The organism is Bradyrhizobium sp. BWA-3-5 (assembly GCF_032917985.1).
GTDB lineage: Bacteria > Pseudomonadota > Alphaproteobacteria > Rhizobiales > Xanthobacteraceae > Bradyrhizobium.
In genome coordinates this window covers 341,855-396,435 of sequence record NZ_CP136626.1, presented here as the reverse complement: position 1 = coordinate 396,435, position 54,581 = coordinate 341,855, and the positions used below count along the sequence as shown (strand labels likewise).

The 54,581-nt window shown below is 64.0% G+C and carries 62 protein-coding genes (2 of these 62 running past the window's edge); 35 read left to right on the top strand and 27 right to left on the bottom strand.

The annotated features are described in order from the left end of the window. From sucD to RX331_RS01885, 7 genes are all read right to left on the bottom strand, one after another. Window positions 1–100: the 5' portion of a succinate--CoA ligase subunit alpha gene (sucD, locus tag RX331_RS01915; RefSeq protein ID WP_317254986.1), read on the bottom strand. Its footprint begins 785 nt before the window's first position; only the first 100 of its 885 coding nucleotides appear in the window; its start codon is at window positions 98–100; the stop codon falls past the left edge of the window. A gap of 40 nt (window positions 101–140) precedes the next feature. After that, window positions 141–617, bottom strand: coding sequence for a DUF1579 family protein (locus RX331_RS01910; protein ID WP_317254985.1), 477 nt, complete (start codon window positions 615–617; stop codon window positions 141–143). Window positions 618–619: 2 nt separating this feature from the next. Further along, entirely contained in the window at window positions 620–1,819 is a 1,200-nt protein-coding gene (gene sucC / locus RX331_RS01905; RefSeq protein WP_317254984.1) for an ADP-forming succinate--CoA ligase subunit beta, read from the bottom strand. 132 nt (window positions 1,820–1,951) lie between these two features. After that, entirely contained in the window at window positions 1,952–2,920 is a 969-nt protein-coding gene (gene mdh / locus RX331_RS01900; protein ID WP_317254983.1) for a malate dehydrogenase, read from the bottom strand. Between the two features lie 277 nt (window positions 2,921–3,197). Continuing rightward, window positions 3,198–4,382, bottom strand: a complete 1,185-nt coding sequence (gene zapE, locus RX331_RS01895) for a cell division protein ZapE (protein WP_317254982.1) — start codon at window positions 4,380–4,382, stop codon at window positions 3,198–3,200. 220 nt (window positions 4,383–4,602) lie between these two features. Next, window positions 4,603–5,139 (bottom strand): RNA 2',3'-cyclic phosphodiesterase, encoded by a 537-nt coding sequence (thpR, locus tag RX331_RS01890; RefSeq protein WP_317254981.1) that lies wholly within the window; start codon window positions 5,137–5,139, stop codon window positions 4,603–4,605. A gap of 189 nt (window positions 5,140–5,328) precedes the next feature. Continuing rightward, a complete protein-coding gene (locus tag RX331_RS01885; protein WP_317254980.1) occupies window positions 5,329–5,955 on the bottom strand; it encodes an arylesterase in 627 nt (208 codons plus the stop codon). 76 nt (window positions 5,956–6,031) lie between these two features. Between RX331_RS01885 and RX331_RS01880 the strand changes: the two genes are divergently transcribed. The 4 genes from RX331_RS01880 to RX331_RS01865 all read left to right on the top strand — a co-directional run bounded on the left by RX331_RS01880 (window position 6,032) and on the right by RX331_RS01865 (window position 11,047). After that, window positions 6,032–6,745: an ABC transporter ATP-binding protein gene (locus tag RX331_RS01880; RefSeq protein WP_317254979.1), complete on the top strand. Its 714-nt coding sequence runs from the start codon at window positions 6,032–6,034 to the stop codon at window positions 6,743–6,745. Continuing rightward, window positions 6,742–9,312 carry an ABC transporter permease gene (locus RX331_RS01875; RefSeq protein WP_317254978.1) on the top strand — a complete coding sequence of 857 codons (2,571 nt, stop codon included), beginning with the start codon at window positions 6,742–6,744 and terminating at the stop codon, window positions 9,310–9,312. The genes RX331_RS01880 and RX331_RS01875 overlap by 4 nt, the downstream gene beginning before the upstream one ends. Before the next feature lie 265 nt (window positions 9,313–9,577). Beyond that, the gene (locus tag RX331_RS01870; protein WP_317254977.1) at window positions 9,578–10,369 is read left to right on the top strand and encodes a Bax inhibitor-1/YccA family protein; all 792 of its coding nucleotides are present in this window, start codon (window positions 9,578–9,580) and stop codon (window positions 10,367–10,369) included. Window positions 10,370–10,516: 147 nt separating this feature from the next. Further along, window positions 10,517–11,047 carry an N-acetyltransferase family protein gene (locus tag RX331_RS01865; protein WP_317254976.1) on the top strand — a complete coding sequence of 177 codons (531 nt, stop codon included), beginning with the start codon at window positions 10,517–10,519 and terminating at the stop codon, window positions 11,045–11,047. A gap of 141 nt (window positions 11,048–11,188) precedes the next feature. Here RX331_RS01865 and RX331_RS01860 read toward each other — a convergent pair whose 3' ends face one another. From RX331_RS01860 to acnA, 3 genes are all read right to left on the bottom strand, one after another. Beyond that, window positions 11,189–11,560, bottom strand: coding sequence for a DUF2794 domain-containing protein (locus RX331_RS01860; protein WP_317254975.1), 372 nt, complete (start codon window positions 11,558–11,560; stop codon window positions 11,189–11,191). Window positions 11,561–11,967: 407 nt separating this feature from the next. Beyond that, entirely contained in the window at window positions 11,968–12,762 is a 795-nt protein-coding gene (locus tag RX331_RS01855) for a DUF1223 domain-containing protein (protein WP_317254974.1), read from the bottom strand. 250 nt (window positions 12,763–13,012) lie between these two features. After that, window positions 13,013–15,733, bottom strand: a complete 2,721-nt coding sequence (acnA, locus tag RX331_RS01850; RefSeq protein WP_317254973.1) for an aconitate hydratase AcnA — start codon at window positions 15,731–15,733, stop codon at window positions 13,013–13,015. A 224-nt stretch (window positions 15,734–15,957) separates the two neighbouring features. Here acnA and ccmA point away from each other — a divergent pair, with 224 nt between their 5' ends. From ccmA to RX331_RS01820, 6 genes are all read left to right on the top strand, one after another. Beyond that, window positions 15,958–16,560 (top strand): heme ABC exporter ATP-binding protein CcmA, encoded by a 603-nt coding sequence (gene ccmA, locus RX331_RS01845; protein ID WP_317254972.1) that lies wholly within the window; start codon window positions 15,958–15,960, stop codon window positions 16,558–16,560. Further along, entirely contained in the window at window positions 16,557–17,225 is a 669-nt protein-coding gene (ccmB, locus tag RX331_RS01840) for a heme exporter protein CcmB (RefSeq protein WP_317254971.1), read from the top strand. The genes ccmA and ccmB overlap by 4 nt, the downstream gene beginning before the upstream one ends. A gap of 90 nt (window positions 17,226–17,315) precedes the next feature. Next, the gene (locus RX331_RS01835) at window positions 17,316–18,047 is read left to right on the top strand and encodes a heme ABC transporter permease (protein WP_317254970.1); all 732 of its coding nucleotides are present in this window, start codon (window positions 17,316–17,318) and stop codon (window positions 18,045–18,047) included. Between the two features lie 4 nt (window positions 18,048–18,051). Beyond that, on the top strand, window positions 18,052–18,228 hold the full coding sequence (gene ccmD, locus RX331_RS01830) for a heme exporter protein CcmD (RefSeq protein ID WP_317254969.1): 177 nt from the start codon (window positions 18,052–18,054) through the stop codon (window positions 18,226–18,228). Then, window positions 18,228–18,815, top strand: coding sequence for a DsbE family thiol:disulfide interchange protein (locus tag RX331_RS01825; RefSeq protein ID WP_317254968.1), 588 nt, complete (start codon window positions 18,228–18,230; stop codon window positions 18,813–18,815). Before ccmD ends, RX331_RS01825 begins: the two co-directional genes overlap by 1 nt. A 125-nt stretch (window positions 18,816–18,940) precedes the next feature. Next, window positions 18,941–19,300: a ComEA family DNA-binding protein gene (locus RX331_RS01820; RefSeq protein WP_317254967.1), complete on the top strand. Its 360-nt coding sequence runs from the start codon at window positions 18,941–18,943 to the stop codon at window positions 19,298–19,300. A 146-nt stretch (window positions 19,301–19,446) separates the two neighbouring features. Here RX331_RS01820 and RX331_RS01815 read toward each other — a convergent pair whose 3' ends face one another. Both RX331_RS01815 and ftsY read right to left on the bottom strand, forming a co-directional pair. After that, on the bottom strand, window positions 19,447–20,049 hold the full coding sequence (locus RX331_RS01815) for a septation protein A (RefSeq protein ID WP_317254966.1): 603 nt from the start codon (window positions 20,047–20,049) through the stop codon (window positions 19,447–19,449). 2 nt (window positions 20,050–20,051) lie between these two features. Continuing rightward, window positions 20,052–20,999 (bottom strand): signal recognition particle-docking protein FtsY, encoded by a 948-nt coding sequence (gene ftsY / locus RX331_RS01810; protein ID WP_317254965.1) that lies wholly within the window; start codon window positions 20,997–20,999, stop codon window positions 20,052–20,054. Between the two features lie 166 nt (window positions 21,000–21,165). Here ftsY and RX331_RS01805 point away from each other — a divergent pair, with 166 nt between their 5' ends. Beyond that, window positions 21,166–21,801 carry an RNA pseudouridine synthase gene (locus RX331_RS01805; protein WP_317258359.1) on the top strand — a complete coding sequence of 212 codons (636 nt, stop codon included), beginning with the start codon at window positions 21,166–21,168 and terminating at the stop codon, window positions 21,799–21,801. A 176-nt stretch (window positions 21,802–21,977) separates the two neighbouring features. Here RX331_RS01805 and mtaB read toward each other — a convergent pair whose 3' ends face one another. Both mtaB and dapF read right to left on the bottom strand, forming a co-directional pair. Beyond that, entirely contained in the window at window positions 21,978–23,243 is a 1,266-nt protein-coding gene (mtaB, locus tag RX331_RS01800) for a tRNA (N(6)-L-threonylcarbamoyladenosine(37)-C(2))-methylthiotransferase MtaB (protein WP_317254964.1), read from the bottom strand. A 2-nt stretch (window positions 23,244–23,245) separates the two neighbouring features. Beyond that, window positions 23,246–24,118, bottom strand: a complete 873-nt coding sequence (gene dapF, locus RX331_RS01795) for a diaminopimelate epimerase (protein ID WP_317254963.1) — start codon at window positions 24,116–24,118, stop codon at window positions 23,246–23,248. 194 nt (window positions 24,119–24,312) lie between these two features. Between dapF and RX331_RS01790 the strand changes: the two genes are divergently transcribed. Together RX331_RS01790 and RX331_RS01785 are read left to right on the top strand one after the other, a co-directional pair. Further along, window positions 24,313–25,029 carry a GyrI-like domain-containing protein gene (locus tag RX331_RS01790; protein ID WP_317254962.1) on the top strand — a complete coding sequence of 239 codons (717 nt, stop codon included), beginning with the start codon at window positions 24,313–24,315 and terminating at the stop codon, window positions 25,027–25,029. Window positions 25,030–25,034: 5 nt separating this feature from the next. Continuing rightward, a complete protein-coding gene (locus RX331_RS01785; protein WP_317254961.1) occupies window positions 25,035–25,736 on the top strand; it encodes an SIMPL domain-containing protein in 702 nt (233 codons plus the stop codon). A 164-nt stretch (window positions 25,737–25,900) separates the two neighbouring features. Here the strand turns inward: RX331_RS01785 and RX331_RS01780 are convergent, their stop codons facing one another. Next, complete coding sequence (locus RX331_RS01780; protein ID WP_410708084.1) at window positions 25,901–26,965, bottom strand: MBL fold metallo-hydrolase; 1,065 nt, start codon at window positions 26,963–26,965, stop codon at window positions 25,901–25,903. Between the two features lie 484 nt (window positions 26,966–27,449). Here RX331_RS01780 and ffh point away from each other — a divergent pair, with 484 nt between their 5' ends. From ffh to RX331_RS01740, 8 genes are all read left to right on the top strand, one after another. Further along, window positions 27,450–28,991, top strand: coding sequence for a signal recognition particle protein (ffh, locus tag RX331_RS01775; RefSeq protein WP_317254959.1), 1,542 nt, complete (start codon window positions 27,450–27,452; stop codon window positions 28,989–28,991). A 176-nt stretch (window positions 28,992–29,167) separates the two neighbouring features. Continuing rightward, complete coding sequence (gene rpsP / locus RX331_RS01770) at window positions 29,168–29,497, top strand: 30S ribosomal protein S16 (protein WP_317254958.1); 330 nt, start codon at window positions 29,168–29,170, stop codon at window positions 29,495–29,497. 19 nt (window positions 29,498–29,516) lie between these two features. Then, complete coding sequence (gene rimM, locus RX331_RS01765) at window positions 29,517–30,041, top strand: ribosome maturation factor RimM (protein ID WP_317254957.1); 525 nt, start codon at window positions 29,517–29,519, stop codon at window positions 30,039–30,041. A gap of 24 nt (window positions 30,042–30,065) precedes the next feature. Further along, window positions 30,066–30,785 carry a tRNA (guanosine(37)-N1)-methyltransferase TrmD gene (gene trmD / locus RX331_RS01760; RefSeq protein ID WP_317258358.1) on the top strand — a complete coding sequence of 240 codons (720 nt, stop codon included), beginning with the start codon at window positions 30,066–30,068 and terminating at the stop codon, window positions 30,783–30,785. A 108-nt stretch (window positions 30,786–30,893) separates the two neighbouring features. Then, window positions 30,894–31,274 carry a 50S ribosomal protein L19 gene (gene rplS / locus RX331_RS01755; RefSeq protein ID WP_317254956.1) on the top strand — a complete coding sequence of 127 codons (381 nt, stop codon included), beginning with the start codon at window positions 30,894–30,896 and terminating at the stop codon, window positions 31,272–31,274. A 191-nt stretch (window positions 31,275–31,465) separates the two neighbouring features. Beyond that, window positions 31,466–31,588: a hypothetical protein gene (locus RX331_RS01750; RefSeq protein ID WP_317254955.1), complete on the top strand. Its 123-nt coding sequence runs from the start codon at window positions 31,466–31,468 to the stop codon at window positions 31,586–31,588. A gap of 78 nt (window positions 31,589–31,666) precedes the next feature. Further along, window positions 31,667–33,073 carry a 3-isopropylmalate dehydratase large subunit gene (leuC, locus tag RX331_RS01745; protein WP_317254954.1) on the top strand — a complete coding sequence of 469 codons (1,407 nt, stop codon included), beginning with the start codon at window positions 31,667–31,669 and terminating at the stop codon, window positions 33,071–33,073. Between the two features lie 103 nt (window positions 33,074–33,176). After that, a complete protein-coding gene (locus RX331_RS01740) occupies window positions 33,177–33,383 on the top strand; it encodes a hypothetical protein (protein ID WP_317254953.1) in 207 nt (68 codons plus the stop codon). Window positions 33,384–33,450: 67 nt separating this feature from the next. Here RX331_RS01740 and RX331_RS01735 read toward each other — a convergent pair whose 3' ends face one another. Then, window positions 33,451–34,062: a hypothetical protein gene (locus tag RX331_RS01735; RefSeq protein WP_317254952.1), complete on the bottom strand. Its 612-nt coding sequence runs from the start codon at window positions 34,060–34,062 to the stop codon at window positions 33,451–33,453. 172 nt (window positions 34,063–34,234) lie between these two features. Continuing rightward, window positions 34,235–34,525, bottom strand: a complete 291-nt coding sequence (locus tag RX331_RS01730; RefSeq protein WP_317254951.1) for a hypothetical protein — start codon at window positions 34,523–34,525, stop codon at window positions 34,235–34,237. Between the two features lie 159 nt (window positions 34,526–34,684). On the opposite strand from RX331_RS01730, the gene RX331_RS01725 reads away from it, so the two are divergent. Continuing rightward, a complete protein-coding gene (locus RX331_RS01725) occupies window positions 34,685–34,972 on the top strand; it encodes a hypothetical protein (protein ID WP_317254950.1) in 288 nt (95 codons plus the stop codon). Window positions 34,973–35,094: 122 nt separating this feature from the next. Here the strand turns inward: RX331_RS01725 and RX331_RS01720 are convergent, their stop codons facing one another. Beyond that, entirely contained in the window at window positions 35,095–35,418 is a 324-nt protein-coding gene (locus tag RX331_RS01720; RefSeq protein ID WP_317254949.1) for a hypothetical protein, read from the bottom strand. Window positions 35,419–35,526: 108 nt separating this feature from the next. On the opposite strand from RX331_RS01720, the gene RX331_RS01715 reads away from it, so the two are divergent. The 5 genes from RX331_RS01715 (at window position 35,527) to RX331_RS01695 (ending at window position 38,408) form a co-directional block, all read left to right on the top strand. Further along, window positions 35,527–35,925: a metallopeptidase family protein gene (locus RX331_RS01715; protein ID WP_317254948.1), complete on the top strand. Its 399-nt coding sequence runs from the start codon at window positions 35,527–35,529 to the stop codon at window positions 35,923–35,925. Window positions 35,926–36,064: 139 nt separating this feature from the next. Further along, on the top strand, window positions 36,065–36,670 hold the full coding sequence (gene leuD, locus RX331_RS01710) for a 3-isopropylmalate dehydratase small subunit (protein ID WP_317254947.1): 606 nt from the start codon (window positions 36,065–36,067) through the stop codon (window positions 36,668–36,670). Window positions 36,671–36,741: 71 nt separating this feature from the next. Beyond that, window positions 36,742–37,530, top strand: coding sequence for a hypothetical protein (locus tag RX331_RS01705; RefSeq protein ID WP_317254946.1), 789 nt, complete (start codon window positions 36,742–36,744; stop codon window positions 37,528–37,530). A gap of 86 nt (window positions 37,531–37,616) precedes the next feature. After that, a complete protein-coding gene (locus RX331_RS01700; RefSeq protein ID WP_317254945.1) occupies window positions 37,617–38,030 on the top strand; it encodes a hypothetical protein in 414 nt (137 codons plus the stop codon). Window positions 38,031–38,054: 24 nt separating this feature from the next. Continuing rightward, entirely contained in the window at window positions 38,055–38,408 is a 354-nt protein-coding gene (locus tag RX331_RS01695; protein ID WP_317254944.1) for a cytochrome c, read from the top strand. On the opposite strand, the gene RX331_RS01690 is transcribed toward RX331_RS01695, so the two are convergent. Continuing rightward, complete coding sequence (locus RX331_RS01690) at window positions 38,405–39,283, bottom strand: CoA ester lyase (protein ID WP_317254943.1); 879 nt, start codon at window positions 39,281–39,283, stop codon at window positions 38,405–38,407. The genes RX331_RS01695 and RX331_RS01690 overlap by 4 nt on opposite strands. 119 nt (window positions 39,284–39,402) lie before the next feature. Here RX331_RS01690 and RX331_RS01685 point away from each other — a divergent pair, with 119 nt between their 5' ends. Next, entirely contained in the window at window positions 39,403–40,050 is a 648-nt protein-coding gene (locus RX331_RS01685) for a carbonic anhydrase (RefSeq protein ID WP_317254942.1), read from the top strand. Between the two features lie 65 nt (window positions 40,051–40,115). On the opposite strand, the gene RX331_RS01680 is transcribed toward RX331_RS01685, so the two are convergent. Then, entirely contained in the window at window positions 40,116–41,150 is a 1,035-nt protein-coding gene (locus tag RX331_RS01680; protein ID WP_317254941.1) for an aspartate-semialdehyde dehydrogenase, read from the bottom strand. Window positions 41,151–41,328: 178 nt separating this feature from the next. On the opposite strand from RX331_RS01680, the gene RX331_RS01675 reads away from it, so the two are divergent. Next, window positions 41,329–42,132 (top strand): hypothetical protein, encoded by an 804-nt coding sequence (locus RX331_RS01675; RefSeq protein ID WP_317254940.1) that lies wholly within the window; start codon window positions 41,329–41,331, stop codon window positions 42,130–42,132. Between the two features lie 221 nt (window positions 42,133–42,353). Then, window positions 42,354–42,737, top strand: a complete 384-nt coding sequence (locus tag RX331_RS01670; RefSeq protein ID WP_317254939.1) for a hypothetical protein — start codon at window positions 42,354–42,356, stop codon at window positions 42,735–42,737. Window positions 42,738–42,902: 165 nt separating this feature from the next. On the opposite strand, the gene RX331_RS01665 is transcribed toward RX331_RS01670, so the two are convergent. Next, complete coding sequence (locus RX331_RS01665) at window positions 42,903–43,547, bottom strand: DapH/DapD/GlmU-related protein (RefSeq protein ID WP_317254938.1); 645 nt, start codon at window positions 43,545–43,547, stop codon at window positions 42,903–42,905. Between the two features lie 70 nt (window positions 43,548–43,617). Then, complete coding sequence (leuB, locus tag RX331_RS01660) at window positions 43,618–44,730, bottom strand: 3-isopropylmalate dehydrogenase (RefSeq protein WP_317254937.1); 1,113 nt, start codon at window positions 44,728–44,730, stop codon at window positions 43,618–43,620. Window positions 44,731–44,958: 228 nt separating this feature from the next. Between leuB and RX331_RS01655 the strand changes: the two genes are divergently transcribed. From RX331_RS01655 to RX331_RS01645, 3 genes are all read left to right on the top strand, one after another. Further along, window positions 44,959–45,822 (top strand): EamA family transporter, encoded by an 864-nt coding sequence (locus RX331_RS01655; RefSeq protein ID WP_317254936.1) that lies wholly within the window; start codon window positions 44,959–44,961, stop codon window positions 45,820–45,822. Between the two features lie 87 nt (window positions 45,823–45,909). After that, window positions 45,910–47,097: a YbfB/YjiJ family MFS transporter gene (locus RX331_RS01650; RefSeq protein ID WP_317254935.1), complete on the top strand. Its 1,188-nt coding sequence runs from the start codon at window positions 45,910–45,912 to the stop codon at window positions 47,095–47,097. 128 nt (window positions 47,098–47,225) lie between these two features. Continuing rightward, entirely contained in the window at window positions 47,226–48,884 is a 1,659-nt protein-coding gene (locus tag RX331_RS01645; RefSeq protein ID WP_317254934.1) for a tetratricopeptide repeat protein, read from the top strand. 3 nt (window positions 48,885–48,887) lie between these two features. Here the strand turns inward: RX331_RS01645 and RX331_RS01640 are convergent, their stop codons facing one another. Beyond that, entirely contained in the window at window positions 48,888–49,298 is a 411-nt protein-coding gene (locus RX331_RS01640; protein WP_317254933.1) for a hypothetical protein, read from the bottom strand. 223 nt (window positions 49,299–49,521) lie between these two features. Here RX331_RS01640 and RX331_RS01635 point away from each other — a divergent pair, with 223 nt between their 5' ends. Next, window positions 49,522–50,730: an ABC transporter substrate-binding protein gene (locus RX331_RS01635; protein WP_317254932.1), complete on the top strand. Its 1,209-nt coding sequence runs from the start codon at window positions 49,522–49,524 to the stop codon at window positions 50,728–50,730. Between the two features lie 73 nt (window positions 50,731–50,803). Here RX331_RS01635 and RX331_RS01630 read toward each other — a convergent pair whose 3' ends face one another. The 4 genes from RX331_RS01630 to RX331_RS01615 all read right to left on the bottom strand — a co-directional run bounded on the left by RX331_RS01630 (window position 50,804) and on the right by RX331_RS01615 (window position 54,066). Continuing rightward, window positions 50,804–51,589 carry a molybdopterin-dependent oxidoreductase gene (locus RX331_RS01630; protein WP_317254931.1) on the bottom strand — a complete coding sequence of 262 codons (786 nt, stop codon included), beginning with the start codon at window positions 51,587–51,589 and terminating at the stop codon, window positions 50,804–50,806. Between the two features lie 15 nt (window positions 51,590–51,604). Further along, window positions 51,605–52,234: a cytochrome b/b6 domain-containing protein gene (locus tag RX331_RS01625; protein ID WP_317254930.1), complete on the bottom strand. Its 630-nt coding sequence runs from the start codon at window positions 52,232–52,234 to the stop codon at window positions 51,605–51,607. A 179-nt stretch (window positions 52,235–52,413) separates the two neighbouring features. Beyond that, window positions 52,414–52,968, bottom strand: a complete 555-nt coding sequence (locus tag RX331_RS01620) for a fasciclin domain-containing protein (protein WP_317254929.1) — start codon at window positions 52,966–52,968, stop codon at window positions 52,414–52,416. Window positions 52,969–53,304: 336 nt separating this feature from the next. Beyond that, complete coding sequence (locus tag RX331_RS01615; protein WP_317254928.1) at window positions 53,305–54,066, bottom strand: SDR family oxidoreductase; 762 nt, start codon at window positions 54,064–54,066, stop codon at window positions 53,305–53,307. 90 nt (window positions 54,067–54,156) lie between these two features. Between RX331_RS01615 and RX331_RS01610 the strand changes: the two genes are divergently transcribed. Then, window positions 54,157–54,581, top strand: partial view of a malonyl-CoA synthase gene (locus tag RX331_RS01610; RefSeq protein ID WP_317254927.1) — the 5' portion only. It continues 1,105 nt past the right edge of the window; the window shows 425 of its 1,530 coding nt (coding positions 1–425); it begins with the start codon at window positions 54,157–54,159; the stop codon falls past the right edge of the window.

The following is a 54,581-nucleotide window of genomic DNA, read 5'->3' as shown; positions in this document are numbered from 1 at the left end:
GGGTGCCGTAAGCGATCGCGGCTTCCGAATGGAACGTGCCGTTCTTGCCCGTGAAACCCTGGCAGATGACTTTGGTATTCTTGTCGATCAGAACGGACATGATGAAGCACGCTTTCGTAGGTGACCGGGAAAGATGAAGTTTAGTGAATCCGCCGGTAGACGCCGGTGAGCACGTCGGCCCATCCTTCGGCATCAGGCGAGAACTGGATCTTCATGGTGTAGTTGTCGTTATCGACGATCTCGTAGACGTGACGCGCATTGCCGCGCAGCGAGCCGCGCACTAGCGTCAGCTTGTTACCGGCCCAGGCGCCGGAGGCCGGCGCAGGCGAGTAGTAGCCGAGCGAATCGTGCCAGAACAATTTGTAGGTTCGGTCGTCGCGGTCGAAGGTGAACACGCCGTGGGTCGCGAAACTTTCCTTGCCGTCGCGCATCTGGCGGGTGTCCTGGATCAGATAGAAGCCGTTGAGATCCATGCGCGCGACGACATGCGAGGTGGCCGGACCGCCCGCGGTCCAGCGTGACGGATAGACCATTTCCTCGCCGGCCCATTCGCCCGCGAAAGCCGCGAGCTTGCGGTGTTCTTCCAGCGGTGTCGGTGCGGCGAGATGGTCAGCCATCGCTAGCCTCCCTTGACGGCTTTCACGATCTTCTGTGCGGCATCGTCGAGATTGTCGGCCGGCACCACGTTGAGGCCGGACTCGCGGATGATCCGCTTGCCGGCGTCGACATTGGTGCCTTCAAGGCGAACCACCAGCGGCACCTTGAGGCCGACTTCCTTGACGGCCGCGACCACGCCCTCGGCGATGATATCGCACTTCATGATACCGCCGAAGATGTTGACCAGGATGCCCTTCACATTGGGGTCGGCGGTGATGATCTTGAACGCCGCCGCGACCTTCTCCTTGCTGGCGCCGCCGCCGACATCGAGGAAGTTGGCGGGCTCCATGCCATAGAGCTTGATGATGTCCATCGTCGCCATGGCAAGGCCGGCGCCGTTGACCATGCAGCCGATGGTGCCGTCGAGCGTCACGTAGTTGAGATCGTATTTCGACGCCTCGATTTCCTTGGCGTCCTCTTCGGTCAGATCGCGCAGCGGCACCGCAATCTCCGGATGCCGGAACAGCGCGTTGTCGTCGAACGAGACCTTGGCGTCGAGCACGCGGAGCTGGCCCTGCCTGGTGACAACAAGCGGGTTGATTTCCAGCATCGCCATGTCCTTGGCGGTGAAGGCATTGAAGAGCTGCACGACCAGCCTCTCCGCCTGCTTGGCAAGATCCCCGGAGAGGTTGAGCGCTTTCGCAACGGTGCGGCCGTGATGGGGCATGATGCCGGTGGCCGGGTCGACCGAGAAGGTCACGATCTTCTCGGGCGTGTTGTGCGCGACCTCCTCGATGTTCATGCCGCCTTCGGTCGAGACCACGAAGGATACTTGCGAGGTTTCGCGGTTGACCAGGATCGAGAGGTAGAACTCCTTGTCAATGTCGGAGCCGTCCTCGATGTAGAGGCGATTGACCTGCTTGCCGGCGGGGCCGGTCTGCACGGTAACGAGGGTTGCACCCAGCATCTGCTTGGCGAATTCGGAGACCTCGGCGACCGACTTGGCGATGCGGACGCCGCCCTTGTCGCCGGCGGAGGCTTCCTTGAACTTGCCCTTGCCGCGGCCGCCGGCATGGATCTGGCTCTTCACCACCCAGACCGGACCGGGGAGCTGCTTGGCGGCCGCTTCGGCGTCCTCGGGCTTGAGCACCGGCACGCCCTTTGAGATCGGCACGCCGAATTCGTGCAGCAGAGCCTTGGCCTGGTATTCATGGATATTCATCTGGACGTTCCCCGAAACCGAAAGCGGCGAGTTCTACAGTTCACCGGCATTGGTAGTTGGCATACCATATACCAGGAGAACTGCAACCCTGAAAACGCTTTCGCCCCGGCGAGGGGCGAAAGCAGAGCAAAATCAACGACCGAGAAGATCGGGCGCGATCTTCTTGCAGGCGTCGACCAGGCCCTGAACCGCGCCGACCGACTTGTCGAAGGCCTCGCGATCCTTGCCGGCCAACTCGATCTCGACGACGCGTTCGACACCCTTCGAGCCGATCACGACGGGAACGCCGACATACATGTCCTTCACATTGTATTCGCCGTTGAGATAGGCGGCGCAGGGCAGCACGCGCTTCTTGTCCTTCAAGTAGCTCTCGGCCATCGCAATCGCCGAAGCCGCCGGTGCGTAGAACGCCGAACCGGTCTTCAGGAGGTTGACGATTTCGGCGCCGCCGTTGCGGGTGCGGTCGACGATCTCGTCGATGCGGGCCTGCGAGGTCCAGCCCATCTTGACGAGGTCGGGCAGCGGAATGCCGGCAACGGTGGAGTAGCGCGTCAGCGGCACCATGGTATCGCCATGGCCGCCGAGCACGAAGGCGGTGACGTCTTCGACCGAGACGTTGAATTCATCGGCCAGGAAGTAGCGGAAGCGCGCGGAATCGAGCACGCCGGCCATGCCGACCACCTTCTTGTGCGGCATGCCCGACGCCTTCTGCAGTGCCCAGACCATTGCGTCCAGCGGGTTGGTGATGCAGATGACGAAAGAGTCGGGAGCGTATTTCTTGATGCCGGCGCCGACCTGCTCCATGACCTTGAGGTTGATGGAGAGGAGATCGTCGCGGCTCATGCCGGGCTTGCGCGGCACACCGGCGGTGACGATGCAGACCTTGGCGCCGTCGAGCGCCTCGTAGGAGTTGGCGCCGGTGAGGTTGGAGTCGAAACCGTCGACCGGCGAGGACTGCGCGATGTCGAGGGCTTTGCCCTGGGGCACGCCCTCGGCGATGTCGAACATCACGACGTCGCCGAGCTCCTTCAGGCCGATGAGGTGAGCCAGCGTTCCGCCGATCTGACCGGAGCCAATCAAAGCAATCTTGTCGCGCGCCATGGGAAATTTGTCCTTCTAAGACGAAGAGTGAGGGTGGATAAGTCAGCCGGATGGCTTGCTATCCCTTTCGATTGACCGGTTCAAGACGGACCGCGCCCGATTCTGAGGCCCTGCCTCGAATTAGGTCAGGTATGCCAGCAGGCACCGTCTTCCGGGGCGCGACGAAAGTCGCGATCTGTGATGTGCACTTGCACATCAGAGAATCCATAACCACGATCGGGAGTAAGGATTCCGGGCCTGCGCCAAGAGGCGCATCCCGGAATGACGACGGAGAGATTTAAGTCTCCACCAGCCCGGTGCTCGACCCGCTGGCCGCGGAATCCTTCCTCCCGTGCGGCAGCGCCAGGTAGGACTCGGAACTCATCTCGATCAGGCGCGAGGCCGTCCGCTTGAACTCCATGGCCTCCACGCCCTCGGTCGCGAGGTACAGCGACACCGGATCGGCCTCCGCCGAGGCCATCAGCTTCACGGCGTTGTCGTAGAGTGTGTCGATCAGCGAGATGAAGCGCTTGGCGGCGTTGCGCGCGGGAAAATCCATCACCGGAATGCGGTCGATCAGGATGGTATGATAATCATGCGCTAGCCGCAGATAGTCGGACGCGGCGAGCGGCTTATCGCAGATATCGGCAAAGGAAAACCGCGCGACGCCGTGCGCCGAACAGGGCACGCGCAGGATACGGCCCTTGATCGAAATATCGCGATGCTTGCAGGGCGCATTGCCGGTCATCTTGCGCCAGGCGCGGTCGAGCGCGGCGCCGGCTTCGTCATCCGGCGGCACCAGCCACATCTTCACCCCGGTGAGTTTTTCCAGCCGGAAATCGGTGCGCGCGTCGAGCCGCAGCACGTCCATGCGGCCTTCGATCTGGCTGATGAAGGGCAGGAACAGCGCGCGGTTGAGACCGCCCTTGTAGAGGTCTTCCGGCGCGACGTTCGATGTCGCCACCACCACGGTGCCGAGCTCGAACAGCTTTGCGAACAGCCGCCCCAGGATCATGGCGTCGGCAATGTCGGTGACGTGGAATTCGTCGAAGCATAACAGCCACGCCTCGTCGAAGATGGCATTCGCCGTCAGCTCGATAACATCGCTGTCGGCGATCTCGCCGCGCGCGATGTTCTGGCGATAGGCGTAGATCTTCTCATGCGCCTCGGCCATGAACTCGTGAAAATGGGCGCGCCGCTTGTGCCGGACCGGCGAGTGCTGAAAGAACAGATCCATCAGCATGGTCTTGCCGCGGCCGACTTCGCCATGAACGTAAAGCCCGCGCGGCGGCGCCTCGCTCTTGTCGCCAAACAGGCGACCGAGCAGGCTGAGCTTCTTCGCCGGCTTGTAGCTGGAAAGCCGCTCTTCGAGCGCGGCGAACGCCTCGGCGGCCTCGGCCTGCGCCGGATCGGCATCAATCGCGCCGGAGGAAACGAGGGCCTGATACTGCGCGTGGAACGAGGTGGGGTCGGTCGTCAGCATGGCGACCTTTCGGCCTCAAGCGCGTAAAAATTGCAAGCAGCTAATTAGGTCTGGAGCTATGCGGGCACAACTCGTCATCCCCGCGAAGGCGGGGATCCAGTACGCCGCGGCGCCTCGGTTCTGTCCGAAGTGCCTCTGGCATACTGGATCATCCGCCCCAGTGCGCAATTGCGTACAAGGCGGATGATGACGGTGGTGGTGCGGCAAGCATATCTTCCCCTCACGCACTCAGCGCGTAGGAATCCTCGACCACGTAGGGCCCGCCGCCGGTGGAGGCGCGTGACGAGAACAGCACGAAGCGCGAGGCCATGAAGGTGCGGCTCGGGAAATAGCCGCGCACCGAGAGATAATCGGCAACGTCCTGGCTGGAGGCATCATGCAGCCGTGCCAGCGTCACATGCGGGATGAATTTGCGCCCTTCCGGATCGAGCCCGAGCCGTTGCATCAATCGTTCGAGCTCGGCCTGCAGTTCGATCAATGGCCGGCTCGGCTCGACGGAGGCGACCACCGCGCGCGGTTTCTTGCCGCCAAAGCTCTGTAGGCCCTGCACCTTGACCTCAAACGGCTTGCGGTTGACCCGAAACAGCATCGAGGCAATTTCATTCGCCGACATGCCGTCGATGTCGCCGATGAAGCGCAAGGTGACGTGGTAATTTTCGGGATCGATCCAGCGTGCGCCGGGAAGGCCGCCACGCAAATTGGAAAGGCTCTGGCCGATATCGGCCGGAATTTCCAGTCCAGCAAACAGACGCGGCATCGCTAAATCCTCGATGCGGAGGCGCGAGCCCGAAGACTTGCGCCTGGAAGCAAACCCGGTGACGAATCACCGATCACTCAATTCCTACCTGACTTATGTGACCCTGCGAAGCACGCGGGGCGAGCACTCCGCAAAGCTACGGAAAAACCTTGGGGTAACCTTATTGTTTTCTGCTCTCTTGCTGCTTTTTCAACTCCGCTGCCCGGAGATCGTGCCAACAAGTGCCTCCACCATGGGCAGAATATTCTTCACGATGATGTCGACGCCCTCGGCGGTCGGATGGATTCCGTCCGCCTGGTTGAGCTTGGCTTCCGCCGCGACCCCTTCCAGGAAAAACGGGTAAAGCGGCACGTCGAACGATTTTGCAAGCTCCGGATAGATCGCGTTGAACTTTGCGGCGTAGTCGCTGCCGTAGTTGGGCGGCGCCACCATTCCGCACAACAGAACGGCAATTTTGCGTGCCTTCAGCCGCGTCAGGATATCGGTCAGCGCGGCGCGGGTGACGGCGGGATCGATGCCGCGCAGCGCGTCGTTGGCACCGAGCTCGACGATGACCGCCTCGGTTCCCTCCGGGATCGACCAGTCGAGCCGGTCGCGGCCGCCCGAGGTGGTATCGCCGGATACCCCGGCATTGATCATGTCGACCTTTATCCCCTTGTCTGCCAACGCTTTTTGCAGCCGGACGGGGAATGCGGCCGGGGCCTGCAGGCCGAGTCCCGCACTCAAGGAATCTCCGAGGACGACCATTTTCAGCGGTTTGTCCGCTGCGGTGGCTGGCGCCTGCACCCAAACCGACCAGGCCGTCATCAAAGCCATAAGCAACACGCGTATGTGCGCAAACATCCGTTTCAAGCCCTCGACCCGAGCGGCGGAAGTGCCATATGACCGAGCCATGGACAGTCGCATCGAATCCTCTTCCCTGACCGGCCTCGGGCCGGACACCATTTCCATTTCCAACGTCAACCTCTCGCTCGGCACCGGCGCCGCCCGCGTTCATATCCTGAAGGATATCAGCCTTCGTGTGGCATCGGGCGAAGCGATCGGGCTGATCGGACCATCAGGCTCGGGCAAATCGACCTTGCTGATGGTGATGGCGGGCTTGGAACGTCCTGACAGCGGAGAGGTGGTGGTGAACGGCACGCCGTTCAATGCCCTCGACGAGGACGCGCTGGCGCGCTTCCGAGGCCGCCAGGTCGGCATCGTGTTCCAGTCGTTCCATTTGATTCCGACCATGACAGCGCTGGAAAACGTCGCGGTGCCGCTGGAGCTTGCCGGTAACGCTGACGCAGCCGAGCGCGCAGCAAAGGAGCTCGCTTCCGTCGGGCTCGGCGAGCGCCTGCATCACTACCCCACGCAACTCTCCGGCGGCGAGCAGCAGCGCGTAGCGCTGGCCCGCGCGCTGGCGCCCGATCCCGCCATTCTCGTCGCCGACGAGCCGACCGGCAATCTCGACGAAACCACCGGCAAGCAGATCGTCGATATGCTCTTCACCAAGCACGCCGAGCGCGGCATGACGCTGGTGCTGGTGACGCATGACAGTTCGCTCGCGCAGCGCTGCGACCGCGTGGTGCGGCTGCGCTCGGGCCGCATCGACGGACATTCATGACCACCGTTTCCGAACCCGCCTACCGCAGCCGCGCGTCGTCGCTCGCCCTCCGTTACGCGCTCCGCGAATTGCGTGGCGGCCTGCGCGGCTTCTATGTCTTCATCGCCTGCATCGCGCTCGGCGTCATGGCGATTGCCGGCGTCGGCTCGGTCGCCGCGAGTCTGAGCGAGGGCCTGGAGCGCGAGGGCCGCACGCTGCTCGGCGGCGACGTCGCGTTCTCGCTGATCCAGCGCGAGGCCAAGCCGGAGGAAATCGCCTTCCTGCGCGCCCGCGGCCAGGTTTCGGTCGCGGCCACGCTGCGCGTCATGGCCCGCAGCCAGGACGGCAGGCTTGCGCTGGTCGAGCTCAAGGCGGTGGACGGCAACTATCCGATGCTCGGAGAGGTCACGCTCGAGCCGAAGGTGCCGATGGCCGACGTGCTGGCCGAGCGTGACGGCGCGTTCGGCGCCGCGGTCGATTCCACGCTGCTGGCGCGGCTCGATCTCAAGATCGGCGACCGCATCACGATCGGCAACGCCACGGTGCAGATCCGCAGCGTGGTCGTGACAGAGCCCGACAAGCTCGCCGGCAATGTCGGGCTGGGGCCGCGCGTCCTGGTCAGCGAAGCCGCCTTGCGCGCCACCGGCCTGCTGCAGCCCGGCAGCCTGGCGCGCTGGATCTACCGGCTCAAGCTGCCCGACAACGCCGCCGACGAGCGCGCGGCCACACAGATGATCGATGCCGCGCGCAGCGCCCTCCCCGAGGCCGGCTGGGAAATCCGCAGCCGCGGCAACGCCTCGCCGCAGCTCGAACGCACCATCAACCGTTTCACCCAGTTCCTGACGCTGGTCGGCCTCGCCGCGCTGCTGGTCGGCGGCGTCGGCGTCGCCAATGCGGTGAAGAGCCACATCGATCGCCGCCGCGACGTCATCGCCTCGTTCAAGGCGCTCGGCGCCACCGGGCGCGACGTCTTCACGATCTACCTGACGCAGGTGGTCGTGCTGGCCGGCATCGGCTCGGTGATCGGGCTCGCCGCCGGCGCGGCGCTGCCCTTTGTCATCGTCGGCGTATTCGGCAAGCTGCTGCCGCTGCCGGTGATCCCGGCCCTGCATCTGGACGAACTGGCACTGTCGTTCATCTATGGCCTGCTCACCGCGCTCGCATTCGGCCTGTGGCCGCTCGGCCGGGTCCACGACGTTCCGGTCGCGGCGCTGTTTCGCGAGGAGGTCGCCCGCGAATGGCACCGTCCGCGCTGGGCCTATCTCGCGCTGATGGCGATCGTGATCATAGCGCTCGTCGCGGTCGCGATCGGCCTTGCCTACGACAGACGGGTCGCCGCCGTGTTCGTCGCCTCGTCGGTCGCAGTGTTCGCGCTGCTCCGCGGCGTTGCCGCCGGCCTGATGGCGCTGGCACGCCGGCTGCCGCGCAGCCGCATCACCATGCTGCGGCTGGCGATCGCCAACATCTACCGGCCGGGCGCGCTGACGCCCTCGGTGGTGATGTCGCTGGGCTTAGGACTCGCGGTGCTCGTCACCATCACCCAGATCGACGGCAATCTGCGCCGGCAGTTCCTCGCCGCGCTGCCGGAGCGCGCCCCCTCCTTCTACTTCATCGACATTCCGTCCGCCGACGCGGACCGCTTCGGCGCCTTCCTCAAAGAGGTCGCGCCGCAATCGACCGTGGAGGACGTACCGATGCTGCGTGGGCGCATCGTCGCCGCCCGCGGTCTCAAGGCCGACCAGCTCAAGCCGTCGCAGGACAGCGAATGGGTGCTGCAGAGCGACCGCGGCCTGACCTATACCGGCGAAATCCCGAAGGGCTCGAAGATCGTCGAGGGCGAATGGTGGAGCGCGGACTATGGCGGCCCCCCGCTGGTCTCGATGGAAAAGAAGATCGCCGACGGCCTGAAGCTCAAAATCGGCGATGAAATCGTGGTCAACGTGCTCGGCCGCGACATTCCGGCGAAGATCAGCAATCTGCGCAACATCGACTGGCAGGGGCTCGGCATCAATTTCGTGCTGGTATTCTCGCCGAACGCCTTCAAGGGCGCGCCGCACACCCATGTCGCGACGCTGTCCGAGGTCCACCCCGATGCGGCCGGCGACGCCCGCATCATCAAGCAGGTGGCGGACGCGTTTCCAATGGTGACAAGCGTCCGGGTGCGCGAGGCGCTGGAGACGGTCGGCACTGTTGTCACCAACCTCGTGCTCGCGATCCGCGGCGCCAGCGCCGTGACGCTGATCTCGGCGATGCTGGTGCTTGGCGGCGCGCTGGCGGCCGGCCATCGCCACCGGGTCTATGACGCGGTCATCCTGAAGACGCTGGGTGCCACCCGCGCGCGATTGCTCGGCGCCTACGCGCTGGAATACCTGCTGATCGGCCTCGCCACGGCGGTGTTCGGCGTGATCGCAGGCTCGATCGCCGCCTGGCTGATCGTCACCCGCCTGATGACGCTGAGTTTCATCTGGCAGGCCGGCAGCGCCGCCGGCGTGGTTGCCGCCGCCCTCCTCGTCACGGTCGGGCTCGGGCTCGCCGGCACGTTGCTGGCGCTGAACCAGAAGCCGGCCGGCGTGTTGCGGAATTTGTGACAATTTGTAGCGGCGAAAGGCAGGGTTAACACTGCTTTTACCGGCAAATCCGCGGCAGAAGCGACATTCAGCCGCGCGTGGAAGCTTGCGGCGAATGTGTTAGTTTCCCACATACCAGCCAAGATCAGTGGCCGGGTTCATGACGTAAAATTAACGTCGCTAGGACGTAAAATTGGCGTCGGCAGATCGGGACATCTGAGCTAAGAAATCTAACCGGCGCCGCAAACCCCTTGCGCTCCGCCGGGCAACCAACGGGAATTCGACCATGTCGGACCTAGACCGTAACTACGTATCTCCTTTCGGCCGGGCCGCCGGACGCGTTGACGCCGCGGCCGTCGATGCCGGTCTGCGCGCCTACATGCTGCGCATCTACAACTACATGAGCATCGGCCTCGCCATCACCGGCTTGGCGGCGCTCGGCGTCTATATGGCGGCGGTGACCACCGATCCGGCGGCCGGCGCCGTGCGGATCGGCAGCCAGTTCCTGACCCCGTTCGGCTACGCGATGTTCGTCAGCCCGCTGAAGTGGCTGTTCATCCTGGCACCGCTCGTGATGGTGTTCGCGATCTCGGCCGGCATCGACCGGCTGCGGCCGGCGACCGCCCAGATGCTGTTCTGGGTGTTCTCGGCGCTGATGGGCATTTCACTGTCGTCGATCTTCCTGGTGTACACCCACACCTCGATCGTGCGGGTGTTCTTCATCACGGCGGCGACCTTCGGTGCGCTCAGCCTCTATGGCTACACCACCAAGCGTGACATGAGCGGCATGGGATCGTTCCTGTTCATGGGCCTGATCGGCGTCATCATCGCCAGCCTGGTCAACCTGTTCCTGGCGAGCTCAATGCTGCAGTTCATCGTCTCGGTGGTTGGCGTGCTGGTGTTCGCGGGCCTCACCGCCTGGGATACCCAGCGGCTGAAGAACGAGTACATCTACGGCTATGCCCAGGCCGGCGGCGAGATTGCGGAACGGGCTGCGATCTCCGGTGCGCTGTCGCTGTACCTGAACTTCATCAACCTGTTCACGCTGCTGCTGCAGCTGCTCGGCCAGCGCGACTAGCCGCTACCGACCCAGGTTCTAAAAGAGTCAAAGCCCCGGCCTCGCGCCGGGGCTTTTCTTTGGGTCCATGCTCATCATGCCCGAGCTTCGGCCGGCCATGACGGAAAGGGTGTTGATCCCGATTGTTCTGCTGGTATCTTTTTCTGCATGTCCATGCCTGAAATCCGGCCCGCCACCGAGGCCGACCTGCCCGCCATCACCGACATCTATGAGCACGCGGTGCGCCATGGTACCGCGACGTTCGAGCTGACCCCACCCGATCTCGCCGAGATGGTCAGGCGATTCAGGGCGCTGTCCGACGGCGGATTTCCCTATTTCGTCGCCGTCGTCGAGGGCGAGGTGATCGGCTACGCCTATGCCGGCCCCTACCGGCCGCGGCCGGCCTACCGTTTCACGGTGGAGAATTCGGTCTATTTGAAGCCGGCCATTCACCGCCGCGGCGTCGGTTTCCAGCTGATGCAGCGGCTGATCGCCGCGTGCGAGGCGCGCGGCTTCCGGCAGATGATCGCCGTCATCGGCGATTCCGCCAATGCTGGCTCGATCGGCGTGCACACCAAATGCGGGTTCCAGATGGTCGGGACGCACGCCAATGTCGGCCTGAAGTTCGGCCGCTGGCTCGACACCGTGATGATGCAGCTCGCGCTCGGTGAAGGCGGCACGACGGTGCCGAAGGATTAGAGGGACCGGCAGGGTGGGCAGAGCCACCGGGTCGCGCGAATGCGCGCCGATGACAGGCTCCGCGTGCCCCACCATTCTTGCGACCGGAGACGGATGGTGGGCACGGCGCAAGGCGCCTTTGCCCACCCTACAGCAGCGTGGCTAAACCACCGCCAGCTTGCGGTCGATCGCCAGCAACACCCGCTCAAGCTCGTGGCCGCGGCGCAGGATCAGCCCGGTCGCCGAGATCACACTGTACATGCCCTGTTTGCGCGCAAGGCGCGGGTCTTTCTCGATGCGGTAGATCGGAACCTCGGAGGCGCGGCGGAAGACCGAAAACACCGCACGGTCCTTCATGAAGTCGATGGCGTAGTCACGCCATTCGCCGTCGGCAACCATGCGCCCATACAGATTGAGGATGCGGTTGAGTTCGAGACGGTTGAAGGTGACGCGATTCGGCGGGGGAACTGCAGTGGCGGGGCGCGCCACTGCGCGGCTCTCGCTCGGATCGGTGTCCTCCGATATCAAATTCATCGAGCGCCTCCTGTCATTCAATTTGCATGATCGCGCTAACCGAAGGATGCCGCAAGGGGGTGTAAATGCGAAAGAAATCGCGTCCGACACCCGACATTGCCGAATCCGTGGATTCACGGGATCGTTAGCGGAATCTTATTGCTGCCCCACTTCCGCCAACCGCCTGCCCCGCTGAGTTGAGAAAACATAATCCTGCGTTGGCCCGGTCCTTTCGGTTCCGGATTCCTCAGCCCCCAGCCCCCCGGGGCCGTCGGGATCGGGCCTGTTCGCAGAGGGAGTTAATCCCGATACTGGGCCAACGAAAGTTGGTCCTTTTTCGTTTGCGAGCCCGGTTGCACGCGGCTGCGCTCGGCGCGCCAAAGCCCGCCTGCCGCAACCAGCTTCCGTTCAGAAAATTCGAAGCCGAGCTAGCGCAGCTCGGTCATGGCCGCGCCGAGCATCGCACCCGGCTTGTCGCGATTGCCATCCTGGACATAGACGACCGCGGCGTCGACGCCATCGCGCGAAATGCTCTCAAGGGGAATGGTCCAGCTTCCCGAACCGCCGTTCCAGTCGCCGACCTTCACGAGACTGCGCACCACGTTGTAGTAGGTGATCTCGCGGCCGCGGTTCTCGCCGCGCCCGATTGAAATCGGCACCGCGCGCGACACCGAGCAGAGCCACACTTCGCCATGGCCCGCTGTCATTGACACCTTGCTCGGATCCACCTTGCTCGCATCAACCGAGACGTTGAGCAATTTGCCCGACAAGGTCATCGTCACCGGCAGCGACATCACGCCGTCGGTCTTGCTGGTGTTCTTGATGGCGCCGTCGATGGCGGAGCGATCGCTGCCGATCACCTGCGCCGAACCGTTGACGATCATCTGCGGCGTGTAGAGGTTACGGTCACCGCGCGCGCGCGAATAGGCTTTTTGCCGCGCGCTGAACTGCGAGTCCGCCAGCGTGTCCTTCCAGCCAAGATAATCCCAATAATCGACCGGCATGCTCAACGCGATGACAGATGGATCCTTGGCGAGCTCACCGACGATTCGGTCGGCCGGCGGGCAGGATGAACAGCCTTGCGAGGTGAACAGCTCGACCACTGCGCGGGGATCGGCATGGGCGGGGCGGATGACCGCGATGATCGCGCAGACCCCAAGTGCACCGGCTCCGAGCGCACCGGACCATCGCGATATGCAGTTATAGGCCATCATCGCTGTCATCGTGCGAACCGGTAGTAGCGGCTATCAGTATTTGTACGGGGCATGGTTTTGAACATCCTGTTAAGCGTGCCCCAAACACGCGAAAGCGGCCTTGTCATAGGCCGCCTTCTTCCTGGTCGCTACTCACTTCGAAGTGAGGCACTGATCACAAATCCGCGTTTCAAAGCGTTTTCAAGCGAAGCATGCCCTCGGACTTGATCCGAGGGTAGTTACCGGTTCGCGTGAAAGAAAACACGTCAAAAAGAGAACTCTACGCCGCGAGTTTGCGCAGCACGTAATGCAGGATGCCGCCATTGCGGTAGTAGTCGAGCTCGTCGAGGGTATCGATGCGGCACAAGAGCGGCACGCGCTGCAGCGAACCGTCATTCGAGACGATCTCGGCGGTCAGGGTCTGGCGCGGCTTCAGGTCGCCCTGCAGGCCGCGGATCGTCACCTTCTCGTCGCCCTTCAGCCCCAGCGAGGTCCACGATGTGCCTTCCTCGAAGGTGAGCGGCAACACACCCATGCCAACCAGGTTGGAGCGGTGGATGCGCTCGAAGCTCTGGCAGATCACGGCGCGAACGCCGAGCAGGCGGGTGCCCTTCGCGGCCCAGTCGCGCGACGAACCATTGCCGTATTCGGCGCCGGCGAACACGACCAGCGGCACATTCTCCTGCTGGTACTTCATCGCGGCGTCGTAGATCGACATCTCCTCGCCGTCCGGCCAGTGCTTGGTTAGTCCGCCTTCCGGAATATTGCCGTCGGCCCCCTTCAGCATGAAGTTCTTGATGCGGATGTTGGCGAAGGTGCCGCGCATCATGATCTCATGGTTGCCGCGCCGCGTGCCGTACTGGTTGAAGTCGGCGGGACGCACCTGGTGCTCACTGAGGAACTTTCCGGCCGGCGACGTCAGCTTGATCGAGCCGGCCGGCGAGATGTGATCGGTGGTGATCTTGTCGCCGAACATCGCGAGAATCCGCGCATCGACCACGTCGACGACGGGATCGGGCTGCTTCTTCATGCCTTCGAAATAGGGCGGATTCTGCACATAGGTCGACGACATGTTCCAGCGATACGTCTCGCTGTCGGTGGTCTTGATCTTGCGCCAGTTGGTGTCGCCCTTGAACACGTCGGCGTAGCGCTTCTTGAAGATCGTCGCAGTCACGAACTTCTTCATGAAGGCGTTGATCTCCTTCGTGGTCGGCCAGATGTCCTTCAGATAGACCGGCTTGCCGTCCTTGCCGGTGCCGATCGGCTCGACGGAGAGATCCTTGGTCACGGTGCCGGCCAGCGCATAGGCCACGACCAGCGGCGGCGAGGCCAGATAGTTCGCCTGCACGTCCGGCGAAACGCGGCCTTCGAAGTTGCGGTTACCCGACAGCACGGCCGCAGCCACGATGGCGTTGTCGTTGATCGACTTCGAAATCTCTTCCGGCAGCGGGCCCGAGTTGCCGATGCAGGTGGTGCAGCCGAAGCCGACCAGGTTGAAGCCGACCTTGTCGAGGTCCTTCTGAAGGCCGGAATTGGCCAGATATTCCGCAACCACCTGGCTGCCCGGCGCCAGCGAGGTCTTCACCCACGGCTTGGCAGTCAGGCCCTTGGCGGCGGCGTTGCGCGCGAGCAGGCCGGCGCCGATCAAAACGCTGGGGTTCGAGGTGTTGGTGCAGGAGGTGATCGCGGCGATCACGACATCACCATGGCCGAGATCGAAATCGCGGCCCTCAACCGCATAACGCTTCTCGGCCCCCTCGGCCTTCTTGTATTCGCCGGCGAGCGCGGTCGCGAAGCCCGACGCCACCGAAGGCAGCGCGATGCGGCCTTCGGGACGCTTCGGACCGGCCATCGACGGCACGACGTCCTTCAGGTCAAGCGTCAGCGTTTCCGTGAACACGGGGTCGGCTGATTTCGCCGTACGGAACAGGCCCTGCGCCTTGGCGTAGGCCGCGACCAGCGCGACGCGGTCGTTCTTGCGGCCCGAGGTCTTGAGGTAATCGATGGTCGCGGCATCGACCGGGAAGAAGCCGCAGGTCGCACCATATTCCGGCGCCATGTTGCCGATGGTCGCCTTATCCGCGACCGAAAGATAATCGAGGCCGGGGCCGAAGAACTCGACGAACTTGCCGACCACGCCTTGCTTGCGCAACATCTGCGTGACCGTCAGCACGAGGTCGGTCGCGGTGACGCCTTCCTTGAGCTGGCCCTTGAGCTTGAAGCCGACCACCTCCGGCAGCAGCATCGACAGCGGCTGGCCGAGCATGCAGGCTTCCGCCTCGATGCCGCCGACGCCCCAGCCGAGCACGGCGAGGCCGTTGACCATGGTCGTGTGCGAATCGGTGCCGACGAGCGAATCCGGATAGGCGACCTCGAAGGTGCCGGTCTTCTTGCCGACCGTCATCTTCTCCTTCTTGGTCCATACCGTCTGCGCGAGATATTCGAGATTGACCTGGTGGCAGATGCCGGTGCCGGGCGGCACCACCGAGAAGTTCGAGAACGCCTTTTGGCCCCACTTCAGGAATTCGTAGCGTTCCTGGTTCTGCTTGTATTCCTCGACGACGTTCTTGCCGAACGCCTTGTTGTCCCCGAAGAAGTTGACGATGACGGAGTGGTCGATCACGAGGTCGACCGGCACCAGCGGGTTGATCTTCTCGGCATCGCCGCCGAGCGCCTGCATCGCGTTGCGCATCGCGGCGAGATCGACCACCGCCGGCACGCCGGTGAAATCCTGCATCAGGACGCGCGCCGGACGGAAAGCGATTTCATGCTCGAGCTTGCGCTTGCGAAGCCACTTCGAGACCGCGATGATGTCCTCTTTCTTGACGGTGCGGCCGTCCTCGTTGCGCAGCAGGTTTTCCAGGAGCACCTTCATCGAATAAGGCAGCTTGGAAATTCCCTTCAGACCGTTCTTCTCCGCGGTGGGCAGGCTGTAATACACGTAGGACTTGCTGCCGACCTTGAGGGTCTTGCGGCATTTGAAGCTGTCGAGCGAGGTCATTGTCAGGGATCCCAAATTCTAGTTATACCCAGCAAGGGTATTTGAACACCGTTGGCGCGAGGCTGCCTGATGGCTTGCAGCCGCCGATTGTGTGCTGCATCAAGTTCCGGGCTTATAGAATCTTTCTAGAAGCACCGCCACACCGAGAAGCGTGCTGCAGCAATGCGGTACCCACAAATTCTGACGCGGTACCCATCAAATTCAGAGGGCTGTGACGACGTAAAATGCGGCTCTCGGGACGCCAGATCGACTGCATCAGGGGAGGCCGCCGGGTGTTCTCCGGCCTCGGTTTCGAGGCCTCGTCCGGCGAGGTGCTGGCCGTGGTCGGCCCCAACGGCGCCGGCAAGACCTCGCTGCTGCGCCTCCTGGCCGGCCTGCTGGCACCGGCGGGCGGCTCGGTCGAACTGGAAGGCGGCGAGGCCGAACTGACCTTGCCGGAACAGTCGCATTATCTCGGCCACCGCGACGCGCTGAAACCGGCGCTGAGCGTGCATGAGAACCTGTCGTTCTGGCGGGATTTTCTCGGCGGCAAGGCCGGGGACGTCGACCAATGCCTCGCCGCAGTCGGGCTTGGCCACGCTGCGCACCTGCCGGCGGCCTATCTTTCGGCCGGCCAGCGGCGGCGGCTGTCGATTGCGCGCCTGCTTGTGGTGCGCCGGCCGGTCTGGCTTTTGGACGAGCCGACCTCGGCGCTCGATATCGCCGGCCAGAGCCTGTTCGTCGGCGTCATGCGCGACCATCTCGCCGGCGGCGGAATCATCATCGCTGCGACGCATACGCCTCTCGGGATCGAAGCGCAGGAACTGCGGATGGGGGGCGCCACATGACCGCCCTCGCCGCGCTGATTCGCCGGGACGTCAGGATCGCGCTCCGCGTCGGCGGCGGGGCACTGATCGGAGTGCTGTTCTTCCTGACCGTGACCGTGCTGATGCCGTTCGCGATCGGGCCCGACCTGCCGCTGCTGGCCCGGCTTGGACCCGCGATCCTCTGGCTCGGCGCCCTGCTCGCCAGCCTGCTGACGCTGGATCGCCTGTTCACCGCCGACCACGAGGATGGCTCGCTCGACCTGATCGTGATGGGGCGGACGCCGCTGGAACTCGCCTGCGCCGCGAAGGCGCTGGCGCACTGGCTCGCCGCCGGCGTGCCGCTGATCGCGGCAACACCTGCGCTCGGGCTGTTGCTCAATCTTGATGTCACCGCAACGTCGGCGGTGGCGCTGACGCTGCTGGTGGGAACGCCGGCGCTGACGTTTACCGGGATGATCGGCGCGGCGCTGGCCGTGACGCTGCACCGCGGCGGCCTCTTGCTGGCGGTGCTGGTGCTGCCGCTCTCGATCCCGGTGCTGATCTTCGGGGTTGCAGCGTCGCAGGCCGCAATCACGGGGCCTTTGTCGTTTGGAACACCGTTCTCGATTCTGTGCGCGCTATCGCTGGTCAGTCTCGTGGTCGGGCCGTTCGCCGCGGCGGCCAGCCTGCGGCACGGCCTGGACTGACAGATTTGACGCCGATCAACTCTCGCGGAGGCAATATGAAACAAACCATGTCGCATTGCCTGCCCTGCGCTTGACGACTATCAGGATGCCATGACGCTGATCGACCTCGCCAATCCGACCAAATTCCTGTCGCTGACGGCGCGCGTGCTGCCGTGGCTGGCGGGCGCGACCGCGATCCTGCTGCTGATCGGCCTGTATCAGGCGGCAACGGCGCCCGACGACTATCAGCAGGGCGCCACCGTGAAGATCATGTTCATCCACGTGCCGAATGCCTGGCTTTCGATGTTCGTCTGGGGCGTGATGAGCCTTGCGGCGCTGGGCACGCTGGTGTGGCGGCATCCGCTCGCCGATGTCGCGGCCAAGGCGGCGGCGCCGATCGGCGCGGCCTTCACCTTTCTCGCGCTGGTCACGGGATCGCTGTGGGGCCGACCGATGTGGGGCACCTATTGGGAATGGGATGCGCGGCTGACCTCGGTGCTGATCCTGTTCCTGATGTATCTCGGCCTGATGGCGCTGTGGCGCGCGGTCGATGACCCATCGCGGGCGGCGCGCGCCGCCGCGGTGCTGACGCTGGTCGGCGCGCTCAATCTGCCGATCATCAAGTTTTCGGTCGACTGGTGGAACACGCTGCACCAGCCGGCATCGGTGATGCGCATGGGCGGCACCTCGCTCGACAAGGCGTTCCTGATTCCCTTGCTCGTGATGGCGGTCGGCTTCTCGCTGTTGTTCGTGACGCTGCATATCGCGGCGATGCGCAACGAGATCCTGCGCCGGCGGGTGCGCAGCTTGCAGATGATGCAAGCCAGCCAGCAGGCGGCGTAAGACGATGTCGCTCGGCCCCTATGCCTCGTTTATCGTGACGTCCTACGCATTGGTGGCGGCGATCGTGCTGCTCCTAATCGTCTGGATCAGCGTCGATTACCGCAACCAAAAACAGCGCCTGCGCGACCTCGAGTCCTCCGGCATCGTCAGGCGCTCCGGCCGCCAGGCAACCGAAATCTGATGAGCACGCCCGCAACATCGGAAAGCCAAACACGCAGCCGGCGCTGGCTTGTGGCGTTGCCGCTGTTCGGTTTCCTCGCCGTCGCCGCGCTGTTCCTGCTGCGTCTTTACGGCGGCGATCCTTCCAGGATTCCCTCTGCGCTGATCGGCCGCCCGGCGCCGCAGACCACGCTGCCGGCGCTGGAAGGCCTCGTCCATAACGGCGCACCAATCCCCGGGCTCGACCCCGGCGTGTTCAAGGGCAGGGTTTCCGTCGTCAATGTTTGGGCGTCCTGGTGCGTGCCGTGCCACGACGAGGCGCCGCTATTGACCGCGCTCGCAAAGGACACGCGGCTGCAGATCGTCGGCATCAACTACAAGGACTCGCCCGACAACGCCCGCCGCTTCCTCGGCCGCTACGGCAACCCGTTTGCAGCGGTCGGCGTCGACAGCAATGGCCGGGCCTCGATCGAATGGGGCGTCTATGGCGTGCCCGAAACCTTCGTGGTCGGCCGCGACGGCACCATCCGCTACAAGCTGGTCGGGCCGGTGACCCCTGCCAATCTCGACAGCGTGCTCAAGGTCGAGATCGAGAAGGCGTTGAAGTGACGACGTAGAATGAGATTCAAATATTCTTCCGGTTTTATCTGCCGTTCATTTTACAGCCATGGCGCCGCCACGAATTCGCAGCTAGCTTTATGGGGTTACTTGAACCGTCCTGGGAGGGACACCCCATGCGTCATTTCACGCTCGCTTCTCTTCTCGCCACCGCGCTCACGCTCGGCCTCATGACGGCAACGCCGTCGATGGCCCAGACCGCGCAGCCGGCCACCAAGTCCGACAGCAAGATGGCTCCCGCGCCGAAGGCCTCGGAGTCGAAGATGGCGCCGGCGCCGAAGGCCGAGCTGCTCGACATCAACTCGGCCACCGCCGATCAGCTCGATGCGCTGCCGGGCGTCGGCAAGGCCTATTCGGCGAAGATCATCGCGGGCCGCCCGTACAAGGGCAAGGACGAGCTGGTGCAAAAGAGCATCGTGCCGCAGGCGACCTACGACAAGATCAAGGACAAGATCATCGCCAAACAGAAGAGCTGAGGCGGTCTTGTTGACCTCTCCCGCTTGCGGGGGAGGTCAACGCGCTCGTGAGAGCGCGGCGGGTGGGGACTCTCTCCACGCGGGCAGTGTCGCCCGCGGAGACACCCCCACCCCGGCCCTCCCCCGCAGGCGGGAGAGGGAGAAGATCACCCCTTGCTCACATCCCCGGCTTCGGCCTCGCTCGCCTCGAGCGTGGCCGGCTCCACGTGATAGCGCTTCATCAGCGGCATCTGGGCAATCGCAAACACCATCGTGATCGGGACCGCGCCGAACACCTTGAAATTGACCCAGAAATCGGTCGACTGCGTGCGCCAGATGATTTCGTTCAGCACCGCCATCGCCAGGAAAAACAGCGCCCAGCGCGCGGTCAGGATGCGCCAGCCCTTCGGAGTCAGGTTGAACATCTGGTTGAACAGGATCGCGATGAAGGAGCGGCCGAACAGCAAGCCGCCGCCGAGGATCGCCGCAAACAGGCCGTAAACCATCGTCGGCTTGATCTTGATGAAGGTCTCGTCATGCAGCACCAGCGTCAGGGTGCCGAAGACCAGCACGATCACGGCGGTGACGATCGCCATCATGGGCACGTGCCGCACCACGACATAGGAGGCGATCATCGCGGCCACGATCGCCACCATGAAGGCGCCGGTCGCAACGAACAGGTTGAACTTGGCGTTGGCGAAGAAGAACACGATGAGCGGGCCGAGCTCGGTCGCAAGCTTGAACAGCGGATGCGGCTGGTTCTTGTCCATGCTTAACTTTCGATTCCTGCGATCGCGTTGGCAAAGTCCCGTGCGGTGAACGGCGCGAGGTCGTCGACGCCTTCGCCGACGCCGATGAAGTGCACCGGCAGCTTGAACTTCTCCGCCAGCGCCACCAGGATGCCGCCGCGCGCCGTACCGTCGAGCTTGGTCATCACGAGACCGGTGACGCCAGCGGTACGATGAAACGCCTCGACCTGCGACAGCGCATTTTGTCCCACGGTGGCGTCGAGCACGAGCAGCACCGCATGCGGGGCCGATGCATCGACCTTCTTGATGACGCGAACCACCTTCTCCAATTCGTTCATCAGTTCGGCCTTGTTCTGCAGGCGGCCGGCGGTATCGACCAGCAGCACGTCGAGCTTCTGCTCCTTCGCCGTGCTCAGCGCATTGAAGGCAAGGCTCGCGGAATCCGAGCCCTGTGCGCCCGCGACCACCGGCGATCTGGTGCGCTCGCCCCAGACCTTGAGCTGCTCGATCGCGGCAGCGCGAAACGTATCGCCGGCCGCCAGCATCACCTTGCGGCCCTCGGCGGAAAATTTCGCGGCCAGCTTGCCGATCGTCGTGGTCTTGCCGGAGCCGTTGACGCCGACCACGAGAACCACGAACGGCTTCTGTGCCGCGTCGATCGCAAGCGGCTGCGCCACCGGCGCCAGCACCTTCTCGACCTCGCTGGCGACGACGGCCTTCACTTCATCCGCCGAAATCGCCTTGTCATAACGGCCGGCGCCGACCGCGTCCGCGATCCGGACCGCAACCGTGGTGCCGAGATCGGCGCGCAGCAGCACGTCCTCGATGTCGTCGAGCATGGCGCGGTCGAGCTTGCGCTTGATGACGAGATCGGCAACGGCCGTTCCGAGCGCGCTGGACGTGCGCTTCAGGCCGCTCGAAAGCCGCCGCCACCAGCTCTGTTTTGGAGTTCCGGGAGTGGTATCGCTCATGTCAGGGACGTGTTAGCGGTTTCGCGCCATGAGCGGAAGTCACAACAGACCTATCGTTGTTCCCGGATTGTCCTTCGATGTTCCCGGAGAGTCCACGGCAGCTTTTGATGTCCCGGGCTTAACGGCGGAGGAAATCCAGGCCCGCGTGCTCCATCGCGACGGCTTGATGCTTGTCATCGACAAGCCGGCCGGCCTTCCCGTGCATCGCGGCCCCAAGGGCGGCGCCAATCTGGAGGCGTCGTTCGACGCCCTGCGGTTCGGCCTGCCACGGCCGCCGGTGCTGGCCCATCGGCTCGACAAGGATACCTCCGGCTGCCTCGTGCTCGGACGTCACCGCAAGGCGACCGCCTCGCTTGGCCTGTTGTTCAAGCACGGCAAGGTCGGCAAGACCTACTGGGCCGTGGTCGAGGGCGGCCCCGCCGAGGACGAAGGCACCATCGATATGCCGCTGGGCCGGCTGAACGCCGAGCGCGGCTGGTGGCAGAAGCCGGACCCGGAGGGCCAGAAAGCCGTCACGACATGGAAGGTCTGCGGCCGTGGCGACGGCCTCGCCTGGCTGGCGCTGGAGCCGGTCACCGGGCGCACCCATCAACTCCGCGTGCATACGTCGGCGACGGGCTGGCCGATCGTCGGTGACAACATCTACGGCAACGGGCCAAGATTCGGCGAGCCGATCCTGCATCTGCACTCCCGCGAGATCGTGATTCCGATCTCGAAGAACAAGGACCCGGTGCGCGTGACAGCGCCGGCGCCGTCGCACATGCGGGAGCGGCTGAGGAAGTGCGGGTGGAATGGGGAGTGACGGTTTAGCCACCGTCAGCACCTCAACACACGCTGTCATCATCCGCGAAGGCGGATGATCCAGTATTCCAGAGACGTCAGAGTTCAACCGAGAAGCCGCGGCGTACTGGGTCGCCCGGTCCCAGTGCGCAATTGCGCACAAGGCCGGGCGATGACAGCCAATGTGAGGCGACAACCTCACACCATCAGACGCGCGCCGTCATGGCCCTTGATCGCCAGCGGCAACACCGCACCCGGTTTTTCGCCTGATGTCGCCACCGGCAGGAAATGCTCGGTGCGCCCTTGCGTCGCGCTCTCGATCAGCACCTGACGCGTTGAACCGACCTCTGCCGCAAGGCGCCGTCGCAGCGCGGCCTCTCCTCCGTCCCGCAGCCGCTTCGCGCGGCTCTTGATCGCCTCACCTGCCACCTGCGGCATTCGCGCGGCCGGCGTGCCCGGGCGCTTGGAATAGGGAAACACATGCAGAAAGGTGAGATCGCATTCCTCCACGAGGTCCAGCGAACGCGCGAACATTTCCTCGGTCTCGGTCGGGAAGCCCGCAATGATGTCGGCGCCGAAGCTGATGTCCGGGCGAAGCCGCCGCACCTGGGCGCAGAATTCGATCGCGTCCTGCCGCGAATGCCGCCGCTTCATCCGCTTCAGGATCATGTCGTCGCCGGACTGCAGCGACAGATGCAGATGCGGCATCAGCCGCTCATCGTTCGCAATGACGTCGAGCAGGTCGCGATCGACCTCGATGGAATCGATCGACGAAATCCGCAGGCGTTTCAGCTCCGGCACATGCCGCAGAATCTGCTTTGTCAGTTGGCCCAGCTTCGGCGTGCCCGGCAGATCCGCGCCGTAGCTCGTGAGATCGACGCCGGTCAGCACGATCTCGGCATGGCCGCGCTCGGTCAGCGCCTGCACCTGCTCGACCACCGCGCCCATCGGCACCGAGCGCGAATTGCCGCGGCCGTAAGGGATGATGCAGAAGGTGCAGCGGTGGTCGCAGCCGTTCTGCACCTGCACGAAGACGCGCGGCAGGCCGGCCTTGAAGCCGTCGAGCAGATGCGGCGCCATCTCCTTGACCGCCATGATGTCAGCGACCGCGATCTTCTCGCTGGACTCGATGCCGAAACCGGGATCGAATGCCGCGCGCGTGGCGCGCCAGGCCTCGCCGCGCATCTTCTCGTCATTGCCGACCACGCGGTCGACCTCGACCATGTCGGCAAACATTTTTGCTTGCGTCTGCGCCGCGCAGCCGGTGACGACGATGCGTGAGTTCGGCCGCTCGCGCTTAAGCCGACGGATCGACTGCCGCGCCTGCGCCACCGCCTCGTTGGTGACGGCGCAGCTATTGACGACAACGGTATCGGAGAGGCCGGCGCGCTCCGCCTCGCGGGCGATCACCTCGGATTCGAAGGCGTTGAGACGGCAGCCGAACGTGATGATGTCGACGCTCATCCTTACGCGACGCTGGCGAACAGCGCAGGATCGAAGCGGCCCTCATACTCGAAATCAGCGGTGCCGGTCATCAGCACGTGGTCGTCACGCTCGCGCCACTCGATGCCGAGCTTGCCGCCGGGCAGCGTGATTTCGACGTTGCGCTTGGTGCGCTTCAGCCGTGCCGCGGCGACCGCAGTCGCGCAGGCGGCGGAACCGCACGCCCGGGTCAATCCGGCGCCCCGCTCCCAGGTGCGGATCGTGATGTGGCCGCGATCGACGATATGGGCGAGCGTGATGTTGGCGCGATCCGGGAAGATCGGGTGATTTTCCAAAAGCGGCCCGAAGCGTTCGAGATCGTAGGCATTGACGTCGTCGACCCAGAAGATCGCGTGCGGATTACCCATCGAGACCACCGAGGGCGAATGCAGCACCGGCGCGTCGATCGGCCCGACCTGCAGCTCGATATAGCGGGTGTCGCGAAACTCTTCCGCCAGCGGAATATCCTGCCAGCCGAACTTCGGCGCACCCATATCGACGGTGTAGAGATCAGGCGCCGGGCCTTGCCAGCAGTTCAACAGGCCCGCGCGGGTCTCGAAGGTCACCGAGGTCTGGCCGGTCTTTTCGAACAGGCGTCGCACCACGCAGCGCATGCCGTTGCCGCACGCGCCGGCTTCCGAGCCGTCATTGTTGTAGATGCGGATGAAGGCCTCGGTGCCCTGTAGCCGCGGCGGCAGCAATACCATTAACTGGTCATAGGGAGCGCCCGCGGGCGAGGCCACCGCCCGTGCATCTTCCGGCGTCACGGCGCCCTTCGAATCGCGCATGTCGACGACGACGATCTCGTTGCCGATACCGTTCATCTTGGCAAACGTATGGTTGGCCAGCGCGCTCATGGAATTTCCCAATTTATGCCTGCCTTATATGGCGAATGATGGCCGATTGCCTAGTACGTCGGGGCGGCAGGGGCCTATGACGCATCTGTCATGGGACGAAAGCGCGCCTGGCGTGTTAGGAATAGCAGCGTCCTGGCGGGCGTGGGGCGGGACAATGCCGCGGCCGCCGTGGGTGGGATGGAGAATACCTGGAAATGAACCTAATCAGCACTTTTCGCGCGGCCCTGGTCGCGCTCCCCATGGTCGTGATCGGACCCGGTAACACCGTGCTGGCGCAATCGCCGGCGCCCTCGGCCTCCCCCACCGCAAGCCCGTCGGCAACGCCGAGCCCCGCACCATCCGCGGTGCCAGTCCCGCCGCCGGCCGAGACCAAGTCCCCGGCGGACGCGCCCACGGCCGAGAAAGCCCCGCCACCCGCGCCGCCGCCGCCCGCCCCCAATATCCAGACCGCCGACCCCTTTGGCGAAGAGTTCACGCTCGAACCCAAGAAAGTGGTGATCATGAAGGGCACCGCCAATTGGGATGCCGCGTTCGACACGCTGATCGATTCGTTCAAGGCCCTGACCGCCCTGCTCGACAAGCAAGGCATCAAGGCCACGGGCAACTCGATGATCGTCTACACCTCGACTGACGATACCGGCTTCACATTCCTCGCCCAGATTCCGGTCGATCAGGACGTCAAGAACCTGACCAAGGACATGAGCATGGGCAAATCGCCCGAGGGCAAGGCGCTGAAGTTCGTACATCGCGGCTCCTACGACAACATGGACAACACCTATGAGGCGATCACCAACCACCTCGACGACAAGAAGCTGGAAGCCAAGGACACCTTCATCGAGGAATACATCACCAACCCGCTGAAGACGGCGGAGGACAAGCTGGTGATCAATGTCTACGTGCCCTTGAGGTGACCGGCATGAAGGGTAGGTTCGGCCTCGCGATTGCCGCCACGCTGCTGGCCATGCCCTCGCTCGCGCAGACGATGCCGCCGCCGGCGATTTCCGTGACCGGCGAGGCGAATGTCTCGGTGGCGCCCGACCAAGCCCAGATCGACGCCGGCGTGACCTCGGACGCCAAGACCGCGCGCGAGGCCTCCGATGCCATCAACGCCGCCATGGGCAAGGTGCTGCTGGCGCTCAAGGGCGCCGGCATCGAGGAGAAGGACTACCAGACCTCGCGGCTGTCGCTGCAGCCGCAATTTGCCGCCCCGTCGAAGGCCGCCGAACGTCCCCCGGGCATCATCAGCTTCCGCGCCAGCAACCGCGTCACGGTCAGGATGCGCGACGTGACCAAGGTCGCCAACGTGATCGACGTGCTGGTCGGCGCCGGCGCCAACGACATTGGCGGGATCAATTTCAGTGTGACGCAGGCATCGAAACATCTCGACGAGGCCCGCGAGAAGGCAATCGCGGACGCCCGCCGCAAGGCCGAGATTTATGCCAAGGCGGCCGGCGTCACGCTCGGCGAGCCCATCAGCATTTCCGAAGAGGGCGCGCCGACGCCGGTGTTCCGCAGCAAGGTGGCGGCGCCCATGGCCGCCGGCGCGCAGGTGGCGCCGGGCGAAGAAACGCTGTCGGTGACGGTCAGCGTATCCTGGTCGATCAAGCCGAAGGAATAGTCTCGCTCCCCCGTGTCCCGGACGCGGCGCAGCGTGCAACGCGGCGCCGCAGAGCCGGGACCCACTCACTTTCAGGATTGTTTGCTGCGCGATGGGCCCCGGCTCTGCAGCGCTTCGCTTCGCGCTGCGCTGCGTCCGGGGCACGAGGGAGAGACGACGAGACGCTAAATCTCCACCACCTGCCCGGGCTTCAGCGCCGCGAACCGCTCCGGCGGGATCTTCGCTGCCTTCAACGCATCGGCTAGCGCGTTGACGGGCGCGTCGATCGCCTCGTCGGTGAGCTGGAACGTGCCGTGGTGATGCGCCAGCGCTTCCTGCGCGCCGCAATCGGCGAACGCCTTCACCGCATCAGCCGGATTCATGTGCTGGTCCTTCATGAACCAGCGCGGCTCGTAGGCGCCAATGGGGAGGATCGCCAGCCGCAGCGGGCCGTGCTTCTCGGCCACGCGGCGAAAGTGCTTGCCCTCGCCATAGCCGGAATCGCAGACGATGTAGAGCTTGCCCTGCGGCGTCTCCAGCACAAAACTCGCCCATAGCGCCTTGTTGCGGTCGAACAGGCCGCGGGCTGACCAGTGTCGCGTCGGAACCAACGTGACTGCGATGCCGTTGCCGAGCTCGACGCGGTCCTGCCAATCGAAGCCTTCGGCTTTAATCGCCGAATCCGAGTCGCGCATGGTGACATCGTTGCCGAGCGGCGTGATCACGCGCGGCGAGAACTTTTCCGTCAGCTTCGAGAGCGTCGCGATGTCGAGATGGTCGTAATGGCCGTGGCTGACCAGCACGACGTCGATCTTGGGCAGCGCCTCGAACGCAATGCCGGGGTCGTTATGGCGCTTCGGCCCGACAAGGGAAAACGGCGAGGCCCGCAGCGACCAGACGGGATCGACGAGAATGTTGAGATCGCGGGTCTGGATCAGCCAGGAGACGTGGCCGACAAAGGACAGCCGCACCTTGTCGCCCGAAACCCGCGGCGGCGGCGTATCGCTATGGGCGTTCGGCACCCAGTCCGGCCATTCCGCGCGCTTGCGGTCGCCGCCAAACTGCCAGCGCAGCACCTCGGCGAGCGATTTCGGCGGCACGCCGTCCGGATCGAAGAAGCGCGTGCCGTCGAAATGATCCGAGATGGGGCCGTCATAGGTTTTCATATTGCTAATCCAGATCGAAGGCACGCCGACGGCCACGGCCGCGCCGGCGAGTACTCCGAGAATACGGCGGCGGGTGATGGGCACTGTTGTCACGAAGGGGAGAGAGCTGACGACATGGGCGTTATATGGCGTTTGCCGGTTCAACTTGGAACCTGCGGCCGAACGCCGATCGCATCACTCTCTAGAACCACAATATTTCCAAGGGCTTACTGAGGTGGCCGGCTCATTTCTGCCGAGTTTCTCCTTGACTTTCGCACCTTCCCGGCGTTTAACCCCGGCACTTTCTCGAAAAGACGTTCTTTTCGACCCGCCGCCCGGCCCTTGAGACCGGAGGCCAACGCCCGACAGCGCGATGCGCCCTCGGGCGCGAAGGTGTTTGGACGATCGTTTTGGCGGGTTCTGCCAAGACATATCTAGTTCGTCATCACCCGCGAAGGCGGGTGATCCAGTATCCCAGAGGCCGCTCGGCTGGAACCGAGCAGCCGCGGCGTACTGGATACCCCGCCTTCGCGGGGTATGACGGTGGTGAGATGCAGCGCCTGCAAAGGCAGGACAAAGGACAACGGCATTGTTCGACAATCTGTCGGAACGGCTTGGTGGGATTCTCGATCGTCTGACGGGGCGCGGTGCGCTGACCGAAAAGGACGTCGACGCCGCGATGCGCGAGGTGCGCCGCGCGCTGCTCGAGGCCGATGTTGCGCTCGAGGTCGTGAGAAGCTTTACCGAGCGCGTCCGCGAACAGGCGGTCGGTGCCACCGTCGTCAAGTCGGTCACACCAGGCCAGATGGTGGTCAAGATCGTCCATGACGAGCTGGTCGCGACCCTCGGCGCCGACGGCCAGACCATCGACATCAATGCGGTGCCGCCGGTTGCGATCATGATGGTCGGTTTGCAGGGCTCCGGCAAAACCACGACGACCGCAAAACTCGCCCGCCGCATGGTCCAGCGCGACAAGCGCAAGGTGCTGATGGCTTCGCTCGACATCTACCGCCCGGCGGCGATGGAGCAACTCGCCGTGCTGGGGCGCGACCTCGACATCCCGACGCTGCCGATCGTCGCCGGCCAGAAGCCGGCGCAGATCGCCAAGCGCGCGTTGGAGGCCGGCAAGCTCGGCGGCTACGACGTCGTGCTGCTCGACACCGCCGGCCGCACCACGCTCGACGAAGAGATGATGAGCGAGGCGGCCGAGATCAAGCAAGCCGCCAATCCGCATGAAGTGCTGCTGGTCGCGGACTCCCTGACCGGCCAGGACGCGGTCAACCTGGCGCGCGCCTTCGATCAGCGCGTCGGCCTCACCGGCATCGTGCTGACGCGCGTCGACGGCGACGGCCGCGGCGGCGCCGCGCTATCGATGCGCGCGGTCACGGGAAAGCCGATCAAGCTGATCGGCACAGGCGAAAAGACCGACGCGCTGGAAGATTTCCATCCCTCCCGCATCGCCGGCCGCATCCTCGGCATGGGCGACGTGGTGTCGCTGGTCGAACGCGCCGCGGCGAATATCGACGCCGAAAAGGCCGCGCGCACCGCCGAGCGGATGCGCAAGGGCCAGTTCGACCTCAACGACATGCGCGAGCAGTTGCTGCAGATGGCGAACATGGGCGGCATCAGCGGCCTGATGGGCATGATGCCCGGCATTGCCAAGATGAAGAACCAGATCGCCGCCGCCGGGATCGACGACAAGATTTTGAAACGCCAGGTCGCGATCATCGATTCGATGACGCGGGCCGAGCGCAAGAACCCTGATATCCTCAAGGCCAGCCGCAAGAAGCGCATCGCCGCCGGCGCCGGCCAGAATGTCGAGCAGGTCAACAAGCTCTTAAAGATGCACCGGAACATGTCCGACATGATGAAGGCCATGGGTTCGGGCAAGCGCGGCCCGCTCGCCGGCATCGCGCAGGCGATGGGCTTTGGCGGCGGCATGAAGCCGCCCTCGCCGGAAGAGATGAAGGCGCTGGCCGACAAGATGCAGGGCGGCGGCGGCCTGCCGAATTTGCCGAAGGATCTTCCCGTCGGCCTGCGCCAGGGCCTGCCCAACGTGCCGGGCCTCACCGGCCTCAGCGGCAAACCGACGCTGCCGGGCCTCGGCGGCTTCCCGGGGAAGAAGAAATGATCGCTAGCCAACACGCGCCCGTCATCGTCCGCGCAGGCGGACGATCCAGTACTCCGTGCTCTTCCGGTTCAATCGCTTACGCCTGCGACTACTGGATGCCCCGCCTTCGCGGGGCATGACAGAGCGAGAATTCACATCGTTCACATCACTAGATTCGTATTCAACAGGAGAACTAAATGTCAGTCGTTATCCGCCTCGCTCGCGCAGGCACCAAGAAGCGTCCGGTCTATCACGTCGTCGTCGCCGACTCGCGCTTTCCCCGCGACGGCCGCTTCATCGAGCGTCTCGGCTATTTCAATCCACTGCTGCCGAAGGACAATGAGGCCCGCCTGAAGCTCGACATGGACAAGGTGAAGTCCTGGCTCGCCAAGGGCGCGCAGCCGTCTGACCGCGTGACCCGCTTCCTCGATGCCGCCGGCGTCGTCAAGCGCGCGGCGCGCAACAACCCGGAAAAGGCCGTGCCGCGCAAGGAGCGCAAGGCCGCCGAAGCCGCCGCGAAGGCGTAAGTTCTAGCGGCGCACGACGGTGGCATCACCTGTTTGCGTCGCACGTATCGGCGCTGCGCATGGCGTGCGCGGCGCCGTAAAACTGTGGACCTTCACCGAAGACCCGCTGGCCGTAAGAGATTACGGCCCGCTGATGACAAAGGACGGCGCGCGTCAGTTCGAGGTGATGCATGTCCGCGAGGCGAAAGATCACCTCGTGGCGACGCTGAAGGGCGTCACGACCCGCGATGATGCCGAACGGCTAAATGGCCTCGAGCTTTACGTCCCGCGCGAACGGCTGCCCGAGACCGACGCGGACGAATATTACCACGCCGACCTGATCGGGCTTGCGGCGGTCAATGCCGCCGACGAGCCGCTCGGCCGCGTGGTCGCGATCCATAATTTTGGCGCCGGCGACATCATTGAGATCGCGCCCGCCAAAGGCGCTACCATGTTATTGCCGTTCACCAATGCGGTGGTGCCGACCGTCGATCTGGCCAATGGTCGGGTGGTGATCGAGTTGCCGCAGGAAATCGAAGGCGACGAAGCCCCGACGCTCACGTGATGGGTTTGACATGGCTTGTTTGACATGATCTGGCGCGCCACCGTCCTCACGCTCTTCCCCGAGATGTTTCCCGGGCCGCTCGGCGTCAGCCTCGCGGGCAAGGCGCTGGCATCTGGCGTGTGGGCACTGGAGGCGTGCGACATCAGGGCGTCAGCCACCGACAAGCACCGCAGCGTCGATGACACGCCGGCCGGCGGCGGCCCCGGAATGGTGCTGCGCGCCGACATTCTGGCCGGAGCGATCGACGCTGCTGATATCGCGCAGGACCGGCCCCGTCTGCTGATGAGCCCGCGGGGTCGGCCATTGACCCAGTCGCTGGTCAGCGAACTCGCCGCCGGGCCGGGGCCCATGATCGTCTGTGGCCGGTTCGAGGGGGTCGACCAGCGGGTGATCGAGGCGCGGAACCTGCAGGAGGTCTCGATCGGTGATTACGTGCTTTCGGGAGGCGAAATCGCCGCGATGGCGCTGATCGATGCCTGCGTGCGGCTGCTGCCGGGGGTGATGGGCAAGCAGGCGTCGGGGGAGGACGAGAGCTTTTCCGAAGGACTACTGGAATACCCCCAATACACCCGTCCCCAGGCGTTCGAGGGCCGAACCATCCCAGAAATCCTTGTATCCGGCGACCACGCCAAGGTCGCGGCCTGGCGGCGGGCCGAGGCCGAGGCGCTGACCCGGGCGCGGCGGCCGGATCTATGGGCGGCGCGGGCCGGCCAAAAAGGCACAAAAAGCACGACAGACGGGTGACAAGCGCGGCTTGATGCCTTATACGGGCGCCAAATCCGCACCCGCGCAGGATAGATGGACGTTTGCGCAGCCCCCGAAAGGCTGGGCGCGCCGCCGATGGAGATTTCAATGAACCTCATTCAGCAGCTCGAGAAAGAGCAATTCGACAAACTGTCGGCCACCAAGACCATTCCGGATTTCGCCCCCGGCGACACCGTAATCGTCAACGTCAAGGTGGTCGAAGGCGAGCGCACCCGCGTGCAGGCCTATGAAGGCGTCTGCATCGGTCGTTCCGGCGGCGGCCTCAACGAGAGCTTCACCGTCCGCAAGATTTCCTACGGCGAAGGCGTCGAGCGCGTGTTCCCGGTGCTGTCGCCGATGATCGACTCGATCAAGGTGGTGCGCCGCGGCAAGGTGCGTCGCGCCAAGCTGTATTACCTGCGCAATTTGCGAGGCAAGTCGGCCCGCATCGTCGAGAAGCAGGACCGCGCCGCCGCCGTCGGCGAGTAATTTCGTCCCCACAGGGATGCGACAAAAGCGCGGGGTTTTGCCCCGCGCTTTTTTGTTGGCTTCCGTCATTGCGAGCGAAGCGAAGCAATCCACCTTTCCGCCCGGGGACAGATGGATTGCTTCGCTGCTCGCAATGACCGTGGCAATAAACGCATATCGCGCTTAGATGATGCATGTGTTATGAGACTGGAATGGTTCTAGATCGCACCAGCACCGCCCAGCGCATCGTCATCGACGATCGCTCGCGGCTGCCCGGCCGTTTCTTCGGACGGTTCGCGACGTCGGCGACGTCGGAACTTACGGCCGCAGCTTGACGCTGCGCTGAACATCCGTTGCTGGCGCGCGTTCCGCGCCCTGATCATCACACAGAATTTTCTTTGGAGCTTATGCTCATGTCCAAACCGACCACGCTGTACGACAAGATCTGGAACGACCACCTGGTGCACGAAGCCGAGGACGGCACCTGCCTGCTCTATATCGACCGTCATCTGGTGCACGAGGTGACCTCGCCGCAGGCGTTCGAAGGCTTGCGCGCCTCCGGGCGCAAGGTGCACGCGCCGGAGAAGACGCTGGCGGTCGTCGATCACAACATCCCGACCACCGACCGCTCGAAACCGAACCCCGATCCCGAAAGCATCGAGCAGATGCGCGTGATGGCTGAAAACGCCAAGGAATTCGGCATCGAATATTACAACGAGTTCGACAAGCGCCAGGGCATCGTGCACGTGATCGGCCCCGAGCAGGGTTTTACGCTGCCCGGCACCACCATCGTCTGCGGTGACAGCCACACCTCCACCCATGGCGCGTTCGGCGCGCTGGCGCACGGCATCGGCACATCTGAAGTCGAGCACGTGCTGGCGACGCAGACGCTGATCCAGAAAAAAGCAAAAAACATGCGCGCGGTGGTCGACGGCAAATTGCCCGACGGCGTCACCGGCAAGGACATCATCCTCGCCATCATCGGCGAGATCGGCACCGCGGGCGGCACCGGCTACGTGCTGGAATATGCCGGCGATGCGATCCGCGCGTTGACGATGGAAGGCCGCATGACGGTCTGCAACATGTCGATCGAGGGCGGCGCCCGCGCCGGCCTGGTCGCGCCGGACGAGAAGGCGTTCGAATTCCTGAAGGGCCGCCCAAAGTCGCCGAAGGGCGCCGACTGGGACGCCGCGATGCGCTACTGGGAAAAGCTGCGCTCGGATGAGGGCGCGCATTTCGACCACGAGATCCGGCTGGATGCAGCAAAGCTGCCGCCGATCGTGACCTGGGGCACCTCGCCCGAGGACGTCATCTCGATATCAGGCTTCGTGCCGGACCCCGACAAGATCGAGGACGAGGCCAAGCGGCTCTCAAAACATCGCGCGCTGAAATATATGGGCCTGACGGCGGGAACGAAGATCACCGACATCAAGCTCGACCGCGTTTTCATCGGCTCCTGCACCAACGGCCGCATCGAGGATTTGCGGGCGGCGGCGAAGATCGCCGAGGGCAAGACCGTCAACGCCAACGTCAACGCCATGATCGTGCCGGGCTCCGGCATCGTGAAGGAGCAGGCGGAAGCCGAAGGCCTCGACAAGATCTTCATCAAGGCCGGTTTCGAATGGCGCGAGCCGGGCTGCTCGATGTGCCTCGCGATGAACCCGGACAAGCTGAAGCCGGAAGAGCGCTGCGCCTCGACCTCGAACCGCAATTTCGAGGGCCGCCAGGGCTTCAAGGGCCGCACCCATCTGGTGTCGCCGGCAATGGCGGCGGCGGCGGCAATCGCCGGGCACTTCGTCGACGTCAGGGAATGGCGTTAACGCTTTCTTATGCGTAGATTGCGAGCCGTTTCGGCAACGCTGCGTTAACAGGCAGAGCGCACACTGGTCCCTTGCGAAGAGGCTTTCGCGAGGGACCTTGGCCGTGACCGACAAGTACGAATATGTCGATATGATCAGCGAGGCGACGAAGCAGGTGCGTCGTCGCACGCCGCGCATCGTCGACCTTCAAACCATCGCCACCAAGGAAGTCTCGCGCCTCAGCCACTGGCCGCCCGACCACTGGTACCAGTGGCGGATGGAGAAGCTCACGCCGTGGAAGGTCAAGCCCTGGGAAGGCAAGGATTGGTGAGCCGGCCGGAATCATCCCCGCTCGAACAACAGGCGCCCGTCGGGCGCCTGTTTCGTTTCAACATTCCTCACCATCCGTAATAGCGGTAGCGCCAGTGATGCCGCCACCACGGACGGTACCGGCAGATCTTCCGCGGCCCGTAATAGGTCCAGACGATGCGGCAGTATCGCGGGTAGTAGCCATAGTAACGCGGATAGTAATAGGACGGCGCGTAGTAGAAGCGCCGGTGGAAGTGACGCCGGTGGTGATAGAAATGGGGCCGGTAGTAGGCGTGGCGATAGCCGTAGAAGGGCCGGCCTACGCGATAGCCGCCGCCACGATAGATCGGCGCGGCGCGAAAGCCGCCGCCGCGGTGAATCGCAAACCCGCCGCCTCGGAAACCGCCGCCATGAAAGCCGCCGCCTCTAAATCCACCGCCGTGAAATCCGCCGCCGCCGCCACGAAACCCACCGCCACCGTGGAAGCCTCCGCCACCACCGCGGAAGCCGCCACCACCGCCGCCATGGCGTACTTCGGTCGCAAGACCATCGGTTGCATATTTGACGGATGGAGCCGCGCCGGGACTCGCGAGCGAGAGCGCCTCGGCGCGCTGATGTGATGCCGCCGCGAACGCAACCAGCGCCGCAGCCGTAATGCCCAGACGGCGGACAAGACCGCGTCCGGGATCGGATATCGACATGGATGAATCCTCCCTCACCGCGACGGCGCGCCCTCAACCGCATTGCGGTTGATCCCCGTCGCTTTCATTTGCGGTGTCGCTCCCGACATAACGTTAAAGACAGGCACGTGAACGCGCCATGAATGCACCCGTCGTCGAGATGAACGCGTTGAAAAACTTTTCCGCTGCCTCACTACCAGCGGGGACCGAACCCGATGCCGAAGATAAACGGCGCAGGCGTGTCGTAGGGATACGGGCGATAGTAGATCGGCCGCGCGTAATAATGGGGGCGATAATACGGACGATAATAGCCGTAATGGCGGTAGTGGCGCCGGTGATAGCGATGCGCGCTGAAATCGGTGACGTCGGACGTGCTGGCGGTTTGCGCCTTTGCCTGCGGCGCCGCGGCCGCGCTGCCAATCGCTCCCTGCGCGGCGATCGCGAGCGCGCCTGCGACAAGGGCTGCAGAAATCAAACTCCTCATGATGTACTCCAGTGACCGATCGTGAGGTGAGAGATAACGGAGCGCGATCTCGCCAGTTTCAAGGCGAGCGCCATAAATCAAAACAGGCCCGCGATGAACGGGCCTGCTCGATGGCTGCGTCTTGCTGCCGCATCACCCCCGATGCCAGTGGCGGTGGTGATGGTGGCGATGATGATGCCAGCGGTGCCACCGATGGTGGTGATGGTGCCGCCAGTGAACTTCCGTCGTCGCCAGCCTGGCATCTTCCTGAACGGCTGCGGCGGCGCCGGGATTGCTGAGCGACACGGCATTCGCCGGCGTAGCGAGCGCGAGCAGCGCGCCAACGGCCGCGAGCCCGAGAAGCTTCGTGAACTGCATGAAATCTCTCCTTCGTGTGTCACGCCTGCGCCGAACGGCTCGTCGCGACGTTGCACGCAATATGGCGTCCGCGACTTGAATGCGTCCTGAATGAAGGCGCCACGAAGATGAACGAAGGCCGCCGCTTTCGCGACGATCAATGCACGCGCAACGACGCGCGAACCGCCGTCAGGCGATCACGCGGAAAACTTGCGCACGACAAATGGAAGAAACTAGCCCGGCCGCCAGTAGCAATTCATGCGCGGGGTGATCACCGTGCCGCTCGGCCGGTACTCCTGCACGTAATGCGCGGTGCAGTCGCGCACGGCGTTGGGACCGGGGTTGTAGCGCGGATAGACGCTGGGCGCCCACTCCTGACTATAGATCGGCACGCGGCGCAGCGGACGGCGGCGCTGCGCGGACATATCAGTGACGGCCGCGTCAGGCTTCGGCGCCGCCTTGAGTTCCGGCGCCGCCGTCTGGGCGCGGGCTGTCGCGGCCGGCAGCACGAGCCCGGCAAGGGCAGCCCACATTGCAACCGTCACAATCCGTTTCATCTAGTCCACCCACGCCTGATCACGCTCGCACGGTCTCCGATTGGAGCCCTGAGGTCAACTCGCAAAACCATAATGCGCACGGCCATAACACACGCTAAATACGTCCTGATGTGGACAGAAGCAAAAGCCCCCTCGCTCGCCGAAATGGAAGCCATGGCCCATGAGGTGTTCGAACGTCTGCCCAAGACGTTTCGAACGCTCTGCGAGGGTGTGATCATCCGCGTCGATGATTTCCCGACCGACGAGGTGCTGGACGAGATGCAGGCACAAAGCGAATTCGACCTGCTCGGCCTGTTTCAAGGCATCGGCCTGCCGCAGCAGAGCCACGGCGACGTCGCCCGGCTGCCCAACATGATATGGCTCTACCGGCGGCCGATCCTGGACTACTGGGCCGAGCACGAGGAAACGCTCGGCCATATCGTCCGCCACGTCCTGATCCACGAGATCGGGCACCATTTCGGCCTGTCGGACGCCGATATGGAGGCGATCGAGGCGGCCGCAGGCTAGGCCGCTTCCCTCGAATGGCGGACGGTTCGTCCGGAACGCGCCAGAACAGGCGGCCTATGCGTAAATTGGCCTTTTGCCGGGGCCGTATTCGCGATAAATCAGCGGCCCGTCCCACCTTTTCAACCGGGAAGTGCGATCGATGGAAAAGTTCACCACCCTGGAAGGCGTAGCTGCCCCCCTGAAGATCATCAATGTCGACACCGACATGATCATTCCGAAGCAGTACCTGAAGACCATCAAGCGCACCGGCCTTGGCAAGGGGCTTTTCTCGGAACAGCGCTACAAGGACGACGGCAGCGAGAACCCGGACTTCGTGCTCAACCAGCCGGCCTATCGCAATGCCAAGGTGCTGGTCGCCGGCGACAATTTCGGCTGCGGCTCGAGCCGCGAGCACGCGCCGTGGGCGCTGCTGGATTTCGGCATCCGCTGCGTGATCTCGACCTCGTTCGGCGACATCTTCTACAACAACTGCTTCAAGAACGGCATTCTGCCGATCCGCGTTGCGCAGGAAGACCTCGACAAACTGTTCGACGATGCCGAGCGCGGCGCCAACGCGACGCTGACCATCGACCTCCCCAACCAGGAGATCCGCGGCCCCGACGGCGGCAAGGTCAAGTTCGAGATCGACCCGTTCCGCAAGCACTGCCTTATGAACGGCCTCGACGACATCGGCCTCACCATGGAAAAGAAGGCGTCGATCGACGATTACGAGGCGAAGCTGAAGAAAGAGCGCGCCTGGGCCTGATCGTGCTGCCCGATGGTGTTACCAGAGCCCCGATTACCTCGGGGCTCTTTCGTTAAGTGGAGATGGCGCAGATGCGGCCTGACGTCGTCACCTTCTGGCACGGTCCGCTCGACGGGCTGCGGCTGACCTGCCTGAGGTCGCAGGTTGCCGCCGGCCACAAGGTCACCGTCTATAGCTTCGATCCGCTGCCAGGCCTGCCCGATGGCGTCGGCAATGCCGAGGCGGAAGCGATCCTGCCGCATTCCTTCTCCGAGCGGCTGCGCCCGCCCGAGCCTGATGGCCGCTGGCGCGACTGGACGATCCTACAGTTCAGCGACTTCTTCCGCATGCGGCTGATGGCGGAGCGCGCCGGCCTGTGGCTCGACGCCGACGTTCTCCTGCTGAAGCCGATCGAGATCGATCCGGCAAGACCTTACTTCGCCTGGGAGCGCCGCCGCCAGCTCGGCAATTCCGTCCTGTACCTGCCTGCGGATGATCCGATCGTGCGCGCGTTCGCCGCGCTGATGGAGCAGGAGGATCTGGTGCCGGACTGGCTGGCGCTGCGCCATCGCCTCACCTTCATGCTGCGCCAGCTGCGCCGGCGGTCGAGCCGTCTCTCCGACATCCGCATCGCCATCTACGGCCCCGCCGCCCTCACCGCGCTGGCGCGCCGTGCGAACGAATTGCAGCACGCACTGCCGAAGCAGTCGTTCTACGCGGTGCACGCCGAGCCAAAGCTGTTTTTTGAGCCAACGGAATTTTCAGGCCTGCTGACCGATCCCGACATCATCGGACTGCACATCTCGCCAAAAGGCCGCGGCGGCGAGAAGCCGCTCCCGGGCAGTCTTTATGCCTGGGCGGCGGAGAGGTTTGGCGGATAGCACCCCCCAAATTTGATCCAGCGCAACGACCGCGCCCGGATTTGCGCGCACCTTGGACCATCAAAGCACCCCAAGGGAGCCGTGCCATGACCGTTCAGGAAATGCCCTATCCCACCGTCACCCGCATGGTCGATATCTTCGCTGAATGGCTGAAGCACCGGCGCGAACTGCGGGAAATGCGCGAGATGGACGCCGCCAATTTCGGCCAGATCGCGAGCGACCTGCGAATGTCGTCCGCCGATCTCGAGGCGCTGGTCTGCCAGGGACCGCATGCTGCCGATGAGCTGCCGAAGATGCTTACCGCACTCGGCATCGATCAGGACGATCTGGCGCGCACCGAACCGCTCGTGCTGCGCGACATGGAGCGGGTCTGCTCGATGTGCATCCACAAGCGCCAGTGCGACAAGGATCTCGCCGCCGGTACCGCCGCCGCGCATTATGAAGAATACTGTGGCAACGCGCCGACCATCGACGGCCTGAGCCAGCAGCCAGCGAAGTAAGACCCGCGCGGGGGGATGCCGACGATGGCCCATTCCATCTGGCTGCAGGTCCTGCTCGCACTTCTCGGCGCACTCGCGGTGCTGCTGTTCGTCCGGCTGCACAGTGCAAGCGGCGCCCCGCTGCCGTCAGAAGGCATTGCGGCTCGACACCGTCTTGCCGAGGCGTGGTGCAGGGATTGTCACGCGATCGAGGCCAATACCGCCGGCGCCCGCGGCGGGCCGCCGGATTTCGCCAGGATCGCCAACCGGCCGTCGACAACGGCGCTGTCGCTGAAAGTATTCTTCACGACCAGCCACCACAGGATGCCTGATCTGATCATCACCCCTGAACAGGCCGACGACCTCGCAAGCTACATCCTGAGTCTGAGGCGGAACTAGTTTGCCATCGCCGCGATCGCATCTGCGATCGCAATCGTCCGCCGCGCCATGTCGGCATGCAGCCGCTCCACCATTCGCCCGTCGAGCTGGATCGCGCCGCGCGAAACGTTTTCCGGCTTCTCGAATGCCGCGATGATCTTGCGGGCCTGATCGACCTCCTCGGCCGGCGGCGTGAAGATCGCGTTGCAGGCCTCGATGTGGCTCGGATGGATCAACGTCTTGCCGTCGAAGCCGAGGTCGCGGCCCTGCGCGCATTCGGTGGCAAAACCGTCGATATTGCTGATGTCGCTGTAGGGGCCGTCGAGAATTTCCAGCCCGTGCGCACGCGTCGCCAGGATGCAGTGGGTGATCATCGGGATCATCGCCGCGCGGCCCGGCTGCATCCGGATCCGCGTCTCCCGCGAAATATCATTGGGACCGAACACGAAGCCCGCCAGGCGCGTCTCGGAATCGCGGGACGCGGCGGCCAGCTTGTCGGCATCGAGCACGGCACGGGCGGTTTCGATCATGGCCCAGACACGGATCGACATGTCGGCGTTGATGTCGCTGAGACGGTTGGCGATCGCGTTGAGGTCAGCCACGGTAGAAATCTTGGGAACCAGGATGCCGTCGGGCTTCGCCTTGCCGGCCATGGTGACGTCCTCGACCCACCATGGCGTATCGAGGCTGTTGACCCGGATCAGCACCTCGCGCTTGCCGAACCCGCCGGCCATGACGGCCTTGGCAATCTGGTCGCGCGCCGCCGCCTTGGCGTCCGGCGCCACCGAATCCTCAAGGTCGAGGATGATGCCGTCGGCCGGCAGCGTGCGTGCCTTTTCCAGCGCCCGCGCGTTAGACCCCGGCATGAACAACAGGCTGCGGCGCGGACGGATCATGGGCTGGTTTCCTCTGGGAGCTTGGGCCCCACGCCCTAACATTTCAAACCGGGGTTCGAAAGCCTTGTTCCGGTCACCGGTCTATGGTTAGGCATGCGCCCAACACAGGCAGAGAGATCATGGCATCGTCATTCCCCCAACATCTGATCGACGGCTACCGCGCCTTCGCCTCACAGCGCCTGCCGACCGAACAGACGCGCTACCGGGAACTTTCCGAGCGCGGCCAGTCGCCCGCCGTGATGGTGATCGGCTGCTGCGATTCCCGCGTCTCGCCTGAAGTGATTTTTGATGCCGGTCCGGGTGAGCTCTTCGTGGTGCGCAACGTCGCCAATCTGGTGCCGGTGTACGAGCCCGACGGCGGCGCCCACGGCGTCTCGGCGGCGCTGGAGTATGCCGTCAACGTGCTCCGCATCAATCATATCGTCGTGCTCGGCCATGCCCAGTGCGGCGGCATCCGCGCTTTCATCGACAAGATCGATCCGCTGTCGCCGGGCGATTTCATCGGCCGCTGGATGGCGATGTTCATCAAGCCGGGCGAAGTCGTCGAACAGCGCGAGCGCGAGACGATGCAGGACTTCACCGTCAGGATCGAGAAGGCCGCGATCTTCCGCTCACTGGAAAATCTGATGACCTTCCCCTTCGTGCGCGCCCGCGTCGAGCGCGGCGAGATGGAACTGCACGGCGCCTATTTCGGCGTCGCCGAGGGCTCGCTGTTTGTGCTCGACCGGGCGGAGAAGGAGTTTCGCAGCGTGCGGGCTAGTGATTAGCGAATGGCGAGTAGCGAATAGGGCAAAATTTCATTCGCTATTCGCTATTCCCTATTCGCCGAGACTTACGCCGCCTTCTTCTTCGCGCTAATCAGCTTGCGGTTGATCAGGCATTCGGCGATCTGCACCGCGTTCAGCGCGGCGCCCTTGCGGAGGTTGTCGGAAACGCACCACAGCACGAGGCCGTTCTCCACCGTCGCGTCCTCGCGGATGCGGCTGATATAGGTGGCGTCCTCGCCGGCAGCCTCGTACGGCGTGACGTAGCCGCCGGGCTCCTGCTTGTCGATGACGAGGCAGCCCGGCGCATTGCGCAGGATGTTGCGGGCGTCGTCGGCGGTGATCGGGTTCTCGAACTCGATGTTGACGGCCTCCGAATGGCCGACGAAGACGGGCACGCGCACGCAGGTCGCGGAAAGCTTGATCTTGGGATCAAGAATCTTCTTGGTCTCCGCCATCATCTTCCACTCTTCCTTGGTGTAGCCGTCCTCCATGAAGACGTCGATGTGGGGGATGACGTTGAAGGCGATGCGCTTGGGGAATTTCTTGTTGACCAGCTCGTCATTGGTATAGACGGCCTTGGTCTGCGAGAACAGTTCGTCCATCGCATCCTTGCCGGCGCCCGATACCGACTGGTAGGTCGAGACCACGACGCGCTTGATAGTGGCCTTGTCGTGCAGCGGCTTCAGCGCCACGACGAGCTGCGCGGTCGAGCAGTTCGGGTTGGCGATGATGTTCTTCTTCGCAAAATCCTTCGCCGCGTCGGCGTTCACTTCCGGCACGATCAGCGGCACGTCGGGGTCCATGCGCCAGGCCGACGAATTGTCGATCACGACCGCGCCTGCGGCGCCGATCTTCGGCGACCATTCCTTCGACACCGATCCGCCGGCCGACATCAGGCAGATGTCGATGTCGGAGAAGTCGTAATGCTCGAGCGCCTTGACCTTCAGCGTGCGGTCGCCATAGGAGACCTCGACGCCGACGCTGCGGCGCGAGGCCAGCACCACGACCTCGTCGGCGGGGAATTTGCGCTCGTCGAGGATGTTGAGCATTTCGCGCCCGACATTGCCGGTCGCACCGACGACAGCGACTTTGTAACCCATCGTTCACTCTCCGAGGAAAAATGCCGCCCCGCCGCCTCAGGCGAAAGGGAGACGGCAGCGCTTCTATGCGAGAAACGTCCTTATAGCGTTTTCGAGCGAAGTGGATACCGGTTCGCGTGAAGAAAACGCGTCAAAACAAGAATCTAGACAACGTGTGACGGTTGCGTTTGGACGTTTGATGCATTCGTTTCCGGCCAGAACGGCCAATTTCTCATATAGGGCGAGAATTCACCCGGCGCTCGCAAGCTTTGCGGACGAGGTCTGCGGCACGCTGGCGCGGCTCTGCGCCTACCTGATGGTGCTGGCGCTGATGGCCATTTGCGGTATCGCGCTATGGAACCATCTGCCCGATATCGCCATCGCCGAGTCCGCGCCGAAGGCCTGGAGCCAGGCTGAGCGCAGCATCCCGGCATTCGCCGTCAGCCAGTTCATTTTTCCAGGCAAGGCAGAGACTTATGAGATCCTTCGGCACCCCGAGGGTGGCCGTAAGGACGTCTTCCGGTGGAGCGGCGGCGGCGGCACGCCGGTCGCCGAGCTCGAAATCTATCGCCCCGGCACGGAAATCGATCAGGTCGGCTCGGCCGCCGGCTACCTTGCCGCGCGAATGGACCCGGCCGGCACGCGCGAACTGGAAGCCGCTGGAATCATCGACAGCAAGTTCGGCGCCGTGACGCTGTTTCGCCGGGTTGGCGGCCCGGAGGCCGCCCACGCCTGCCTCCGATTCTACAGGAATGTCGACGAGCCGAAATTCCGTCTCTCCGGCTGGTCATGCCAGGGCGCGGACGTGCCGGCCCGGCGGTCCGCGATCTCCTGCATGCTGAACCGGCTCATCCTGCTTTCCGCCGGCCATGACGCGAAACTGGCGCAACTGTTCGCCCAGGCCGAGCTTCGGCGCAGCGATTGCGGAAGCTCGGGTTCCCCGATGCTGTCGGCCGACTGGGTGATGGGCACCGATAATCCGCGGCTGCGCGGCGCGCTGTAGCTCCGTGCCGGATGGCAACCAGTTCAGCTGCCCCCTATAATTGTGGCAACAAGCGGCCAAGACACTGGTTTTCATGAAACTTTTTGGCCTCGCCTCGCATTATTCCGGCGCGGTGTGGCGCAATTGACCTAGCGATGATGGTCGCGCCACGGCTACAATACGGGCAGAGAGATTTGGCGATCCGCCAGGCCCCCTCGGGGGTAGCTAATGACGAGGAAGCAATGACCCGAAAATTCCCCGCTGCGAGCAAGCTCGCGACGCTGCTTGCTGCGGCCGCCCTCGTTGCGGTCAGCGCGACCGCCGCCAGCGCCCAGTCCAAGCCGCCGCGCTATGACCGGGATGGCCGTCCCTATTACGGCCCGAGCGGCCCGAACCGGGTGTATCAGCAGGGCCCGCGCACCCGCGTCTACGTCACCACGCGCTCCTGGCTCGATGCCGGCACCGAAGTGCTGCCCGGCGACCGCAAGTTTCAGGATTACGCCTTCCCGCCGGAGCATGGCTATCCGACGTTCGCGCGCGAAAACCTCAACCGCCCGATCGATCGCCAGCCGCTCAACCCGCCATCCGACATGGGCGGCTATCCGCAGCGCTTCCCGCTGTACTGAGCGCGATAGGCCCACGCTGCATTTCGTCGTTCCTGCGAATGCAGGAACCCATACGCCGGCCTTTCCATTTGAGAAGGCTGTTCGACGACTTCGCCTAATCACGAACGACGGTGGTTGGGTCCCGGCTCAGGCCGAGACGACAGCGAGTGACTGCCACGTCCGCCTTTACCCAGTCGCAGCGAATGCCGGATCGTAGCGCCTGCAAAACTCTTCGATCGCCTCGGAACGAAAATCGTCCAGGCGTTCGAAGATCAACCCATCCGGCCAATCCCACCATGCGATACGGCGCAGGCTTTCAGCAATGTCATCGGGAAAGCGCTGCCGGATCGGGCGGGCTGGAACGCCGCCGACCACCGTGTAGGGCGGCACGTCGCGGCTGACCACCGCGCCGGCGGCGATGACGGCGCCATCGCCGACCCTCACGCCCGGCAGGAGAATCGCGGCGTGCCCGATCCAGCAATCATTGCCGACGGTGACCCGATCACTGCGGCGCTCCGCGAAGAAATCGTGATCGCGCGTTCCCGTCGCCTCATAATATTCCGGCACATAGGTGAAGCGGTGCTGCGACGGGCGGCCCATTGGGTGGTTGGGCGCGCCGATCCGGACCGAGTTGGCGATCGCCGTGAATTTTCCGATCGCGGCATCCGCGACCTCGCAATTCTCGCCGAGATAGGAGTAGTCGCCGAGGGAAGCATATTCGATGCGGGTGTTTTGCAAGACCTCGCAGCGCCGGCCAATGTCGGCCTCGCGCAGCCGCACCGTTTCGTGGACAACAGTTTCCCCGATCTTCGGCCGATGCGATCCGTCCATGTAACGGCTCTACTGACTTTCCGTGTCACCCGGATGACGCGGAGCGCATCCGGGCCGCACCCTTGTATCTTTAGGCGTGAAGCTTCTGCAGCTCCTTGATGATCGCCTCGCCCATCTGCGTGGTGGATGCCGCCGTCGCACCTTCCGACTTGATGTCAGCAGTGCGCAGCCCGCTGGCGAGCACGGCCGCGATCGCCGCATCGACCTTGTCGGCGAGTTCGCCCATGTCGAAGGAATAGCGCAGCGCCATGCCGAACGAGGAGATCATCGCGATCGGATTGGCGAGGCCCTTGCCGGCAATGTCGGGCGCCGAGCCGTGCACCGGCTCGAACAGCGAGCGGCGCTTGTTCGTCTTGGCGTCGATTTCGCCGAGCGAGGCCGACGGCAGCATGCCGAGCGAGCCGGTCAGCATCGCGGCGATATCGGACAGCATGTCGCCGAACAGGTTATCCGTGACGATCACGTCGAACTGTTTCGGCGCCTTCACCAGCATCATGCCGCCGGAATCGGCGAGTTGATGCTCCAGCGTCACGTCCTTGTATTCGCGCGCATGGACCTGCGTCATCACCTCGTTCCAGAGCACGCCCGACTTCATGACGTTGCGCTTTTCCATCGATGTCACCTTGTTGCGGCGCTTGCGCGCCAGGTCAAAGGCGACGCGGCCGATGCGCTCGATCTCATAGGTGTCGTAGACCTGGGTATCGATGGCGCGCTTCTGGCCGTTGCCGAGATCGGTGATCGTCTTCGGCTCGCCGAAATAGACGCCGCCGGTCAGTTCGCGCACGATCATGATGTCGAGGCCCTCGACCGCCTCGCGCTTCAGGCTGGAGGCATCCGCCAGCGCCGGATAACACACGGCAGGCCGCAGATTGGCGAACAGGCCGAGATCCTTGCGCAGCCGCAGCAGGCCGGCCTCGGGACGCGCCTCGTAGGGAACGCTGTCCCACTTCGGCCCGCCGACCGCGCCGAAGATGATGGCGTCGGAAGCCAGGGCCTTGGCCATGTCGCCTTCGCTGATGGAAACCTTGTGCGCGTCGTAGGCGGCGCCGCCGACCAGCCCCTGCTCGGTCTCGAATGACGCGATGCCCTGCTTGTTCAGCCAGTCGATCAGGCGCTGCACCTCGCCCATCACTTCGGGGCCGATACCGTCGCCGGGGAGAAGCAGCAGTTTATGGGTCGCCATGGTCGTTTACCTCCAGCTCGTCGTGCCCGGCCTTGTGCCGGGCATCCACGTCTTCCTCGCAAACAAGACGTGGATGGCCGGGACAAGCCCGGCCATGACGGAAAAATGTGAAATCCGGGCGGAGTGCTAAAGCCCCGGAGGCGGATTGGCAAGGCATCGCAGACAGGCCAAAAAGGCGGGGAACGATCAACCCGCAAGCCCACCTCAAGAAGGCGCCAAGACGGCTTCATGACATCAGCCATCATCTACGCCTTTGCTTCGGCGGGCTTTCTCGGCGCCGGGGTGGTTCTGGCACAACTGGGCCTGCGGACGGTCGAGCCGCTCTCGGGGGCCGCGATCAGCGTCCCCTCCTTCACGCTCCTGTTCCTGCTGCTGTCACCGCTGATCCTGCAGGGCGAGCCGGTGGTGTGGGAGGGCCTGCCTGTATTCATCGCCATCGGCCTGTTCTTCCCGGCTTCGCTGACGCTGCTGACCTTCGCCTCGAACCGGGCGCTCGGGCCGGTCATCACCTCAACGCTCGGCAACCTCGCGCCGCTGTTTGCGGTGGCCATGGCGGTGATCCTGCTGCACGAGCCGCTGCATCCGCCGCAACTGGTGGGCCTTGTGGTGGCGGTAGCCGGTGCGGCGATCATTTCGGTGACCCGCCCGCGCGACCTCGGCCACTGGCGAAGCTGGGCGCTGCTGCTGCCTCTGTGCAGCGCGCTGATCCGCGGCGTGGTGCCACCGGTCGTCAAGCTCGGGCTGGCGATCTGGCCGAGTCCGCTTTGGGCCTGCCTGATCGGCTACGTCATGTCGTCGCTGGTGGTGCTGACGGTGCAGCGCTTCCGCAAAGGCAGCTTCGTCGTCGACGCGCCGCGCGCCGGCCTGTTCTGGTTTGCGCTGACCGGAATCAGCAATGGCCTCAGCGCGCTCTCTTTGTTCGCCGCGGTCCGCAACGGCCCGATCACGCTGGTGGCGCCGCTCGCCGCGATCTATCCGCTGGTCACGGTGGCGCTGAGCGCCGTCATGCTCCGGCACATTTCAATCACGGCCCGCATCGTGGCGGGCACCGCGCTGACCGTGCTCGGCGTCGTGCTGGTTCTGATCGGCTGATGCAGGATTGGCAAGACACCGTTGCGGCGGCTGCACCTGTGCAAGCCAAGTTATGCCTGCCAATATAATGGCTTGCCGGAGTACTCAGTGCGATCCCCAGAACTTCACCAGACCTACGCCCATCCTGCGCGGCTGATCCTGATCCTGTCGCTGGCGCCGACCGTCGGGCTCGGCATCGGCCGCTTCGCCTATGCGCTGGTGCTGCCGGATATGCGCGATACGCTGCTGTGGTCCTATTCCGCGGCCGGCTTCATGAACACCGTCAACGCCGCCGGCTACCTCGCGGGCGCGCTCTTCGCCTCGCGCATGATCAAACAATTCGGCATGGTGGCCTCGGTGCGATGGGGTACGCTGGCCTGCGTGCTGTCGCTCGCGCTGTGCGCCCTGTCAGGTAATTTCTACGTCCTGACCTTTGCGCGGCTCCTGGCCGGCGTCGGCGCCGCGGCCGGCTTTGTCGGCGGCGGCACGCTGGCCGCAACGATCGCGCAGTCGCGGCCCGAGCGCGCGAACTTTCTGCTCAGCCTGTTCTATGCCGGCCCCGGCGTCGGCATCCTTGCGTCGGGACTGGTGGCGCCGTTCGTGCTGCAGGGATTTGGGCCGGGCTCGTGGTGGATCGTGTGGTGGGCGATGACGCTGCTTGGCGCGGTCATGACGATCCCGGTGCTATCAGCGCCGCTGCATGACGGTGTCACAGCCACGGCGAAGACAGCGGCGAAATTCGCGGTCCTGCCGGTCGTGATCTATCTGGCGGCCTACTTCCTGTTCGGCGCCGGCTATATCGCCTACATGACCTTCATGATCGCCTTTGTCCGTGACGCCGGCGGCGGTGCGGCGGCGCAAAGCGCGTTCTGGAGCCTGATCGGCATCAGCGCCTTCGTGACACCCTGGGTGTGGCGGCGCGTGCTCGCGCTCGATCGCGGCGGCCTCGCCACCACGATCATCCTCGGCGTCAACGCGGTCGGCGCCGCACTGCCGATCTTCGGGCAATCAGTGTGGCTGCTGGCGACCTCGGCACTGGTGTTCGGCGTCGCCTTCTTCGCCGTGGTCGGCTCCACCACCGCCTTTGTGCGCTTCAATTATCCGCCGCAGGCCTGGCCGGCGGCGATTGCCGCGATGACGATTTCTTTCGGCATCGGCCAGACGCTCGGGCCGATCGTGATCGGCGCGATCACGGACGTGGCCGGCAGCCTGTCGTTCGCGCTCAATGTCTCCGCCGCGATGCTAGCGCTGGGTGCGATATTGTCGGCGTTTCAGCCGAAGATAAAAATCGCCTGATTTCAAGAGCCAGGGTCACAATCGCCTGCGGCAGTTTGTGATCTAAAATGCCGCATCCTTGTGATAGCCTAGCCGTCCGGACGACGCGCGAGCATCACAAGGCGATACGATAATGGAGATGAAGGGGCATGACCTATTTTGATCTCGGGCCATACAGCCGCAAAATCACCACCTCATCGCCGGATGCGCAAGTCTGGTTCGACCGCGGCCTCAACTGGCTGTTCGGCTTCAACCACGCTGAAGCAATCAAGTGCTTTCAGAAGGCGCTGGGCCACGATGGCGAATGCGCGATGGCGCATTGGGGCATCAGCTATGCCTCGGGCCCCAACTACAATCTGCCCTGGGTTCGCTACGATCCGCTGGGACGGCAGATGGCGCTGTCGGCCTCCTACGACGCCATGCAGGCAGCGCTGGAGCATGCCAAGAAGGCCAGCCCGGTCGAACAGGCGATGATCAAGGCCCTCACCGCGCGCTATCCGCAGCGCCTCGCGATCGAGGACATGTCGCCCTGGGACAAGGCCTACAGCGACGAAATGCGCAAAATCTTCGCGGCATATCCCGATGATCTCGAGGTCCGCGCGGTGTTTGCGGAATCGCTGATGAACGAGACGCCCTGGCAGATGTGGGACCTGCCTTCCGGCAAGCCGGCCGAGGGCGCGGGTACCGAGGAATGCAGGGCAGTTCTTGAATACGCGCTGCAGCGGATTCCCGCGGCGTGGGATCACCCGGGATTGCTGCATCTCTATGTGCACCTGATGGAGATGTCGCCGTTCCCGCAAGCCGCGCTGCGCGCCGGCGACCGGCTGCGCGAGATCGTGCCTGATTCCGGCCACCTCATCCACATGCCGACGCATCTCGACGTGCTGTGCGGCCACTACAGGGACGTGCTCGTCTATAATCAGAAGGCGCTGGCGACCGACCGCCGGTTCCTCGCCTATTCGGACGATCCCGGCGTCTACCTCGTCTACGTCATTCACAACTTCCACTTTGCGATCTACGGCGCCATGTTCCTGGGACAGTACACGCCCGCGATCGCATTGGCCGAGGAGCTGATCGCGACGATCCCCGAGGCGGTGCTGCGCATTCAATCGCCGCCGATGGCGGACTTTCTCGAGGGCTATCTGACCATGAAGCAGCACGTCCTCGTGCGCTTCGGCAAGTGGCGCGAGATCATCGCACAGGAGCTACCTGACGATCGCGAACTCTATTGCTCGAATGTCGCGATGATCCACTACGCCAAGGCGGTCGCGCATTCGGCGCTCGGCAATGTCGCCGAGGCCGAGATCGAGAAAGTCCTGTTCATGGCCGCGAAGATGCAGGTGCCCGAGAGCCGCCGGGTCCACAACAACAGGATCGTCAATCTACTCGACGTTGCCGAAGCGATGCTGGATGGCGAACTGGAGTATCGCAAAGGCCACCACGACGAGGCGTTCGCGCACCTGCGCAAGTCGGTCGAGCTCAGCGACAGCCTACCCTATGACGAGCCCTGGGGATGGATGCAGCCGACCCGCCACGCGCTCGGCGCGCTGCTGCTCGAGCAGGGACAGATCGAGGAAGCCGAGGCAGTCTACCGCTCCGACCTCGGCCTCGACGGCAAGCTCAGCCGCGCCTGCCAGCATCCCGATAATCTCTGGTCGCTGCACGGGCTGCACGAATGCCTGGTCCGCCGCGGCGAAAAAGCCGAGGCCGCTATGATCAAGCAGCGGCTGGATTTGGCGCAGGCGCGCGCGGAGGTTCCGATCAAGGCCTCCTGCTTCTGCCGGCGGATGGACCTGGCGGCGGCGTAGGCCCTACGCGGCCAACGCCCGCACGATGACGAAGACTATTCCGATCGCGGTGAGGCCAAGCGAAACCGCTGCTAGCGGCAACAGCACGTCAATGGCCGCATCCCTGGCGCGGAGCCGCGCACCCCAAACCGCAAGGTCGCCGTCGCTCCAGTCGTGGAACGAGGCTGGCTTCGGATGCCTCTCATGGGGCATTTGAAACTTCTTCCACACAAGGGATAGCGTCCACGGCAGACCGATTGCGACGGCGAACAGTACTGTCACGAACATCAGCGACAGGGTGACGTCGCTCGAGCGATCGAACAAGATCCAGGCCATCAGCGCGAACCATGCGATCAGGCCGGCCGCCGTGCCCCAGATTCTGGGATGAAGCTGGCCGAACACCGGCCTATTGTGGGCGATAAGTTCTCTGCTCATGACATGTCTCCGCGGTCGTGAAACCGGGATCGCCCGTTGGGGCAACCGCGGCCATCAGCGGATGTTTCATTAAATATCGTCCAGCTCATGCGGCCTGTCGCATGCGCTGATGCATGGCGCATAAGCAAAAACCGGCGCTCCGCTTTCCAACGATGCCGTCCCCCTGTAGCATCAGGCCAAAGACGACCGGCTCAGCGGTCGCTACAGCAAGGGGAGGCTTTTCATGCGTCGCAACATTACCGCCGCGCTCGCGCTCCTGATGTGGGGTGCGGGGCTGACCGCCTCCGCGGTCGCCCAGCAGCCCGTCAAGCTCGGTGTGCTCAACGACCAGACCGGACTGTACGCGGATCTGAGCGGCATGGGCTCGGTCCATGCGGCGCGCATGGCGGTCGAGGATTTCGGCGGCAAGGTGCTGGGCCGCCCGATCGAAGTCATCTTCGCGGACCACCAGAACAAGCCGGACATCGGCGCCAACATCGCGCGGCAGTGGATCGAGACCGAGGGCGTCAGCCTCATCCTCGACATTCCCAATTCAGCGGTGGGTCTCGCCGTACGCGAGGTGACGCGCACGCGCGACGCGGTCGACATCAACACCGGCGCGGCGACGTCGGATCTCACCGGGAAAGCCTGCTCGCCGCACGGCGTGCACTGGAGCTTCGATACCTATGGCCTTGCGGCGACGATCGGCCAGGCGCTGGTGAAACAAGGTGGCGATAGCTGGTTCTTCATCACCGCCGACTACGCATTTGGGCATGCCCTCGAGAAAGACACCTCGGCGTTCGTCACGGCCGCCGGTGGCAAGGTGGTGGGCGCCGTGCGCCATCCGCTCAATACCGCCGATTTTTCGTCGTTCCTGCTGCAGGCGCAGGCGTCGAAGGCGAAGATCGTCGCGCTCTCCAACGCCGGCGGCGACACCATCAATGCGATCAAGCAGGCCGGCGAATTCGGCCTCGGCCGCAAAGGCGATCAGCGCGTGGCTGCGCTCCTGCTGCAGTTTCCCGACACCCACGCGCTTGGCCTCGAAGCGGCGCAGGGCCTGACCGCGAGCGAGACTTTCTTCTGGGACCTCGATGACGCGACCCGGGCCTGGACCAAGCGTCTGCTCGCCCGCAACGGCGGAAAGCCGCCGAGCATGATCCACGCCGGGACCTATGGGGCGACGTTGCATTACCTCAAGGCGGTGGCGGCAGCCGGCACGACCGACGCGACCAAGGTCGTCGCCAAGATGAAGGAACTGCCGATCGACGACTTCTACACCAAGGGCACGGTGCGCGAGGATGGACGCGTGATGCGGCCCTATTATCTGCTGCAGGTGAAGAAGCCCTCGGAATCCAAGTACCCGTTCGATTATCTCAGGGTCCTTGCCACGGTGCCGGCTGAGCAAGCCGCGCGGCCGCTCAGCGAAAGCGCCTGTCCGATGGTGAAGCACTGATATCCGCCCCGGCGGCGTTCCTGACATATCGTTCGCGCTGGGGTCAGCGCGAACGCGCTTGATCCGAGCGCCGCTAACTCCCGCTGAACGAATTATATCCCTGGTCTTCCCAGAAGCCGCCCTTGTATTCGTTGGTGACTTCCATCGAGATCACGTATTTCGGGTTCTTGAAGCCGAGTTTGGTCGGCACCCGGATCTTCATCGGAAAACCATAGGCGCGCGGCAAAATCTCATCGCCGAACTTGAAGGTCATCTGGGTCTGCGCATGCAGCGCGGACTGCATGTCGAGCGGTGAGTTGTAGCCGTCCTTGTCGGCGCACTGGAACCAGACGTATTTGGCGCGGGTATCGGCGCCGATCAGCTTGAGGAAATCGCGCAATGGTGTGCCGGTCCAGCTTCCGATCGCGCTCCAGCCCTCGACGCAGATGTGACGCGTGATCTGCTTGACCTGCGGCAATTGATAAAGCTCGTCCAGCGTCCAGGACTTCTTGTTCTCGACGAGGCCGCGGACCTCGAGCTTCCAGCTCTTGCCGTCGACCTCGGGCGCCTCGTCGAGATCGTAATAGCCGTTGAACGGGAACGGCTTGGTGATGGCGCTTTCAGGGAAGGTCGGCGCCATCGCGTTGGGATTGAAGATCCACGACTGCACGCCGTCATTGAATTTTGAGACCTGCTTCAGCATCTCCTCGGCCGAGAAGCTGTCGGTCACGTCGCAGCCGGTCAGCAGCGTCAGCGCACCGAGGCTGGCGCCGCCGGAGATGAAGCGCCGGCGGGTCAGATCCGGCATGGTCTTGATCGCGTCACGGACGAAAAGAGTCTTGTCGACGCCGGGGATCAGAAGCTTGCGCATGCGGCCCATGGTCATACTCCTTGATTACCGGCCGATGATCATGGCGCGCAGGCTCTTCGGCACCAGAAGCGCGAGCACGACATGGACCACCATGAAGGCGACGATCGCCGCCATGCAGAAGAAGTGGACGTAACGGGCGGCGTCATAGCCGCCGAACAACGCGGTCAGGTATTGCAGCTGCACAGGTTTCCAGATCGCAAGACCTGACAGCACGATGAGGATGCCGACGACGATGACGCCGGCATAGAGCAGCTTCTGCACCTGATTGTATTTGCTGAGATCCGCATGCGACAGCTTGCCGGTCAGCGCGGCCTTGGTGTCCGAGATCACGCCATCCGGCGTGATCGGCAGCAGCTTCTTGCGGAAGCGGCCGGTGGCGAAACCTGCGGCCAGATAGATCAGGCCGTTGACCATCAACAGCCACATCGCGGCGAAATGCCAGAGCAGTGCGCCGGCGAGCCAGCCGCCCAGCGTGATGCTCGGGGAAAAGCGGAAATTGAATAGCGGGGAGGCGTTATAGATCTGCCACCCCGACATGATCATCAGGACCATCGCGAAGGCATTGGTCCAGTGCAGCGCCCGCACCCAGGCCGGCTGAATGACCTTGGCCTTGGTTGAGGTCGCTTGCTCGCCTGAGACTGTGACGGCCGACATGGCTCTTCCCCGTTCCAATTCGCTGTCATTTATACGCCGGAACCCGGCCTTCCGTTACTGCCATCAGGCTATCAAATCGATGCCCGGCACGTATCGGATTTCACAAAAAAGCGAGCCGGGTTGCCCCGGCTCGCCAATCCGCACGCCCTGTTGGGACCAGATCAGGGGCGCGCGGGAGCTCAGGACGCGGGCATTAGCACGGTGTCGACCACATGGATCACGCCGTTCGACTGATTGACATTCGAGATCGTGACCATCGAGGTTCCGCCCTTGGCATCGACGATCCAGACCTTGCCGTCCTGATGCTTGACCGAGAGCTGCTCGCCTTCGGCGGTCTTGAGCTTCATGCCGTCCTTCAGGTCGGCCGCCGCGAGCTTGCCGGGCACGACATGGTAGGTGAGGATCTTGGTCAGGGTCGCCTTGTTCTCAGGCTTGACCAGCGTGTCGACCGTGCCGGCCGGCAGCTTGCCGAAGGCGGTGTTGGTCGGCGCGAACACCGTGAACGGGCCCTTGCCTTCCAGCGTCTCGACCAGGCCGGCAGCCTTGACGGCGGCAACCAGCGTGGTGTGGTCCTTGGAGTTGACGGCGTTCTGGATGATGTTCTTGGAAGGGAACATCGCGGCGCCGCCGACCATCACGGTCTTTTCTTCCGCGCTCGCGGGCGCGTTGATGGTGGCGGTGAAGGCGAGCGCGCTGAACATTGCGACCGACAGCAGTGCAATACGTTTGGACATGGAATCTTCTCCCGAGGATTGCGATTGTACCGGCGGGTGATCCGCCGGGATGAAAACAACGGCGCTGGTCGGTAGACCCTGGTGTTTGCGTCGTCGTTGGCCCGAGCTACGGGAGGTTTTCGGGCCGGTTTCGGCGAATAAATTATCGTGATGGTTGAAACTTTCGCGGGGGCGGATCGTGGCACGACGCAGCCCTCCACCCGTCGCCCCTGCGAACGCAGGGGCCCATACCGCGTGATTTATCGATAGGGCAGAGTAGCTAATACTTTCGCAAAAGCTGACGCCGGTGGCTATGGGTCCCCGCGTTCGCGGGGACGACCGTGGAGAGAGTTCGTCCTAATCCCTGTTCGCCGGCGTCTGAATAAACCCGCGATTATGCGTCGGGCTGATCAGGATCTCGTTGACGCAGACCCTTGGCGGCAGGCTGGCGACGAAGGCGATGGTGCGGCCGCAATCTTCCGGCTGCAGCATCTTTGCCTGCTCTTCTTCCGACGGCACCACCGGGCGCAGCTTCAGGATCGGGGTCGCGACCTCGCCGGGCGACAGGCAGCAGGCGCGCAGGCCGTTGACGCATTCGTCCATGTTGAAGGAATGGGTCAGCGCCAGCACCGCGTGCTTGGTCGTGGTGTAGGCCGGGCCCGGCATCTTGGAGACATGGCGGCCGGCCCAGGAGGCGACATTGATGATGCAGCCGTCCCTTTGCTTGCGCATCGCCGGCAGCACTGCTCGCATGCAATAGAGCACACCGTTTAGGTTGATATCGACGACCTTGTCCCAGCCCTCCAGTTCCATGTCGGCCCAGCTTCGCTTCGGCACATTGAGGCCGGCGCTGTTGACCAGAAGGTCGATCCGGCCGTGTTTGGCCAGAATCTGCTCGGCGGCGTCGTTGACGTCTTCCTTGTTGCTGACGTCGAGTGCGATCGCCTCGGCCTTGCCGCCCTTTTTGGTGATATCGGCCACGACCTGGTCGAGGGCGTCTTTCCGCCGGCCAGAAACCACCACGGTCCAGCCGTCCGCCGCAAGGAATTCCGCCCCTGACGCACCAATTCCGCTGCCGCCTCCGGTCACCCAGGCCACGCGTTTCCCGCTATTTGTCATGCAAACTGTCTCCGTTGCTTTTAGAAGGGCGTTCTTGCTATTCCAGCCGGCGAAATTCTGCTCGCCAGCGCCCCCTTAAGGGAATGTTGCATGAACACGACCGCCAACGCCAACCTGTTTTCCCGCCTGTTCGATACGCTCGATGATCCGAACCGGCTCGCGATCGAAATGCTCGACGGCACGCGCATCAGCTATGGCGACCTGATCGCTCGCGCCGGCCAGATGGCGAACGTGCTGGTTGCACGCGGTGTCAAGCGAGGAGACCGCGTCGCGGCGCAGACCGAGAAATCGGTGCCGGCGCTCGTGCTGTATCTCGCGACGGTGCGCGCCGGCGGCGTCTACCTGCCGCTCAACACCGCCTATACGCTCAACGAGCTCGACTACTTCATCTCCGATGCCGAGCCGGCGCTTGTCGTCTGCGACCCCTCGAAGGCGGAAGGCATCGGTGCGATCGCCGCCAAGGTGAAGGCCAAGGTCGAGACGCTCGGCGCTGACGGCAAGGGATCGCTGACCGA

Bases quoted from the DNA above. Each gene is read 5' to 3' on its own strand.
- RX331_RS01910 (WP_317254985.1), bottom strand. From the start codon at position 617: ATGGCTGACCATCTCGCCGCACCGACACCGCTGGAAGAACACCGCAAG.
- sucC (WP_317254984.1), bottom strand. From the start codon at position 1,819: ATGAATATCCATGAATACCAGGCCAAGGCTCTGCTGCACGAATTCGGC.
- mdh (WP_317254983.1), bottom strand. From the start codon at position 2,920: ATGGCGCGCGACAAGATTGCTTTGATTGGCTCCGGTCAGATCGGCGGA.
- zapE (WP_317254982.1), bottom strand. From the start codon at position 4,382: ATGCTGACGACCGACCCCACCTCGTTCCACGCGCAGTATCAGGCCCTC.
- thpR (WP_317254981.1), bottom strand. From the start codon at position 5,139: ATGCCGCGTCTGTTTGCTGGACTGGAAATTCCGGCCGATATCGGCCAG.
- RX331_RS01885 (WP_317254980.1), bottom strand. From the start codon at position 5,955: ATGGCTTTGATGACGGCCTGGTCGGTTTGGGTGCAGGCGCCAGCCACC.
- RX331_RS01880 (WP_317254979.1), top strand. From the start codon at position 6,032: ATGGACAGTCGCATCGAATCCTCTTCCCTGACCGGCCTCGGGCCGGAC.
- RX331_RS01875 (WP_317254978.1), top strand. From the start codon at position 6,742: ATGACCACCGTTTCCGAACCCGCCTACCGCAGCCGCGCGTCGTCGCTC.
- RX331_RS01870 (WP_317254977.1), top strand. From the start codon at position 9,578: ATGTCGGACCTAGACCGTAACTACGTATCTCCTTTCGGCCGGGCCGCC.
- RX331_RS01865 (WP_317254976.1), top strand. From the start codon at position 10,517: ATGTCCATGCCTGAAATCCGGCCCGCCACCGAGGCCGACCTGCCCGCC.
- RX331_RS01860 (WP_317254975.1), bottom strand. From the start codon at position 11,560: ATGAATTTGATATCGGAGGACACCGATCCGAGCGAGAGCCGCGCAGTG.
- RX331_RS01855 (WP_317254974.1), bottom strand. From the start codon at position 12,762: ATGACAGCGATGATGGCCTATAACTGCATATCGCGATGGTCCGGTGCG.
- acnA (WP_317254973.1), bottom strand. From the start codon at position 15,733: ATGACCTCGCTCGACAGCTTCAAATGCCGCAAGACCCTCAAGGTCGGC.
- ccmA (WP_317254972.1), top strand. From the start codon at position 15,958: ATGCGGCTCTCGGGACGCCAGATCGACTGCATCAGGGGAGGCCGCCGG.
- ccmB (WP_317254971.1), top strand. From the start codon at position 16,557: ATGACCGCCCTCGCCGCGCTGATTCGCCGGGACGTCAGGATCGCGCTC.
- RX331_RS01835 (WP_317254970.1), top strand. From the start codon at position 17,316: ATGACGCTGATCGACCTCGCCAATCCGACCAAATTCCTGTCGCTGACG.
- ccmD (WP_317254969.1), top strand. From the start codon at position 18,052: ATGTCGCTCGGCCCCTATGCCTCGTTTATCGTGACGTCCTACGCATTG.
- RX331_RS01825 (WP_317254968.1), top strand. From the start codon at position 18,228: ATGAGCACGCCCGCAACATCGGAAAGCCAAACACGCAGCCGGCGCTGG.
- RX331_RS01820 (WP_317254967.1), top strand. From the start codon at position 18,941: ATGCGTCATTTCACGCTCGCTTCTCTTCTCGCCACCGCGCTCACGCTC.
- RX331_RS01815 (WP_317254966.1), bottom strand. From the start codon at position 20,049: ATGGACAAGAACCAGCCGCATCCGCTGTTCAAGCTTGCGACCGAGCTC.
- ftsY (WP_317254965.1), bottom strand. From the start codon at position 20,999: ATGAGCGATACCACTCCCGGAACTCCAAAACAGAGCTGGTGGCGGCGG.
- RX331_RS01805 (WP_317258359.1), top strand. From the start codon at position 21,166: ATGCTTGTCATCGACAAGCCGGCCGGCCTTCCCGTGCATCGCGGCCCC.
- mtaB (WP_317254964.1), bottom strand. From the start codon at position 23,243: ATGAGCGTCGACATCATCACGTTCGGCTGCCGTCTCAACGCCTTCGAA.
- dapF (WP_317254963.1), bottom strand. From the start codon at position 24,118: ATGAGCGCGCTGGCCAACCATACGTTTGCCAAGATGAACGGTATCGGC.
- RX331_RS01790 (WP_317254962.1), top strand. From the start codon at position 24,313: ATGAACCTAATCAGCACTTTTCGCGCGGCCCTGGTCGCGCTCCCCATG.
- RX331_RS01785 (WP_317254961.1), top strand. From the start codon at position 25,035: ATGAAGGGTAGGTTCGGCCTCGCGATTGCCGCCACGCTGCTGGCCATG.
- rpsP (WP_317254958.1), top strand. From the start codon at position 29,168: ATGTCAGTCGTTATCCGCCTCGCTCGCGCAGGCACCAAGAAGCGTCCG.
- trmD (WP_317258358.1), top strand. From the start codon at position 30,066: ATGATCTGGCGCGCCACCGTCCTCACGCTCTTCCCCGAGATGTTTCCC.
- rplS (WP_317254956.1), top strand. From the start codon at position 30,894: ATGAACCTCATTCAGCAGCTCGAGAAAGAGCAATTCGACAAACTGTCG.
- RX331_RS01750 (WP_317254955.1), top strand. From the start codon at position 31,466: ATGGTTCTAGATCGCACCAGCACCGCCCAGCGCATCGTCATCGACGAT.
- leuC (WP_317254954.1), top strand. From the start codon at position 31,667: ATGTCCAAACCGACCACGCTGTACGACAAGATCTGGAACGACCACCTG.
- RX331_RS01735 (WP_317254952.1), bottom strand. From the start codon at position 34,062: ATGTCGATATCCGATCCCGGACGCGGTCTTGTCCGCCGTCTGGGCATT.
- RX331_RS01730 (WP_317254951.1), bottom strand. From the start codon at position 34,525: ATGAGGAGTTTGATTTCTGCAGCCCTTGTCGCAGGCGCGCTCGCGATC.
- RX331_RS01725 (WP_317254950.1), top strand. From the start codon at position 34,685: ATGGTGGCGATGATGATGCCAGCGGTGCCACCGATGGTGGTGATGGTG.
- RX331_RS01720 (WP_317254949.1), bottom strand. From the start codon at position 35,418: ATGAAACGGATTGTGACGGTTGCAATGTGGGCTGCCCTTGCCGGGCTC.
- RX331_RS01715 (WP_317254948.1), top strand. From the start codon at position 35,527: ATGTGGACAGAAGCAAAAGCCCCCTCGCTCGCCGAAATGGAAGCCATG.
- leuD (WP_317254947.1), top strand. From the start codon at position 36,065: ATGGAAAAGTTCACCACCCTGGAAGGCGTAGCTGCCCCCCTGAAGATC.
- RX331_RS01705 (WP_317254946.1), top strand. From the start codon at position 36,742: ATGCGGCCTGACGTCGTCACCTTCTGGCACGGTCCGCTCGACGGGCTG.
- RX331_RS01700 (WP_317254945.1), top strand. From the start codon at position 37,617: ATGACCGTTCAGGAAATGCCCTATCCCACCGTCACCCGCATGGTCGAT.
- RX331_RS01695 (WP_317254944.1), top strand. From the start codon at position 38,055: ATGGCCCATTCCATCTGGCTGCAGGTCCTGCTCGCACTTCTCGGCGCA.
- RX331_RS01690 (WP_317254943.1), bottom strand. From the start codon at position 39,283: ATGATCCGTCCGCGCCGCAGCCTGTTGTTCATGCCGGGGTCTAACGCG.
- RX331_RS01685 (WP_317254942.1), top strand. From the start codon at position 39,403: ATGGCATCGTCATTCCCCCAACATCTGATCGACGGCTACCGCGCCTTC.
- RX331_RS01680 (WP_317254941.1), bottom strand. From the start codon at position 41,150: ATGGGTTACAAAGTCGCTGTCGTCGGTGCGACCGGCAATGTCGGGCGC.
- RX331_RS01675 (WP_317254940.1), top strand. From the start codon at position 41,329: ATGCATTCGTTTCCGGCCAGAACGGCCAATTTCTCATATAGGGCGAGA.
- RX331_RS01670 (WP_317254939.1), top strand. From the start codon at position 42,354: ATGACCCGAAAATTCCCCGCTGCGAGCAAGCTCGCGACGCTGCTTGCT.
- RX331_RS01665 (WP_317254938.1), bottom strand. From the start codon at position 43,547: ATGGACGGATCGCATCGGCCGAAGATCGGGGAAACTGTTGTCCACGAA.
- leuB (WP_317254937.1), bottom strand. From the start codon at position 44,730: ATGGCGACCCATAAACTGCTGCTTCTCCCCGGCGACGGTATCGGCCCC.
- RX331_RS01655 (WP_317254936.1), top strand. From the start codon at position 44,959: ATGACATCAGCCATCATCTACGCCTTTGCTTCGGCGGGCTTTCTCGGC.
- RX331_RS01645 (WP_317254934.1), top strand. From the start codon at position 47,226: ATGACCTATTTTGATCTCGGGCCATACAGCCGCAAAATCACCACCTCA.
- RX331_RS01640 (WP_317254933.1), bottom strand. From the start codon at position 49,298: ATGAGCAGAGAACTTATCGCCCACAATAGGCCGGTGTTCGGCCAGCTT.
- RX331_RS01635 (WP_317254932.1), top strand. From the start codon at position 49,522: ATGCGTCGCAACATTACCGCCGCGCTCGCGCTCCTGATGTGGGGTGCG.
- RX331_RS01630 (WP_317254931.1), bottom strand. From the start codon at position 51,589: ATGGGCCGCATGCGCAAGCTTCTGATCCCCGGCGTCGACAAGACTCTT.
- RX331_RS01625 (WP_317254930.1), bottom strand. From the start codon at position 52,234: ATGTCGGCCGTCACAGTCTCAGGCGAGCAAGCGACCTCAACCAAGGCC.
- RX331_RS01620 (WP_317254929.1), bottom strand. From the start codon at position 52,968: ATGTCCAAACGTATTGCACTGCTGTCGGTCGCAATGTTCAGCGCGCTC.
- RX331_RS01615 (WP_317254928.1), bottom strand. From the start codon at position 54,066: ATGACAAATAGCGGGAAACGCGTGGCCTGGGTGACCGGAGGCGGCAGC.